The following is a 57,671-nucleotide window of genomic DNA, read 5'->3' as shown; positions in this document are numbered from 1 at the left end:
CATTAGCCGCAACGAAACTATTCCCAGCGCACGTGCGCAGGACTTCACCACGTATAAAGACGGTCAGACCGCGCTGGCCATCCACGTGGTGCAGGGCGAGCGTGATCTGGTGGCAGACTGCCGCAGCTTGGCGCGCTTTGAGCTTCGCGGCATTCCCCCCATGGCCGCCGGTGCAGCGCGCATTCGCGTGACCTTCACGGTTGATGCCGATGGCCTGCTTGCTGTTAGCGCCAAGGAGCAGCTCAGCGGCGTGGAAGCGCATATCAACGTCAAGCCATCCTATGGCCTGTCTGACGATCAGGTCGCTCAGATGCTGCAAGATGGTTTTGCCACAGCCCAGCAAGACATGAAGGCCCGCGCACTGGTTGAGGCGCGTGTGGATGCCGACCGCATGATTCTGGCCACAAACAGCGCACTGGATGCCGATGGCGATGTGCTCAGCAGCGCAGAGCGCGAGCATATTGATGCGCTGATGGCTGCCTTGCATGCCGCCGCGTCCAGCGAAGACCCTGCGGTGGTGGAAGCTGCGACACAGGCGCTGGCCAAGGGTACAGAGGCGTTTGCCGCCGAGCGCATGAACCGCAGCATCCAGCGGGCGCTGGCGGGCAAAAACCTCAATTCCATTTAATTCACAAGCAGAACAATGCCTATCATCAAAATTCTTCCCCACGCTGAGTACTGCCCCAATGGCAAGGAAATCGATGCGCCCGTTGGTACATCGATCTGCGAAGCCATGCTGGACAACGGCGTCAATATCGAACACGCCTGCGATATGAGCTGTGCCTGCACGACTTGTCACGTCATCATCAAGGAAGGCTTCAACTCGCTGAATGAGGCGGAAGAAGAAGAAGAAGACTTGCTGGATCGTGCCTGGGGTCTGCAGCCTCAGTCGCGCCTGTCTTGCCAGGCAATTTTGTCGCGTGAGAATGTGACGGTGGAGATTCCTAAGTACTCCATCAATCACGCGAAAGAGAACCACTAACCCCCTGAGGCGCTTTGCGCCTTCCCCCTTTCTCGCTTCGCGGAAGGGAGACGCTGCCTTCGCTGCGGGGCGGCCCTTGCTCGGTCGCTCTGAATGGGGACGGTGCCAGTTGTTTGGCAATGAAGGCGATGTCAGCGTCGCGGGTCGCAGCTAACAGAGAGAAAACGAATGTCGCGCCAAATTTTCCTGGATACAGAAACTACGGGCCTGTCAGCCATCGACGGTGACCGCCTGATTGAGCTTGGCTGTGTGGAAATGGTCAACCGCAAGCTCACCGGCAACAATCTGCATCTGTATTTCAATGCTGGCCGCGACAGCCATCCTGATGCTTTGCGTGTGCACGGCATCACGACAGAGTTTCTGAAAGACAAGCCGCGTTTTGCCGACAAGATTGATGAAATCTGGGAGTACCTGCAAGGGGCCGAAGTCATCATTCACAACGCGCCGTTTGACTTGGGGTTTCTGAACAACGAACTCAAGCTCGCCAAGCGCCCGCCCATCAAGCAATGCATTGGCAGCGTTATCGACACCTTGGTCATGGCCAAGGAGATGTATCCCGGCAAGCGCAATTCGCTGGACTCTCTGTGCGACCGACTGGGCGTTGACAACTCCAACCGCACCTTGCACGGAGCTTTGCTGGACTCGGAGTTGCTGGCCGATGTCTACATCAATCTCACCCGTGGGCAAGAAGCCCTGCTGATGAGCGATGAGCCAACTGATGCCCCTGCTGCAGGCGCTATCGTCATGCCTTCGGTGGACCTGAGCACCTTCAAGCTGCCCGTGCTGCGCGCCAATGAGCAGGAGCTGCAGGCGCACGACGATGTGCTCAAGCAACTGGACAAATCCAGCGGCGGCAAGACAACTTGGCGCAGCTTTGAAAATGTGAGCGCCGAATCGTGAGAGAATAACGCTCTCGGGTGATTAGCTCAGCGGTAGAGCACTGCCTTCACACGGCAGGGGTCACAAGTTCGAACCTTGTATCACCCACCAGGCACGCAACCCTCCTAGGTCATTGATCTAAGAGGGTTTTTTTGTTTTTTGCATTCCTAGTCCATCCTGTTGGTGCATAGCTGGATGGTTATTTTTTGAGCTGCCCCCGTGCAGTCCACAAAGCTCAATGAACAACGGGTTTGACTGTAATTTTTCTCAGAAGGAGAAGAGTTATGCTGTGAGTCGTTGCACTATTGACAATGTTTGACGCATGAGGATGGCGCCATGACCCTAAATGTTACCTCTGTCGATTCGAATTTATTGAAGGGTAGTACAACTGAAAAGTTTGGAGCTACGCAAGATTACGCAATGTGGCCCAATTTTCTAGCGGGGCAACCTGAAAAGCCAGTCCGTGTCTTACTGGTGGATGACGATGTTCATATTCGCATGGTCGTGGCTCAGGAAATCATGAATGACCAGCGAACGATCGTGATCGGTCAGGCTGGAAGTGTGCGCGAAGGGCGTAAAGCGATTCGTCAATTTGAATTTGATGTAATGCTTGTCGACCTGAACTTGGGCGATGGTGAGGGATATGAATTACTTGATGTTATTAAAGATATTCGCCCTCAGGCAGAGGCAATTGTGTTGTCCGTAATGGAGACTGACGAAAAGGTACTTCGGGCGTTCGAGTTGGGGGCCGCCGGTTATCTAGTCAAGAACTCTTGGTTCGGCAACTATTCGCAGGCTGTATTGCAGGTTGCAAATGGAGGGGCTTCAGTAACCCCCACTTTGGCGCGCCGCTTGCTGCAACGTTTTGATAAGTCTTCAGATGACCCCTCTAAGCGAGGAGCGTTGAGTCAAGAAGAGAGCCTCTCCACGCGTGAGAAAGAAGTATTGCGTATGGTGGCGAGCGGATTGACTAGTATAGAAATCGGCAATCGACTGATGATCAGCAGCATGACTGTTAACACTCATGTTAAAAATATTTATCGCAAGCTCCAGGTGCGAACGCGCGCGCAAGCTGTGCGCTTTGCCTCACTTCGAGGCTGGTTTTAGAGGGGCTATCTCAGATCTCGCCCAGCAACGGGGTTGAGTTGTTGAAGCGACCATGATCACCGTTCTTAGACTAACGCCAAGAGGCAGGGATTAGGTCGTACAGTGGAGAAGGATCACGGCGATAGGGTGATGGACCGGCGGTGCTTGCTATCACCATCGTCTGAGTTATTGGGTCGATATTTGCTACTTCCTGCATCCAACCGATATTGATACTGCCGTTGGGATTAGGGCGTGAGTAAATCAGCTCCAACATACGGCGAGCACCCACATGACCATTGGCTGCGGCTTGTTGGTACAGGCGCAGGGCCTCCGTATAGTTGGCTGGAACACCTTGACCTTTGTGATAGCGTTGAGCCTGAATCCATTGCTGCTGGGCACTGAACGACTCGCTGCTATCTACCTTTTTTGACTCTGCGCTGGCGTGCATGCGTTCCTTGAGAAGTCGAGCATTGATAGCAGCACTCTGTGAGCGTGGTGCTGCTGCTTCAAATTGATGAAGGGCCGCTTGCGTTTTTCCTTGAGCTAGCAAAGCTAAGCCTAGCTCCAACTGGGCATTGGGGCTACCAGCTTGGGCCGCACGCTGCAGCAATGCCTGCTCAGGAATAGCGTTACTGTCTTGAGCTGCTTCACTAACCATGTCATCTTGACCTGCGTTAGACGGCTGGGCTAAAGCCAGCGGAGCCAATTGTTTGGCTAAAAGCCAATTGAAGTATTGAGCTCTTGGTGCGTCAACCTTGCTTAATTGCGCAATCCAGGGACGTGCTGCGGGTGGATTTGGTGGCTGGCCACAGCCGTCAATCGCACACCAGGCCAGGCCTGCGCTGGCCATGGGGTGACCGCTTCGCTGGGCTCTTGCAAACCATTGCAAGGCTTTGGCGCCGTCAGCAGGCATACCGATGCCATGTAATGCAAGCAACCCCAGTGTCCATTGGGCATTGCGACGAGTCACTGGGTTGCTGCTCTCATTGGCTGAATGAATAAGCTGGGCAATTCCTCGCTGTTGCGGAGAGTCTCTCAGGGAAGGAAGGTCATCACTGGCACCTGGTTTTCCACCTGTTTTACCGAACTCCTCTGTTTGGACAGCAGGATAACTCTGTTTATTACCTTGCAAGCTAACGGCTGCATGGGCGGATGGAATGAAGGCTGTGTTCAAGAGCAGAAAGCCAGCTATACAAAAATGAGTTTTTATTCCAAAGAACAAGCTCACCATAGACTTGGGTGTCACACCCAAGCATGGCTGGCAAGGTGAGGAGGCGTTGTACTCCCGCTGTAACGGTTTGAGAGTACTTGGTGACTGAGAGCATGACAGGTGCATGATGGGCTCCGAAGATCGTGAAGTATCAACGGGATGCGGTTGGCGCAGCAGGTGTCACGGCCTTGACTTGGGCGGGAACGACTTTCCAGCGACGAATTGTGCTGCTCAACTGATTCGAGCCTAGCGATTGAGTCATGATCTGTCGCACCTCTTCCAGAGTTTTGATGCCTGAGATTGCCTCAAAGGCTTTGCCGCGCAGTATTTCAGGAAGATGGGCAGTAGTGTTTTGCTCTGTAGCAAAACAAGCTACGCCTTCGTTGCCAGCAGGGCCAGCATTAATCACAAAGCCTGGATTTGGACTCATCCAGTCAGGGATTCGTACCGTTTGACTGGCGGAGATCCAGCCCGATGAATTGATATCGTTTGGCAGCAGCCGAATAACTTCGCCATCTGCACCACCCATATAACATGAAAGGTAGGAAGCGCGAGACACAGCGGCCGACAGGAAAATCTGCTCGCCAGATTCAAAAGCCGTGCGGTTTTGCATGACATTTTCTATCTGAATGTCAATAGTTCGCTCTGGCGCTGTTGCACCATAGCGTGCGGATTTGCTAGTGTCAGCACTCTTATCCGACGCAACGGTCACAGGAGCTGCGTTTTTGGATGACCATCCAATTCGTGTCATTTGTCCAGTCGCACTTACGGCAACGAAGTCCCGTAAAGCACGCTCATAAGTAGAAAAATCCACGATGCCGGTGACAACCATTCCGTTATCGGCTTGAAAGCGGCCCAGCGCATCACGCCACAAAGGATTTTCAGCGGTGAACATGGATGCATCAGGAGGTAGGTAGCCCTTGCTGATCAAGGACTGACGCACCAGCTCTTGGTGCACGCCACTTTCACCTTCCTCATACCAGTCGCGCAGTTGGCGCTGGAAGTCTGGATGAGTCTGATCCAGCGTCAGGCATTGCCAATAAGGAAGACGAGACCATTTACCTAACAATTCAATCATTCCAAGTTCAACTAACGTGCGCACCGCTGGACCAGAACCCTGCGCATAGTCACGCCCGACACTAAATTGAACCCCGTAACTTCCAATGCGCCCTGCCAGATCCAGACCTTGATTGCCATTGCCTATGACTACTTCGTTGGCGGAATCCAAGCCAGGAATGATGGTGCGGGTTCTGAAATCACCGAGATGCATTTCGAGGCCGAGAATGGTAGCGTTGCGTCCTTGGGTATAGCCCGCTTCAACCCGTGATCCGCTAATGCCTGCATTGATATCGCTGCGAATAACATTTTGATCTACAAAAGCAATAGCGCCTGACACATATAGCGCAGGGCGTTGTAATTGAATCTGATTATTGTTAAGAAGAATAGTTGTCAGGTTTTGTACTGTATCTTGGCGCGCAATATCCACTTCGTAGTCTACATAGCGGAAAGCATTGCTGACTCGGGACATTTGGGACAGTGCTGTGACCACCATATCTTTAGTTGCTACGGCTACACGGCCCGAGTAATCAGGCAACTGCTTGCTGGTAATCAATACGCTAGGCATGTTGCTGTTGCGAAACATTCGGTCCATGCACATCAAGGAGTCCGAGAAGCTCGATATGGAGCGAACCGGTCTCACACTGGGTCTGTCGGCTGCGTAGGCGTGATTTAAGTATTTGGCATCTTTGCGGACATCGAGTGGCGCGGCGCATCCTGCAAGCAGGGCGCAGGCTGTCAACACAGAGGTAGCGCATATGCTCCTGTATTTCGTAATCTTTGTGGGCTGTTGAAATGCATGGCTTACGCTGGCAGATCGGGGCAAAGTTGACAGTGCCGCTCCAATAGCTCGGCAACGCAAGTTAAAAGTGATAACTGCCGAAGTGCGAGCCAAGCCAGACAGAGTCATATGCATGATGTGCCTCAATAGAGAAGTAACCATCAGTTTGAGCAAAAAACGAGGCCGGCATGCTCAAGCTCTGGACGTGATGATTGCAGGGTTATACGAAGAATAGATTTACAACCGCTTCATTGGCAGACGTTGACTAGGTCGCCCTGTAAAACGACAACCTGATCTTTGGCTGTGCTTGGGCCAAAGCGGTTGAAGGCGGTATTGCCTGTCGTGGTATTACTGGCGATATCTTGAATGCAAGTCTTTTTTATGCCCGTGGGGCTGGAAGTCACGGTGGTAACCACATCCTTGTCGGTATAGATGTCTTCAGCACCAGCCATGGCTTTGGCTTGATAGCGAACTACCTTGGCTTTAATGCGCGCAGGCATGGAGTTGATTGTTTCCAAGCCTACTGATGTTGCTGCTTTGGTTGTGGGAAGTCGCAAATAATCTACAGGCTGAGTCAGAGTGACCGGGTCTTCGCCGGGAGCGGCTTGCGCTAAGCCCATGGCACTTGCCAGCCAGAGCAGCTGGATTGCTGAAAAGAGAGGGGCAAGGGGTTTCATAACGCAGGGCTCCTTAGACGCGGCACTAGAACTAAAAGAAGAAAGCCGCGTTACGAATTTGCTCCGTAGCGCGGCTTTCGGGCAACTTTTAAGAGATTAGTTGCAGGTTGTGCAGCCGTTGTTGCTGGAGATGTTCTGCACAGCGCGAGAGTTCGCGTAGGCCACGTTGCTGATGCCCGAGTTGAGGGCGGCAGCCACTTGGACAGAAAGTCCGTTTATGGTTACGTCGCCGTAATTGGAGGCCAGGTTGTTTACCGCGACTGCGTTATTGCCGTTGGCCTCATTCCAGATGCCCGTACTAGCTGCCGCGACTACTTGTACCGACGCACCATTGATTTCGACCTTGCCAGCATTGCTGGCTAGATTCTGGGTAGCTTTGCCACCGTTGTCAGCCTTGTTGCCTACACCGGAGTTTGCCAAGGCGGTTACTTGGACGCTAGCGCCGTTGATTACGACCTCCGAGGCCTGCGGGCCATTGTTGTTGTTGTTGTTGTTGTTGTTGTGGGATGCGCCAGCCATGGCAGCAGTTGCGATCAGGCTGAGAGTGAACAAAGCGATTGATTTCATGATCGACCCTTCAATATTAGGTTAACGCTACTGGTATGAAAGTCGTTGGAGCTTTCACGGTGCGACAGTTCGCTGATGGCTTCGGTTTTTCCGGTGGATTCAGCTCGTTGTCTGATTCGTACTCTGCCTAGCCGGTTTCGCTTTCACTATCCCCAGTAGGCGTTAGCTACGACTGATGATCGCGTTCTGCTCAGTCGCGCTGCAGATGCGAACATTTATGAGGGGTTTAATTGCAAACAATGATCAAAATGAACAAAAAAAATTGGCTAGTGTCAATTTGTTTCAATAGAAACATGTATGAATAAAAAGTAATTTCGATAGAACTTTCGAAATTTTTTTGCAACTCATGGCAAAAAAATCAATATTTGAAAAAAAACGTTAAGTGACAATGTGTCATGGTGTTGAGAATTTTTCAGAAGTGCAGGCACGCATGAGTGCTTCTTTTGTGAGCTGTCTTGTCACATCAGGCCAGTCCCAGCTACATGCTGCGGTGCATTTATCTGCCCCCAAAAATCAACAGGCCGCGCCACTGTGCTTAAGTGGGGCGGCCTGTTGTGTATGCGGTTAGCAGATCAACCAACCGGGGGCTGATGGTAGACAGCGCGGTATGTTGAATGGGTTTGCTGCGTCGATCAACGTGCTTCCATGGGTTCCAAGTTTGCATGTTGCACTGCAGAAAAGGTTGCTTCAATTTCTGCAAATATGGCTTTGCTACAGAAAATTCTTCTGTCTAATGATGATTAGCAGTAAATTCAAGGTTATGGATACCTTGGATAAAAAGATTCTTGCTGAACTGCAAGCCAACGCACGTGCCAGTTTGCAAGAAATTGGGGCGGCAGTGGGCCTGAGCGCATCACCTTGCTGGACACGCATTAAAAAGATGGAAGAGGCTGGAGTGATCGAGGGCTACACCGTACGGCTGAACCCGCAGGCGCTGGGGCTGGCTGATTCGGTGCTGGTCATGGTTACGCTCGACAGCCATTCCGACAACACGCTGGAGAAGTTTGGCGAGGTGCTGGCCACCATTCCCGAAGTGGTGGAGGCGCATCTTGTCTCGGGTGATTACGACTATTTGCTGCGAATTGTCGTTAAAGACACACGAGACTACGAGCGCCTGCTGCGCGAGAAGCTCTACAAGATCAAGGGCATACGCCACAGCCAGTCCAGCTTTGTGCTGCGTACGCTGAAGCGCGCTGATCTGCCTTTGGGTGTGTGAGTGATGCTCTGAGCACATCCAACGTGCTCAGAGTATTTTTTGCAGTATCAAGGCTCGTGCTGGCGGGTCTTAGCGCATGGCCCGGCGCAGGGCGGCACTGCTCCAGTCCACGGCAATGCTCAATAAAAGCATAGCAATAATCACTGTGCTGGCTTGCGCGTAATGGAATAAAGATAGCTCAAAGTACAGCAGCTGACCGAGCCCGCCAGCGCCCACAAAGCCCAGAATGGCGGCCATGCGGATGTTCATCTCCCAACGGTACAGCGTGTAGGCCAGCAACTGCGGTGCCGCGCCGGGGAAGGTGCCGTAGCAAAACGCCAGCAGGCGGCTGCTGCCAGACAGGCGCAGCGCATGGGCGGGCGCTGCGGGGGCATTTTGCAGCGACTCTGCATACAGCCGTCCCAGTACGCCGGTGGTGTGCAGGGCGAGGGCCAGCGCACCGGCAAACGGCCCCAGACCCACGGCCAGCGCGGTGATGGTGGCCCAGACCAGTTCGGGCACGGAGCGCAGTACGTTCAGCACCGCATTCCACGGTGCACGCCAGCGCGGCAGGGACAGCAGCAGGCCGGCCACGGCGGCCAGAAGCGTGCCGATGATGGAAATCGCCAGCGTCTCCCACACGCCTTTCAGCACTTTCAGCAGCCAGGGCTGGCTCAGGTCCGGCGGGAAGAAGCCGCGCACAAAGTCGCCCATGCTGCTGGCGGCGTCTTGCGTGAACAAGGCCGGTAAATCCATATCCAGCAGGCGCAGACTGCCCAGCAGGCCTGCGAAAGCTGCTATCAAAAATGCTGCAGTGCGCCAGCCAAAGGGCAGGGCGCGGGCGGCAGGTGCCGTATCCAGTGCACGGCGCAGCCACCACGACAGCAGATCGGCTGCTGCCACCAGCACCATGAAGGCCAGCAGGATGCTGGCCGCCTCACCACCGTTGAGCATCTTCATGGCCTGGTCCATGAGCTGGCCCAGACCGCCTGCACCCACAAAGCCCATGACCACTGAGGCGCGAATCGCGCATTCCCAGCGGTACACGGTGTAGGACGTTAATTCTTTGGCCGCCTGCGGCAGCAAGCCATAGAGCAGGGCTTGCAAGCGCCCTGCGCCGCTGGCACGCAGGGCGCGGGCGGGTGCGGGGTCGGTGGATTCCAGAATTTCGGCATAAACCTTGGCCAGCATGCCGCCATAGGTCAGTCCTAGCGCCAGCACGCCAGCAGCGGGGCCAAGGCCAAACACGCGCACAAAGACCAGCGCCCAGACCAGCTCCGGTATGCCCCGCAAGATGGTGAGCACGCCACGGGCAATGGGGTTGAGCGTGACCCGTTCACGCGCTGCGCCAGTCGACAGATAGGACATGGGCACGGCAATGACAAAGGCCAATGCCATACCAGCCGTGGCAATGGCCAGTGTCTCCAGCGTGGCCTGGCCCAGATAGCCGAGGAATTCGTTGCTTGTTTCGGGTGGTAGAAAACCTGCGAGAAAGCCGCCAATCACCTTGAGATTGTTGGCGTCAAAAAAGGGTTCCAGCGAAAAGCCAGAGGTCTGCAGCATGGGCCACAGCACGATCAGCGCGACGATCAGCCAAGTCAGGCGACTGCGTGCAGCGGGGTCGCGCATCGAAGTCTGTGCAACCCCTTGTGGCACAGCGTTTACCGGCATGCGATCACCTGAACGGGGGTAGCGGTGCCCGGTTCAATGCAGGGGGCTGCCGGCAGATTGTGCAGCGTGGGCAGGGCCACGGCGCTGCCATCGGCATTGGCGTACAGGGCTTGCAGCAGCGTGTCGGTGACTTGGGCAACGGGCAGGTCAAAGGCCACGCGCCCATCGCGTATGCCGACGATGCGGGCAAAGTGGCCCAGTGCCAGATCGACGGCATGCAGGCTGGCCACCAGCGTGGCATTGCGTGCGGCGGCTTCTTGCACCAGCAGTTGCACGGTGGCCTGGGACAAGGCGGGGTCGAGGGCTGAGACCGGCTCGTCCGCCAGAATCAGCTCGGCCTGCTGGTAGAGCACGCGGGCAATGCCCACGCGCTGCAGCTGCCCGCCGGAGAGCTGGTCGCAGCGGGCAAAGAGTTTGTCTTCCAGCTGCACGCGGGCTAGCGCATCGCGTGCGCCGGGCAGGTCTTGCGGGTAAGCAAGCGAAGCCAGCGCCTTCCACAGCGGCCATTGCCCCAGCTTGCCTGCCAGCACGGCGGTCACCACGCGCTGGCGCATGGGGATGGGCGCGCTTTGGTGCACGGTGCCGATGCGGCTGCGCAGCACTTTCAGGGTGCTGGCCGATGATTGGGCGGACGCAGCATGGCCCAGAACCTGCATGTGGCCTGCTGTGGGCAGGTGGCTGGTGCCAAGGGTGTTGAGCAGCGATGTTTTGCCCGCGCCCGAGGGGCCGATGAGCGCAATGCTTTCGCCCTGCGTGGCGGACAAATGAATATGGGACAGGGCAACAAAGCCGTTGCCGTGGGTCAGGCCCACGTCGTCCAGCATGAAGCTCATGAGACGATTACTCTAAAAATAGTAGCTGCCAGCGCTTTATGTATAAGCGCTGGCAGTCAAAAAGGCTCGAAGTTTTTTACTTCAGCAGACCAGCCGACTTGCCGGCGGCTTCAATGCCGTCGTAGTTCTTGGACTCGGTTGCCACGAACTTGGACGCTCGCTGCAGGTCCATGATGGCCTTGTGCTCGGGCTTGGAAGGGTCCAGCGCCAGGAAGGCGTCTTTCAGCTTCTTGATGACGGCGGGGTCCAGATCACCGCGCACCGTCCAGTTGTAGTCAAAGTAGGTGGGGGTGGTGGCAAACACGCGCACCTTGCTGGTGTCGACCTTTTTGGATTCGACCAGCTTGTCCCACACGGAGGTGTTCAGCACGCCGGCATCGGCCTTGCCTGCGGCCACGAAGGCCACGGTCGCATCGTGCGCGCCGGAGTAGGCCACGGTCTTGAAGTCTTTTTCAGGGTTCAGGCCGTCTTGCTGCAAAAAGAAGCGGGGCATCAGGCTGCCCGAGGTGGAAGATGGCGCGCCAAAGGCGAAGGTCTTGCCCTTGAGGTCAGCGAGGGTCTTGATGGCAGGGTCTGCCGTGATGAACTTGCTGGTGAAGACCGCATCTTCCGCGCGCTGCACGATGGGGATGGCTGTGCCGTTGGTGCGGATCTTGGCCTGCACATAGGTGAAGCCGCCCAGCCATGCCAAGTCCAGCTTCTTGGTGGCCAGAGATTCGACCACAGCGGCGTAGTCGGAGACGGGGGTGAACACCACCTTCATGCCGGTGGCTTGCGACAGGTATTCGCCCAGGGGCTTGAACTTGCGCTGCAGCTCGGTGGGGGCTTCGTCGGGGATGGCCGAGACGCGGAGCACGGCGGGGGTGTCGGCGTGGGCGCTGAAAGTTGCCAGAGAAGAAGCGGCCATAGCTGCCACGGCCAAGCCGCGCAGCGCCGTGCGGCGAGCGAAAGATTGCGTCATTGAAGTGTTCCGTTCAAAAAAGCCACCGCCGTCCGGTTACACGGCGGTTTAATAGGCCCAAGCCTTGCTTGTGGCGAATGAAAGACCATAGGCAGTACACCGACTGCTGGGCTCATTGTTACGTATTTGCTAAAACCACGGTGTGCTCTTTACTTAGATTGCATAGCAAAAAGCCCCGTAAAGACGGGGCTTGGAGCGCTAGCAGCTACTTGGCTAAGGGCGTTACCACTGAAGACTGAGTGAGTCGCCGCTGGTGCCGCCATCAAGGCTGGCGCATCTCCCGCGCATAGTGCTTGGGGTTGAACTGCGCCACCATCAGGCACACCAGTGCGGCAATGCCGGCCTGGTAAAGCCAGCCCACCGTCCAGCTGCCGCTGAGCTGCTGCAGCTGCGCCACGATCCATGGGGCCAGCGCCGCCAGAATAAAGCCTCCGCCCTGCATCAGCGCATTGAGAGCGCCAGCCTGGGTGGGGGATGGCAGATGATCCAGCGCCACCAGCATGTAGAGCGAGAAGCAGCCGCCCAGACCGATGCCCAGAATCACAATGCTGAGCGTGGGGGCAGCTGTGGGCCACAAAGCCATCAGTGCAAAGCCGACGGCTTGCAGCAGCAGGGCCACGATGATCCAGAGGCGGCGGTCTGCGCTGCGCGCCGCGAGCGCGGGCATGGTCAGGGCCGATGCGGCCTGAGCCACTGAAAGAATCGCCACCAGTGAGCCGCTTTGCGTCGCCGTCCAGCCATGGGTTTGATAAAAGGGCGCCAGCCATGCCACGGTGGAGGCATAGCCGCCATTCATCAGGCCAAAACTCAGCACCAGCAGCCAGGTGCGGCGGCGGCGCATGAGCCATGCGGTATCGCTGGCGACGGGCTGGCTATGTTTTGCAGCTGCCGTTGGCAGGGGCAGGCCGATGCGGCCCAGCGTATAAAAGGCCAGCGGCAGGGCGATGACCACGGGAACGGCCCACATGGCCAGTGAAGCTTGCCAGCTCATACCCCATTGAATGGCCAGCGGCGAGAGCTGCGCTCCAAAGGCACCGCCGCCCATCAGTGCTGCGGAATACAGGCCCATCATGAAGGGTACGTTATGCGGCGACTGGCGCTTGATCAGCCCCGGCAAAATGCTTTGCACCAAGGCCACGCCCGCGCCGCACAGGCCTGCTGTGGCAATCAGCACCATGCTGCTGGCACCGGCTATGCGCAGCGCGCAGCCCAGACCAATCAGCACCAGCGCGCTGACGATGGCTTGGCGCGCCCCCAGCCGCTGCAGGGCCGTGGGCGCAAGCCAGCCGCCCAGTCCCATCAGCACCATGGGCAGCAGCGTGAGCCAGGAGAAGGCGCGCAAATCCATGCCTGTGGCGTTCTGTATCACGGGGCCCAGCGGGCCGGGAGCCGAAAGAAACGGGCGCAGATTGATGGTGATGAGCACCACCACGGTCAGCCACAGCAGTGGCGAGACGCGTTGAGGATATGAGGACGATGCAGTCATGAAAATTCCGGCCCGGCCGCTGCGCTTGTGAAGTGACAAGGCTGCGATCAAAGGGCTTGCTGGCTTGTTGTATTCGTTTGTATGCCGAGGCACTGCGTGCTTGTAGCCGCTGCGCAGTGCATCCATGTCTTGGCCCGCTGCGGGGTATCAGCCTGTTTCAGGCGCAGGGCCAGGCGGCATCGCCGTACAGCTGCTCTGGGCTGATTCCTGTGTCAATACGGATGATGGGCAAGGGCGGTGGTGTCAGCGACAGGCGCAGGCGCTGATAAGTGCCTTCGCTGGACATGCCGTAAGGCGCGGCATCGTTGTTGTCGAAGGCGAAGAACACCTGCTCGGCCCCATTCATGACCAGCGCCGCAAGGCACATGGGGCAGGGGTGGCCGCTGGCATAGATGGACAGACCGGCAAGGCTGGGGTTGGAGCGCTTTTGCGTGCCCGCGCGAATGGCTTCCATCTCCGCATGGGTGCTGGGGTCGTGGCTGGCGATGATGTTGTTCACGCCTGTGGCGATGACCTCATCGCCCAGTGCCAGTACGGCGCCAAAGGGGCGACCGCCCTGCAGGCGATTGGCATGGGCCAGATACACGGCCTGACGCATGAGTTGTTGGTGCTTGGGTGTGCTTGTCATGACTATGAAATTTATAGCTGCTTGCGCATATCGAATATGCGTAGAGCACGGTTTTTGCATGAAGTTCCGAGCAGGTGAGTGCCTGCTGACAGCAGGGTACACCCGTACCACCAAGCCTGTAGTGACCTGCAGATCAAAGCTTTTTTGCGCAGATGGATGGGTTAGGGGGCGACAGACCTCCGCCCATTCTGCGCTGGCGTTATGACTGCGCCGTGTTGTCCAGCCCCGGTGCGCGGTACACCAGCACCTTCAGGCTGCATTCTTCATTCACGTCGGCAAACACGGGCGGGTTCGCCAGACGTTCCACAAACTTCAACTCGGGCGCGATTTCGGTCATCTGTTCGCGCAGGAAGGCGGTTCCTAGCTCGGGGGCGTTCAGGCACAGCAGCACCTGCCCTTCGGGCGCCAGCAGATCGGGAAGACGGCGCATCAGGCGGGCGTAGTCCTTGGTGGCGATAAAGCTGCCCTTTTGGTAGCTCGGTGGGTCCACCACAATCAGGTCATACAGGCCACCACGGGTGATCTTGCCCCAGCTGCTGAAAATGTCATGCGCCGCAAAGCTGGCTCCAGCCTTGACGCCGTTGATCTGGTGGTTGTGCTGGCCGGTGGCCAGTGCGGTCTTGCTCATGTCCATATTGAGCACCTGACCGGCACCAGCCAGTTTGGCGACGACGGAGAAAGCGCAGGTGTAGGCAAACAGGTTGAGTACCTTCATGCGCTCTGGCCGGCTGTGGGCCAGCACCTGCTGGCGCACCCATTCGCGGCCAGCGGCCATGTCGAGGAACAGGCCGTGGTTTTGTCCGCGAGAGATATGGATGAGGTACTTGGCACCGTTCTCGGTCACCACATGTGGCTCGGGCAGTTCGCCGGTCATGATGCGTGTTTCGACCCTGCCGCCGCTTTCGCGGGTCTGAAAAGCCCAGATCAGCGGCTGTTCCGCAGGGGCAATCTGCTGCCAACGTTGCTCAAGTGCCTGACCAATGACGGCCAGTTGTGCCTCATCCATGGGCGCAAAGCTGGTCAGCACGATGACAGGCGGGAACGCATCCAGAGAGATTTGTTCGCAGCCCGGATACAGCCCGCCCCGACCGTGAAAGATGCGCTGGGCATCGGTGCAATAGGGCATCTGGGCAATGGCGGCTAGCAGGGCTTGCATGGAATAAGACTTGGCGTATTGATCACTAAAGGGCGCCAGTGTATGCAGTTCAGCGCGCCTAGGCGTGTTGCTGAGTCATTCCTGCTGCTCAATCCAGACTCGCGAAAGTGCTTAATGGCGTTGGAAGTACGCCGCAGCGTTGCCAGGCAACTGCCCATCGAGTCCCCTTCTCGAGGGCAAGTTGCTCGCGCATGGAAATGCCCCACCGGCTTCCTGCAAAAAGCCATGAACGCATGGTTTTTGTGTAGGAAGTGGCCAAGGGCCTCGCCACGCAAGCTCAACCGCTGGGTGATGCGAGAGCAATTGCGTGCTTAGTGATACACCCGCCGCACATCAAAAAAGCAGCTTTCAGTGCCGCCAATACCTTGCAGACCGGCTTCTGCGGCGGCGCGGGCGGCTTTCATCCAGCGGCCAAACATGAGTTTGGCTTCTTCGGTGATTTCATCGGGCGGTGTGTCCTCCAGCCCTTGAACGAGAGAAAGCGCCTCGTTGACCTGATCTTCCCCCCCGAGCTGGTGAGTCAGTACGCGGGCGTAGCGCGCTTCGGCTTGCAGACGCTTGTCTTCGGGCAGTTCTGGGTAGTCGCAGAGGGAGACGGTGAAATGGGCTTCTTGCATGTCCATATATCCACAGTGTTTAGACTGTTTAAATATACAGCAAACAACTGTTTTTGTATCCAGCAACTGTAAATTTTTTGCACACTGACCATTGCATGATGGTCAATAAGCACCGCGTAGACTGGGCTGCATGAATCAAGTTGCCCCCTTGCCGTTCTTTGCCCATGCCTTGTTTGCCACGCGTATTGGCGTGTGCGGCATGGCCTGGAATGCTCACGCGGTTACGGCAGTGCAATTGCCGGAAGCGAGTTGCGCCGAAACACGCGAGCGCATGCTGCTGGGCTTGCACAAACGCCATGCGCTGCAGCCTGAGCGCGGGCCAGCGTCTTATGGCGCGCTCACCTCCCCATCAGAGGTGCCGATGTTTGCGCTGCAGGCCATGTCGGGTGTACAGCGCTTGCTGGCGGGAACAAACGCCGGGCCGGAGAAGGACTGGACTGATGTGTCCGCTGAAGATGCCTCTGTGGGTGTCTTGGGTGATATGCGCGATGTGTACCAGCCTTGCGCGGCAGATCTGGCTCAAGCCAATGGCCTCACTGCCTTGCCCGCACTGGAGCAGATTGCGCTTGATGAATTCACCGTGCCAGAGTTTCATTCGCGGGTCTATGCCTTTACGCGTGCGCTCAAGCCGGGGCAGACCGCCACTTATGGTGAGGTGGCCATGGCTTTGGGCGCACCCGGTGCTGCGCGGGCCGTGGGGCAGGCGCTGGGGGCCAATCCGTTTGCGCCGATTGTTCCTTGCCATCGCGTGCTGGCGGCGGGTGGCAAGCCCGGTGGCTTTTCAGGCGGGCAGGGGGCCTTGACCAAGCTGCGCATGCTGGAGATTGAAGGCGGTGCCTGGGGCGGCACGCTGTCCTTGTTTGCGGATTGAGCGGCGCGTTGCCACCTGCGGGACAGCACCGACACGCAGGTGACAAGTGCGCGCTTTTGCCGCCCGCACAATCCCTTCAGCCACCCATGCAGCCACAGAGCGCATTGGTCTTAGTTTTTGATTCTTGATAACAAGCAGGAGACATGGCAATGACACGTACGGTGCAGCAACTTTTTGACCTCTCGGGCAAGACCGCTCTGGTGACCGGTGGCTCGCGCGGGCTGGGTTTGCAGATGGCGCATGCGCTGGGCGAGGCGGGGGCCAAGGTCCTGCTGACGTCGCGCAAGGCGAATGACTTGCAGGAGGCCGCTGCCGAGCTCAAGGCCGCAGGCATCGAGGCAGACTGGATTGCCGCCGACTGCGCCGACGAGGGCGATATCGAGCGACTGGCCCAGCAGGCCGTGCAGCGCCTCGGTCATGTGGACATTCTGATCAACAACGCGGGTGCCAGCTGGGGTGCGCCTGCGGAAGACCACCCGACGGCGGCCTGGGACAAGGTGATGAACCTGAACGTGCGCGGCTACTTTTTGCTGAGCCAGCGCATTGCCCGCCTGTCCATGCTGGAGCGCAAGAGCGGCCGCATCATCAATCTGGCGTCGATTGCCGGGCTGGGCGGCAACCCCACTGGCATGAAGACGATTGCCTACAACACCTCCAAGGGAGCGGTGATTAATTTCACGCGCGCGCTGGCGGGTGAGTGGGGCGAGCATGGCATCACCGTGAACGCGATCTGCCCCGGTTTCTTCAAGACCAAGATGGCAGCTATCTTGATCGAAACCCTGGGCGAGGACGAGATGAAGTCCCATGCCCCGCTGCGCCGTCTGGGCGACGACGAAGATCTGAAGGGTTTGACCCTGCTGTACGCCAGTGACGCGGGCAAGCACATCACCGGTCAGTGGATGGCGGTAGATGGCGGCGTGAGCGCGCTGGTGGGCGGCTGAGACTGAGGAAAGGTGAAGCCGTGTTTTTGCGCCGCGTTGCCTTTTCCCCAAGTCTGGCGCGCTTACATTCACGGCTTTGCTGCCGCCCGCTGTAGTGCTAGCGGTGCTTCACTTTCCTGAAAGGTCTTGCGGTGTTGTCATTTGGTCCTGATATTCCTTTTGTGCATGAGCTGGGTTTCGTCCTTATCAAGGCGGAGAACGGCGAGTCTGAGCTGCAGTACACACCGCGCCCCGAGCATCTGAATTCCTTCGGTGTCACGCATGGCGGCGCGTCAATGACGCTGCTGGATGTGACCATGGCTGTGGCCGCGCGCAGCGTGGATTTTGAGCAGGGCATTGTCACCATCGAGATGAAGACCTCCTTCATGCAGGCTGCCAACGGCCCGCTGGTGGGCAAGGGCGTGATGCTGCACCGCACGGGCACCATGGCTTTCACCGAAGGCCGTATTTATGACGCGCAAGGCCGACTTTGCGTGCACGCCACGGGCACCTTCAAATACATGAAGCGCAAGCCCAAGGTGGATGGCGACGTGAATGGCGAATTGCGTCCGCTGGCCACGGATTGAGTGCAGGTATATCGCTCCTGTTTCAGGAGCTGGTAGCGCTGTCTCTATCTGGGCTTGATATGGATTGAGCTGTCCGTGCTTTGCGAATCAGGCGCTGGCAGCTATTAAATTTGAAATTTCAACGGAAGTTCACACAGGAGACAGGTCATGACGGTCAATCAGCAAATCCTTCTGGATAACCGCCCTCAGGGCGAAGCGGTGGAGAGCAATTTCAAGCTGGTGCAGTCGCCGCTGCCCACGGTGGGCGAGGGCGAAGTGCTGGTGCGCCACCACTATCTGAGCCTGGACCCCTATATGCGCGGCCGCATGAATGACTCCAAGAGCTATGCCCAGCCCCAGCCGCTGGGTGAAGTCATGCAGGGCGGCACGGTGGGCGAGATTGTGGAAAGCCGCCACCCCAAGTTTCAGGTGGGCGATAAGGTGGTCGGCATGGGCGGCTGGCAGGAATATTCGCTGGTCAACCCCAGCGTGCCCGGCGCGCTGCGCAAGGTTGATACCACCCACGTGCCGCTGTCCTACTACCTGGGCGCTGTGGGCATGCCCGGCGTGACGGCCTGGTATGGCTTGGTCAAGATCATCAACCCCAAGGCCGGTGAAACCGTGGTCGTCAGCGCCGCCACCGGTGCCGTGGGCAGTGCCTTTGCAGCGCTGGCCAAGGCGCGCGGCTGCCGCGTGGTGGGCATTGCTGGCGGGGCTGAGAAATGCCGCTATGCCGTGGAAGAGTTGGGTTTTGACGCCTGCATCGACTATCGCGAGCACCCCGACACCAAGACCATGGCCAAAGCATTGAAAGACGCCTGCCCGAACGGCATCGACGGCTATTTTGAAAACGTGGGCGGCTATATCTTCGATGCCGTGCTGCTGCGCACCAATGCGTTTGCGCGCGTGGCCCTGTGCGGAATGATTGCGGGCTACGACGGCCAGCCTTTGCCCATGGCCAACCCGGCTCTGCTGCTGGTGAACCGCATCAAGCTTGAAGGCTTTATCGTCAGCGAGCACATGGAAGTCTGGGCTGAAGCGCTGACCGAGCTGGGTGGTCTGGTTGCCGCCGGCAAGCTCAAGCCGCGCGAGACGATTGCCCAGGGTCTGGCCGCTGCACCCGCCGCATTTCTGGGTCTGCTCAAGGGCAAGAACTTTGGCAAGCAGCTGGTGAAATTGGTTTAACCCCCTGAGGCACTGCGTGCCTTCCCCCTTTCTCTACGCGCTGCGCGCTAGGGAAGGGGGACGACAGCCTCGCTGCGGGGCGGCCCTTGCTTGCTGTCCCTTGGTTGTGCCGCGCCGGTTTCGAGCGAGGCGACGCATCTGAGCTGCGTCCAAATAAATACGGAGACAAGAATGATCACGAATTTCAAGGGGAAGACGGCAGTTTTGACAGGCGCTGGTTCTGGCTTTGGGTTGGAGTGCGCGCGCATTGGCGCCAGCAAGGGCATGAACCTGGTACTGGTCGATGTGCAGCAAGAAGCGCTGGACAAGGCCGAGGCCGAACTCAAGGCTGCAGGTGCCAAAGTGCTGGCGCGCAAGGTTGATGTCTCGGATGCAGCGCAGATGGAGGCGCTGGCCGCTGAAGTGAAAGCCACGTTTGGCGCTCCGAACTTTGTGTTCAACAACGCAGGTGTAGGTGCGGGCGGTCTGGTCTGGGAAAACTCCGTGGCTGACTGGCAATGGGTGCTGGGCGTCAATGTCTGGGGCGTTATTCATGGCGTACGCCTGTTCACCCCCATGATGCTGGAAGCCGCCAAGGCCGATCCCGGCTTCGAGGGCCATATCGTCAACACGGCCAGCATGGCGGGCCTGCTGGCCCCCCCTAATATGGGCATCTACAACGTCAGCAAGCATGCGGTGGTGTCGTTGACCGAGACGCTGTACCAGGACTTGGCCCTGGTGTCTGACCAGATCAGCGCCAGCCTGCTGTGCCCGTTTTTTGTGGCCACCGGCATAGGCCATAGCGAGCGCAATCGCCCGCAAACGCTGGAAGCCCAGCCGCTGACGGCCAGCCAGAAGATCGGTCAGGCCATGACGGACAAGGCGGTGGGCTCAGGCAAGATCACGGCGGCCGAGGTGGCGCAGAAGGTGTTTGATGCCATCAGCACAGGCCAGTTCTATATCTACAGCCATCCGCAGGCGCTGGGTTCGGTGCAGGTGCGCATGGAAGATGTGGTGCAGGGCCGCAACCCCACTGATCCGTTTGCGCACAAGCCGGAGCTGGGCGTGAGCCTCAAGGCGGCATTGCGGGCCGCTTGATCAAGCATTGAAGACCAAAAGCCTTGCCTTTTCAGCAAGGCTTTTTTCATGGGGCCGGTTTGAGTTCGGCTTCAGTCGCGGGGCGCACCAATCTGAGCAGCAAGGCATTGCCCTTGCCCATATCGGGCGTGGCCTGCAGTGTTTCGGTGTTGACGGCCCATGCCTGCTGGGCGGACAGGCTGGAGAGGGTGTTGGACCGGTCCACCTGGCTGTAGTTGTAGCTGTTCACCCGCGCCGCGTTGACGGAGGCCGTGCCCGTCCAGTGCCAGTCGCGCGGTGCGCTGGGGAAGAGGGTGGGGTTCAGGCCCTGCGGTTTGCTGCTGCGGTCCAGTAGACGCTTGAGCTCGTTTACACGGGGCAGGCGCCAGCGCTGATCTTCTGCCTTGCTGCGCTCGGCTGCATGGGTCTGGGCTTGTTTGTAGTTAAAGACCTCGGCGCTGCCGGTGCAGACCTTGCCATTCCAGTCCATACCCTCAGCGCAGCGGGCCCAAGCCAGCTTGGCGCGGGTGTCGATCACGGATTTTCCGTCGGCAGCAATCTGAAAAGCAGAGGGCGAAGGCGTGGGCGCTGAATCCTGCGCGATGGCGGCGTTGCTCAGACCGCTGAGCAGACCAAGAAAAATCACAGGAGCGAAAACAGTTGTGAGCACGGCGACAGCAGAGGGTGAATTAGATGCCTGATTGTGCGCAGATCAGGCGTCAGCGTTGGTCTGATGACGGCCATGAAAGCGGCGCTATTGCTCAGACTTTGAGCCAGACCAAAGTGGCTTTGTGGCGTCAGAGCCAGCCGCCCCAAGAAAACGGCGTTCAGCACAAAAATCAAGTTACCACGACAATTGCCTCCCTATGCAAGCTTCTGTTTCCCTGCGTCTGGTCTTGATTTTGGGCCTGTTATCGGCCATCGGGCCGTTCGCCATTGATATGTATTTGCCCGCACTGCCTCAAATTGGCAGCAGCCTGGGTGCCGAGGTGGGGGCTGTGCAAGCCAGCCTGACCGCGTTTTTTCTTTCCATCGGTGTGGGTCAGCTGCTTTACGGCCCGGTCTCCGACATGGTGGGCCGCAAGCCGCCGCTGTACTTTGGCCTGACCGTGTTTGCCGCTGCCAGCGTGGGCTGTGCGCTGGCACCCAATATTGAAACGCTGGTGGCTTTTCGTTTTGTGCAGGGCCTGGGCGCTGCCGCTTGCATGGCTGTGCCACGTGCGGTGGTGCGCGATCTGCACACCGGCCACGCTGCGGCTCGCATGATGTCTTTGCTGATGCTGGTGTTCAGCGTCTCGCCGATTCTGGCGCCCCTGGTCGGCAGCGGCGTGATTGCCGTGGCTGGCTGGCGTGCGGTGTTCTGGGTGGTGGCTGCTGCGGCAGTGCTGGGCTTGATCGCGACCTGGCGCGGTGTCGAAGAAACGCGCACCGCCGAGGCGCGACTGGACAGCAGTCTGGGCGGCGCTTTGAAGGCTTACCTGCGCCTGCTGCGCGACTGGCATTACATGGGTCTGGTATTTATTGGCGGCTGTGCCATGGCGGGCTTTTTTGTCTATCTGGCGGGCTCGCCCTTTGTACTGATCAATTACTACGGCCTGTCTTCCACCGAATACAGCATGGCGTTTGCGCTTAATTCCATCGCCTTTATTGGCGCGTCGCAGCTGACGGGGCGACTGGGTCAGCGCTTTGGCTTGGTCAATGTGGTCAAGGCTGCGGCTTCTGCATCGGGCGTAACCATGGTTGCTTTGCTGATGTATTACCTGATAGGCGGCGAGCAGTTGATGGTGCTGATCGTGCTGTATTTCATTGCCAGCGCTTTCATGGGGCTGGTGATTCCCACGACTTCGGTGCTGGCGCTGGAAGAGCATGGCGAGATTGCCGGCACGGCATCTGCTTTGCTGGGCACGCTGCAAATGCTCAGCGGCGCGGCGGCCATGCAGATCGTGGGTCACTTCTCCAACGGCAAGCCCTTGCCCATGGTGACGGGCATGGCGCTTGGCGCGCTGGTTGGCGTGGCGCTGACCTGGATCACATTGGGCAAGACTGCCAGGGCGCGAGCAGCGCATGACTGATAGCGCTACTAAAGCAGGCACCACGCCTTACGACGGCTTGCCCGATGGCGTGCGTGGCCGGGCCATGCTGGTGATTATTCTGGGGCTCACGCTGTCGGTGCTGGACAGCAGCATCGTCAACCTGGCCTTGCCTGCCATAGCGCGTGAGCTGCAAGCCAGCTCGGCGCTTACGCTGTGGGTGGTCAACGCCTATCAGCTGGCGGGGCTGGTGCTGCTGCTGCCTCTGGCCGCCCTGGGTGAGCGCATGGGCTACCGGCGCATCTACCTGATGGGCATGGTGGTGTTTGTGATTGCCTCTGTGGCCGCCACGCTGGCCAATTCACTGAGCACGCTGATTGCCGCACGGGTGTTTCAAGGGGTTGGTGCAGCCGGTGTGATGAGCGTGAACGCTGCACTGGTGCGCCTGACCTATCCGCGCGCCATGCTGGGGCGGGGCATGGCGATTAACTCGCTGGTGGTGGCCACGTCTTCCATGGCCGGGCCTACGGTGGCAGCGGGCATTTTGTCGGTGGCCAGCTGGCCCTGGCTTTTTGCCATCAACGTGCCGTTGGGCTTGCTCACGCTGTGGATGGGCCGCAAGGCCTTGCCCGCCAACCCTGTGGTGAACAGCCAAAGCGAGCCAATTGCGCTGCTGGATGTGGTTCTCAATATTCTGATGTTTACGCTGCTCTTTCTGGGCGGCGAGCAGCTTGGCGTGCGCATGGGGCAAGAAAATGCAGCGGGCAGCTCGTTCATGCCTTCCGGCTGGTGGCTGTTGGGCGCGGGTGTAGCGGTGGGTTATGTCTACCTGCGCCGCCAGTGGCACAAGACTGCACCACTGTTCCCGGTGGACTTAATGCGTATTCCGGTGTTCAGGCTGTCCATGTGCGGCTCGGTCTCGGCCTTTTGCGCGCAGATGCTGTCGTACCTGGCCCTGCCGTTTTTGCTGCTGGAGGCACGTGGCCTGTCTCCCATTGAGGCGGGCATGCTGATCACGGCCTGGCCGCTGGCCACCATGCTCACCGCCCCCGTGGCCGGGCGGCTGATTGGCAAGTACCCCGATGGGCTGCTGGGCGGCATTGGCATGGCCATGTTTGCCACAGGCCTGTGGTTGCTGGCCGCCATGCCAGTAGATGTGGCGCACTGGGATATGGTTTGGCGCATGGTGCTGGCGGGTAGCGGTTTTGCGCTTTACCAGTCGCCCAATAATCACACCATCGTCACCTCGGCCCCTATGTCGCGCAGCGGTGCGGCGGGCGGCATGCTCAGTTCTGCCCGCATGACGGGACAGACGCTGGGCGCAGTGGTGCTGGCCACGATTTTTGCAATCTCTGGCGGGCACGGCGGCAACGCTGAATCGCTGGCTCTGGCAGTTGCCGGGGGCTTTGCCGCACTGGCCGGTGTGTTCAGCATGATGCGCGTGAGCAAGGCTCCGGCCGCAGCAGGTGCTCACAAACACTGAATTTGATTCAAAAAGAGCGATAGCCCTTTGGTGTAAAGCGCTGGTAGCTACTGATCTAGTAGCAAAATTGGGGCGGCTCTCTAGTCCGTTGAGATGACGTACGAGGAGCCGCCGTCATTTATATTGACGTGTCAAATATCAAGCGCTGCATGGCGTTTTCAGCACTGGCCATGGGGTACGCGTATTAGCTCCATGTCGTTGTTAGGTCGCCTGCTTTACATTTGATTCATATTGACGGCGCACAATGTTGATAAGTTCTTTAGATCAGACCGCACGATAGACACGTATGACGATTGACCAGCACGCTTCACTGAGCCCGCGCCGCAAGGCGCATTTTTCTTATCTGCCCAGTGCAAGCCCGCTGAGTTATCACCGCCCGAAATGGGCGCTGGCGCTGGGTACCGTGCTGATTGCTGGTGCACTGGCCGCTTGTTCTAAGCCCGCAGACGAACAAAAAGGCCCGCCCAAGACGGAGCCCAAGGTCGGCGTGGTGACCTTGCAGCCGCAAAGCCAGCAGCTGGATGCCAGCCTGCCAGGCCGCACCAAGGCCTTTATGACCGCTGAGGTGCGCCCTCAGGTCTCAGGCATCATTCAAAAGCGCTTGTTTACCGAAGGCGCTGTGGTCAAGCAGGGCCAGCCTCTGTATCAGATTGACCCAGCCTCTTTAAAGGCAACGGAAGCCAGCGCTATTGCTGCCGTGGCCAAGGCCGAGGCCAGCCAGCGCACGCTGGCCGCAACAGCCCGCCGCAATGCGGAGCTGGTGAAGATTGATGCCATCAGCAAGCAAGCGTTTGATGAAAGCCAGGCGGCTGCGGCACAGTCGGCATCCGATGTGGCGGTGGCCAAGGCCAATCTGGATACTGCGCGTATCAACCTCAAATACAGCCGCATTGAGGCACCCATTGGTGGCCGCATTACTTTGTCTGCCGTCACGCCCGGTGCACTGGTGACGGCCAATCAGGCGACTGCGCTCACCACCATCGTGCAGCTGGACCCCATGTATGTGGACTTCACCCAGTCTAGCAACGACCTGATGCAGCTCAAGCGTGATCTGGAGTCCGGCCGTTACCAGAAGGTGGATGGCGACAAGATCCCCGTGCGCATTCAGTTTGACGACGGCAGTGACTATGCCCAGCAAGGCAAGCTGGCGTTTGCGGGCGTGATCGTTAACGACACCACAGGCACCCTGACGCTGCGCGCTGAAGTGCCCAACCCGGATGGCCTGTTGATGCCTGGCATGTACGTGAAGGCCTTGCTGCCCACAGCGCTGGCCCCTGATGCGCTGCTGCTCCCCCAGCAAAGCGTGACGCGTGATCAGGCTGGTAAGCCCAATGTGATGGTGCTGGCCGAAGGCGATGTGGTGGAAAAGCGTGAAGTGCAGCTGGACCGCGCCGTGGGTGCGTACTGGCTGGTCAAGACCGGCCTGAAAGCGGGCGAGCGCGTGATGGTGGATAGCTTTCAGCGCACCAAGGCCGGTGACAAGGTCAAGCCCGAAGAGGTGGACATGAAGGCGAATGCCGAGCGCAAGAGCGTACGCGGCGAGCCGCCCGTGCAGGCCGCAGCCGATGCACCTGCCGCCAAGGCGCAAGCCAAGTAAGGCGGGGCAGCAGTCATGGCTCAGTTCTTTATCAACCGGCCCATTTTTGCGTGGGTCATTGCCATCGTCATCATGCTGGCGGGCGCGTTGTCTATTTCTTCGCTGCCGCTGGAGCAGTACCCCGACATTGCACCGCCGCGCGTGACGATCTCGTCGCAATACACAGGTGCTTCGGCCGAGACCGTGGAAAACTCGGTCACGCAGATCATCGAGCAGCAGATCAAGGGCATCGACAACATGCTCTATATGAGCTCGACCAGTGATGCGTCGGGCCGCTCGCGCACCACGCTGACCTTTGCGCCGGGCACGAATATCGACGTGGCTCAGGTACAGGTGCAAAACAAGCTGCAGGCCGCGATGAACCGCTTGCCCGATGCCGTCAAAAGCCGGGGCGTGTTTGTGAACAAGGGCGGCCAGGATTTTCTGGTCACTTACAGCTTCTACTCGCTGGACCCATCGGTGACCGATGTGGCCATTGGCGACTATCTGAACAGCAATCTGATTGATGTGATCGGCCGCCTGGAAGGCGTGGGCGACATCAACGTCTTCGGCTCTCCCTATGCCATGCGCATCTGGATGGACCCAGCCAAGATGGAGAAGTACGCGCTGATCCCTTCCGATCTGGTCAGCGCGCTCAATTCGCAAAATGCCCAGGTCTCGGCCGGGCAGCTTGGCGCTTTGCCTGCGGTGCAAAACCAGCAGCTGAACGCGACTATTACGGCGCGCACCAAGCTGCAGACGCCTGAGCAGTTCCGAGACATCGTGCTCAAGTCGGCCACCGATGGCTCGGTGGTGACGATGGGCGATGTGGCGCGTGTAGAGCTGGCGGCAGACAATTTGAATATTCAGGCCAAGCTCAACGGCATGCCCGGCGCGGGTATGGGCGTGATTCTGGCTGACGGTGCCAATGCCATGCAGGTGGCTGATGCGGTGGCGGCCAAGCTGGCTGAACTCAAGCCTTATTTCCCCAACCAGATTGATTATTTTGTGAGTTCAGACTCCACGCCTTTTGTGCGTGCGTCGATTCACGAAGTGGTCAGCGCTTTGGGCGAGGCCATGGTGCTGGTGGTGATCGTGATGTTCATCTTCCTGCAGAACTTCCGCGCTACCCTGATTCCGGCCATTGCCGTGCCCGTGGTGTTGCTGGGTACGTTTGGCGTGCTGTCGATTGCCGGTTACTCCATCAATACGCTGACCATGTTCGGCATGGTGCTGGCCATTGGCTTGCTGGTGGATGATGCGATTGTGGTGGTTGAGAACGTCGAGCGCGTGATGCACGAGACGGGCAAGTCACCCAAAGAAGCCACGCGCCAGTCCATGAGGGAAATTACGCCTGCGCTGGTGGGTATTGGCGTGACGCTGTCTGCTGTGTTCATCCCCATGGCCTTCTTCGGCGGCTCTACGGGGGTGATCTATCGTCAATTCTCCATCACCATCGTCGCGGCGATGGCGCTTTCGGTGTTTGTGGCGCTGACCTTGACGCCGGCGCTGTGCGCCACCTTGCTCAAAGCCCCCGAGCACCATGGTGGTGAAGGCCATGCGCGCCCCGTGCGTTCAGGCCCGTTGGGACTGAGCGACAAGTTCTTCAACTGGTTTAACCACAGCTTTGACCTGACGGCTTCGCGCTATCAGGGCTCGGTGGCCTATATGCTGCGCCGCTCAAAGCGGATGATGCTGGTGTTTCTGGCCATCTGTGCGGCCGTGTGGCTGCTGATGGCGCGTCTGCCCACTTCGTTCCTGCCTGACGAAGATCAGGGCTTTGTCTATGTCAGCGTGAACCTGCCCTCGGGCGCCTCGGATGCGCGTTTGCAGCAGGTGCTGGACCAGGTGCGCAACTACCTGCTCAAGCAGCCCGAAGTCACCAGCTTCAACCAGGTCTCAGGTCTCAATGGTGACCAGAGCTCGGCACGCGGTTTTGTGCGCTTGAAGCCCTGGGCCGAGCGCACCTTGTCTTCTCAGTCTTCGATTGCTGTGGCCCACCGCGCAACCAAGGAGCTGGCTTCCATTCGCGATGCCCGCGTGTTTGTGATGAACCCGCCTGCAGTGCGCGGCCTGGGTGCGAATGCGGGCTTCAACTTCATGCTCAAGGACATCAACGGCATAGGACACGATGCTTTGCTGGCTGCCAGCAAACAGGTGGAAGATGCCGCCCGCAAGAGCCCTGAGCTGACATCGGTGCGCACCACCAACCTGGAAGACGCCGCTGAGCTGCGCCTGGATATCGACGACCGCAAGGCAGCCGCGCTGGGCCTGTCGTATACAGACATCAACAGTGTGCTTTCCAGCGCCATGGGCGGCACCTATGTGAACGACTTCTTGAACAACGGCCGCGTTAAGCGTGTCTATATTCAGGGCGATGCGCCGCATCGCATGTTGCCGCAGGACATTGCCAAGTGGACGGTGCGCAACAAGAGTGGCGAGATGGTGCCTTTCAGCGCCTTCTCACGCACTTACTGGGCCTATGGCTCGCCCCAGCTGATGCGCTACAACGGCGCGCCGACCTATGAATTCATCGGCAGCGCAGCGCCGGGTGTCAGCTCGGGTGTGGCCATGAAGGTGGTCGAAGACATTCTCAAAACCCTGCCGCAAGGCATTGGCTATGAGTGGACGGGTGCATCGCTGCAAGAGCGCCAGTCGGGGGCGCAGGCTCCCATGCTGTATGCCATCTCGATTCTGTTCGTGTTCCTGTGCCTGGCAGCACTCTATGAAAGCTGGACGGTGCCGCTGTCCGTCATGCTGGCCGTGCCCCTGGGCGTGGTGGGCGCGCTGCTGGCCACTTATACGCGGGGCTTGACGAATGACGTGTACTTCCAGGTGGGTCTGTTGACCACGGTGGGTCTGGCATCCAAAAACGCCATTCTGATTGTCGAGTTTGCGGTGCAGCTGCAAGAGCAGGGCAAGAGCGTGTTCAACGCCACGGTGGAAGCCGTGCGCCTGCGCCTGCGCCCCATCTTGATGACATCGCTGGCCTTTGGCTTTGGTGTGATTCCGCTGGCCATTGGCACCGGTGCTGGCGCAGGTGGCCGTAACGCCATCGGCACAGCCGTGTTGGGCGGCATGGTGGCATCGACGGTGCTGGGCATCTTCCTGGTGCCGGTGTTCTTCCTGCTGATTCGCAGCTGGTTCAAGAGCCGCCTGCGCACTGACGACGAAGCTACAACCAAGGAGAGCGCAGCATGAGGCGCCTGAGCATGAATATTTCTGCTGTCGCTGCGGCCTGTGCGGCTGCGCTGCTGGCAGGCTGCAATCTGGCACCTGTCTATAAAACGCCCGATCTGCCTGTGCCTGAAACCGTATCGGCTAATGCCGCGCCGGTGCAGGCCAGCGAAGCTGCTTTGCAGCAGGCGCAGGCCCTGCAATGGCTGCAGTCGCCCCAGTTGCGCGATGTGGTGGCGCTGGCGCTGAGCAACAACCGCGATCTGCGCGTGGCGGTTGAGAGCATTGAGAAAGCACGTGCCCAGTACGGCATCACGCGGGCTGACCTGCTGCCGGGCATTACGGCTCAGGCGCAGGGCAACCGCACGCGCAGCGCGGCGGATTTGACGACGACTGGGCGCAGCACTATTAATGAGCAATACACGGCCCAGCTGGGTTTTGCCAGCTATGAGCTGGACCTGTGGGGGCGGATTCGCAACCTCAGCGAAGCATCACTGCAGCAGTTTTTGTTGAGCCAGGAAAACCAGCGCAATGTGCAGATCAGCTTGGTGGCCGATGTGAGCAATGCCTGGCTGACGCTGGCTGCTGATCAGGCTCGCCTGCAACTGGCAAAAGACACACTGGACAGCCGCATCAAGGCCTTCGAGCTGACGCGCAAGATGTATGAGCTGGGCTCTACATCGGGTCTGGTTCTGGCCCAGAACCAGACCACGGTAGACACGGCGCGAGGCGATGTGGCCAGCTATACCTCGCAGGTGGACAGAGACCGTAATGCGCTGCAGCTACTGGTTGGTGGCCCTGTGCCTGCCGCGTTGCTGCCCACAGCGCAGACGCTGATGAATGGCGCAGATACGGCGGCGCTGAAGGCCGTGCCTGTGCCCCTGCCATCGACTGTGCTGCTCAAGCGCCCGGATGTGCAGGCGGCTGAGCGCAATCTGCAAGCCATGAACGCCAGTATTGGCGCGGCACGGGCGGCCATGTTCCCCAGCATCACGCTGACGGGCAGCATAGGGACGGGCAGCAGTGACCTGGATCGTCTGTTTGGTAACAGCAATAGCACCTGGAGCTTTATTCCACTGGTGCGCCTGCCCATCTTTGATGGTGGCCGTAACCGTGCCAATGTGCAGGTGGCAGAGAGCAATCAGCGTATTGCACTGAGCCAGTATGAGAAGTCTGTACAGACGGCTTTCAGGGAAGTTGCTGACGTTCTGGCAGACCGCGCCCAGTGGGGCGAGCGCCTGTCAGCCCAGACCAGCATGGTGGCCAATACGCAAAAAGCGTTTGATCTGTCGAATGCCCGTTTCAAGGCTGGCGTGGACAATTACCTGTCTGTGCTGGATGCGCAACGCAGCCTCTACACAGCGCAGCAGACCTTGATTGGTCTGCGCCTGTCGGAGCAGCTCAACCGCGTGACCTTGTGGAAGGCGCTGGGCGGCGAGGAGACTGCACAGCAAAGCTGATCTTTGTGTGCGCTCAAAAGCAAAAGCCGCAGCTCGAAAGAGTGCGGCTTTTTTGATAGCGCCTTGCGCTTTATCAGTAAGCGATTGGAGCTGATTTTGTGCGAAATTCAGATTCAAGGCATCTTGAACAGCAAGGCGACCTGGAGTTGAAACAGGGTCTTGGCATTCATCGGCACTTCGGGGTGAATGACCGTGTTGTTCATCATGGCCATCCAGAGGGGGGCGAGCAGCAAAGCCGGGTGCTCAATCAGTTCAGGCGCCTTTAGCTCCCCGCGCTCAGCGGCCAACTGGGCGAGCCTGCTGAAATGCTCCAGCAAGGCATCGTTCACATAGCGGCGATACATTTGCGCCAGAAGCGGAAATTCCAGGCCTTCAGCGATGACCAATCGAGCAGTCGCAGAGCGACCGCTGCTGTCAATGACCTCTGCGGCTGCACCCACCGTGCGGAGCAGATATTCACCGACAGATTCATGCTCAAGCATGGGGCTGGATTGCAAGGCCACAGCTGCAGAGGCGATATGGGTCTGTATCACCGCTTCAAATAAGGCATCTTTGCTATCAAAGTAGCGAAACAGGGTGACTTTAGAGAGGCCTGCGCGCTGCGCCACCGATGCGGTGGTCCCACGCGCATAGCCATGCTCCAGAAACTCCTCAAATGCCGCCGCGACGATGTTGCGGCGCGTTGCCTGAGTCTTTTGTGGGCTGGGGCCACGCGGTGTGCGCTTGGGGCGTTCGAGGTCTAGTTGAGTCATGGCGCGAGAGAACTTGTTATAGAGCTTCTGGGCTTGTTCGGTATGGTTGCGAGGCGCTGACTGAGCCTGGCAAGGCTGAGCGGAAAAGAAGAACGCCTTACCCAGCTTGGCTGGAGATCATTTTGATATACGGCACTCACGCAATGATGGCACATTCGTCAAAATACTTTACTGGGGAGAAGCCGTAGTTCAGGCGCGCCAGCGCATCACCACCTGTGTACCGCCCCCCTGCCTGGGGTGAATGTGCAGATCTCCGCCAATCTCGCGCATGCGTTTGAACATGTTGATGACGCCGTGGCCGGATTGGGAGACATCGCTAAGCACGGCGCGAAGATCAAAGCCCTTGCCGTTGTCTTCCACACTGAGGCACCAGTCCCAGCCAAAACTTTCGGGGTCATCGCTCTCATAAGGCTCCAGAGTGACCCAGATGTCACTGGCATGCGCGTGCTCCAGGGTATTGCTGAGGCTGGTTTGCACCACGGCCAGAATTTGATGGGCAAGGCGGCCTTTGGGCAGGGTGCGGCTGGTGTGCCGCCCGATACCCAGTTCGGGATCGCAAAGCTGCCAGTGCAGGGTCAGACCTTTGCGCTGCAGCACCGGATCCAGCCTGTGGCGCAGCCGAGCCAGACGCATGGTGAGACTGTCGTCTTGCGCGTCCATGGAGTCCACAATCAGGCGCAAATCCAGCAAAGACCGCTCAAGCACCTCTTTGATGGGGCTGCCTTCGACGAGCGCTTGCCCATCCATCAAGGTCAAGGCCTGCACCAGCTGGCTGCCCAGTGTGTCGTGCAGGTCAGAGGCGATACGCTTTCTTTCCTCCTGAACCTCTCTGGAAGGGTGGACGCTGAAGCGCATTTTGGCTTTGATGACGCGATAGATTCTGGGCAGATAGCGGGATGCCATCACCAAGCCGATTAATGCAGCCAAAATGCTGATGAACATAAACCAGGTTTTATCTCGTATGGAGATAATGAAACACCAGCATAGAATGACACTGACCTGCAGCAGATTAGCTGCAGACCTGAGTCCAAGACTGCGTAGAGATTCCATATCAACCTCAAAAATGGTTGATTAACGGCTGAATTGATTAGGCTATAGCGAGCCTATGTAGGTATTTTTATATCAATCCTCGTAAAGAGGCTGCTCTCACTGCATGGGCTCTTGTTTTGGCTTGCAACTTTCTATACATATTTTTTACATGTGTGGAAACAGTCAGTGTGCTTATTTTTAAATAGCTTGCTATTTCTGGGGAACTATATCCGCAGGCAATCAGCTTCAATATTTCAATTTCTCTCTCAGAGAGTTTTTCTTCTTCAAGGAAATTTGAAGCTGGCATGCTTAATGGGTGGGTTTTCTCTAGCCGGGAAAGCATTTTTTTTGCCAGAGATGGGGTGATGGATGCTCCGCCATTAGCAACTTGCAAAACCGCTTGCGAATAGTCTCCAAACCAGGAGTTTTTTAACAAGTACCCCACGGCGCCTTTCTCAAAAGCCTGAAAAACTTTGTCATCTCGCTCCGTCACTGACACCACAATGCTAAGGACATGGGGGCGGGTCTGGTTGACAAGATCGAGCAGTTCCAGACCTTCTCCGTCACCAAGGTTTAAGTCCACGATCAGCACATCGAAGTCCTGAAGCGGGATGTTCTTGCGCGCCTCTCTCAGGCTGGATGCCTGGCCTACGAGCAAGGTTCGAGAGTCACCCATGAGCTCCTGGGCAATCACCCTGCGGATGTGGCTGTCATCATCTACCACGAAGACCCGCACAGGCTGGCTTTGTTGCCCCACCATGTGCATGGGCCACATGTGTGTGTTTGCAGGGTGTGCGGAGTCTCCTGTACCGCTGAAGGATGCGGGGCAAAAAGAGGTTTGAACAGCGGACATGGTTCACTCCCTGCTGACAAGTGGAAAATTTACGACCTGATTTGGAAGTTAAATTATGAAATTTTAAAAATCTATATAAATTGTTAATTCAATGTTTTTTTTACCAAAATTACAAAAATTCACTTCTAATTATTATTGGATATTGATTATATAAAAACACTATTGATTTCTTATTTGTGATTGAATTGTTCAATTCATGTGTTAAATCATATTGGGATGCAATTTTTATTGTTTTTATGAAGAAAAAATTGACTGGCCTTTAAAGGTTAAGGGTTCTTTATTTCTATGTGCTGCGAGCAGTGGCTTGTGGCGATATTGACATTGGAAGTTGATTCAATCCGTTTTCTTAAAGATAAGAAATTTACATTTCTACACTTCACTGATTCAAGTGTCAAAAAATGCAAACTGCATAGCATGAAGATGCCGTCTATCAAAGGCTGTAAAGGTTTATTTAGCAGTCTTAAAAGATTGAAAAAATTTCTTTCGATCAAGGTATTCCTGATTTTTTCGCCTGTGCTGAAACTGGCGCTGACCGAAAGCAAGTTTTGAAACGGAACTTAAGACATTTCAAAAGTTGCAGACGGTTTATGGGGGGTGTTGCAGTGAGATGCAACAGCTCTGTTGCCTCAACTCTCTCAGTGTTCTGGGAACTGGCTAATCAAAGGGTCCATCATGAAAAAATCTCTGATTGCAATGGCTGTCATCGCTTTGGCTGGTGTTGCATCTGCTGCTGTTAGCAGTAATAGCATTGCTGCAACGAACACGTCGTCCAATGCCGGATCGGCTACGTCGTCAAATGCTGCGAGTGCTGGCAACGGAAGTGCCTTGAGCATCAATAGTGCTTCTTCGGCTGCTAATGCAACCGCAGGTGCCGCTGGTGGAGCAGGCAACATTGGTCATACTGCTATCGGCGGTGCAGCCGTTGGCGGTAGCGCTACAACCACAGGTACCGTGCACAGTCTGGCTGCAACGACCGGAAACGGCGTAGCTGCAGGCGGCGGCGTTACCAGTGCCAATGCGCATTCGGGCGCAGCAGCCGGTTACGGCGCTACTGCACCTGGCGGCGCCACTGTAGTGGGCGGTGCAGCCGGTCAGGCAAATTCGCACACCAACAATGCTGCGGGCACTTATGCAGGCCCTGGCGGCGGTATTGCGGCAGTCAATAGCACAGCTGGTACGCAATCCAACTACGGTGCTACTTCGGGAGCCGTTTCCGGCCCTGGCGGCACTTGGACCAACAACACTTCCGGTGCTTCCTCGGTCGGTCATGTCAATACGACTGGCGGAGCCTTGGGTAATGCTGGCGGCTTCTCTAACGGTGGCGGCACTGGCGGTAGTGCAGGAGCCGTCTCGGGCTCCCTCGCTTTCTAATAGTTATCCACCCTAGTTGTGCTTGTCCCCGGGTCTTGCCGTTCAAGGCAAGACTCGGTGTCAAAGGAGAAACAGCATGAAAGTCTCAATTGCTTTATTAAGCCTTTGTGTTCCTTTGTGTAGCGTTGCGCAGAACGCCGATAGCAGCGCGCAAAGCTCCTCGTCCTCATCTTCCGTTGGGGCCCAGCAAAATCAGTCGATCACTTTCATTACGCCTGCAGCAAGTCCGGCGGTGGAGTCTCGGTCTGCATCAACCATGGATAGTCGATCGACCCAGAGCGTGGATAGTCGATCAACTCAGACCGTGGATAGTCGCTCAGACCAAAACATTACGCAGTCTGGAACGACGACCCAGAATGTCAACAGCACCATTGGTGGAACGTCTAAGAACATTGTGGAGTACACGGGTTCGTACACCATGAAGAATGTGCCCAGCGTCAATGGTCCAAACCTGACGACCAGTAACGACACCTGCATGGGCAGCAGCAGCGGCAGTGCGAACGGGCCTGGCTTCGGTGTGAGCTTTGGCACGACTTGGTCAGACGATCATTGCAAGCGTCTGAAAATGAGTCGCGAACTCTGGAACAAAGGCATGAAGGCTGCATCTCTGGCCATGGATTGCATGGACCCAGCAGCGCGTGTCGCACTGGAAATCACGGGCTCGAAATGCCCTCAATCCATGACTGCGGATGAGCGCCGCAGCAACTACGGTGCAAATGCCTCTGCCGAAGGTAGCGCTGCTATGCCGCCAGAGCAGCAGACTGCTTCCAGCGCTCCGGTCAGCCAAGCATCGGAATTACAGCCTTCGGCGCTCTACCCCAACTGATGGGCGCTGAACAGAATTCAGGAGGCTGATATGTATAAGGCTCTCGTTTTTGTCGCGGCAGTCGCTGGCTGCATTCCTGTATGGTCTGCAGCAGCCCCTGTCGTTGCCAATATGCCATTGAGCATTCAACGCCAGATTTTGGGCAGTGGCGAGCAAGGTGCAGGGGGTGAGGAGCAGGCTCAGCCCGTAGGCAACTACGGTGTATGGCATGTGCCTCAGTACCTGCCCGGCTACCCGACCGCTGCAACTATCTGGCCTCGGGCCATCCCCGTAAAGTGTAAGAACGGTAGTTGTGAAGGCTATGTGATCACCCCACAAATGGGGCCTGGTGAGTATCTGTTTTTTATTCCGGTTGAGGAATAGATTCTGTAATCTGTCGCTACAAGGCATGATGCGTGCCTGAGGCTGATGCACGGTAGCTTGCAGGTAACGATTTCCCGCAAACATTCAATGTTTGGCGGGATTTCTTTTTTGTCGCGTCATCTTCAGAAAATTCCCAGAGCCAGCCCCACCGCCAATGACTGGCCCAGTTCCTCACAGCGCTGCAAGTCGGCCGAGTCAATCCGCTTGGGCGCGAGAATGGCCTCGGGCGTCTGTGCATGGGTGCAGATGATGAGAGGTTCGGCGACAGCCTTCAGGTGCCAGCCCGTGGCAATGCGCTCTATCTGTCTGGCGGCGTTGCGGCCATCGCTGCCCGCACAGATCAGGCTGGCATAGGGGTGGCCCTGAATTTGATCGAGTGCACCGTAGTAGCTGCGATCAAAAAAATCCTTCATCAAGCCGCTGATGGCAGCCAGATTCTCAGGTGTGGCAAACAGGTAGCCTTGGGCGTTCAGCAAGTCCTGCGCACCGGCTTGGCTTGCATGCAGCAAGCGCACATCGACAGCCCCTTCATGCTGGGCACCCGCACAGGCGGCCTCAGCCATCTGGCGAGTTCCGCCAGTATGAGAGTGGTAGACGATTAGTAAAGCAGGGCGGATAGGCATAGAGGATGTTCTGATCAGAGGTGCATATCAAGCAAATTTGCAGTGCAATAACCTACTGAAAGATATTGGTTCTCTGTAATTGTTGTTTTAAAGAGACGGTTTGATGCGGCCTTATAGAGGCTTAAAAAGTGACTAAGCGTTGACGAATATTGACGTTTATCAATTTTCTGAGGTTTGATGTGCTCTTGAATTTGCAGCGCTTTGCACTTGCTGTATATGGTTTTACCTATGATTTGAAACATGTGCGAAGACCTGAATGTCAAAGCACTCAGGGTATTCACCCGGCATAAATGCTCTTGGGTTTGTAGGAATCTTCTTACAAACTATGACGAAAATTTGTTGTCGCAGCGGAGACCGCAAGCGCGTTTCAGAGCGTGTCTGGAGCAACTTCATAACTCAGGACTCTTGTGTTTTTGGCATGTCCTCATTTGCTACTCAACCGACGATAAAGGCAGGCCGCCGCTGGCTGGCTCTGCTGGCATTGGCTCTGGGGGTTTCTGGCGGTGCGCTGGGAGCCTGGGCTTTGCACCATCAGCATGAATTGCGCATGGAGAAGCGGCTGCAGTACAGCGCTGATATGGCGACGCGACTGCTTGAGCAGCGCCTTGCCGACTATGGCCAGTTGCTGGCAAGGCTTGCTGATGATGTGAGCGGTATTCAGGCGCTGGACCAGCAGATGTTTTCCCAGCATGCGCATGCCCAGCTTAGCCAAAGAGGGCTGGTGGGCTTGCAGGCTCTGAGCCTGACCCGGGCCGTGGTCGAGGACAAGCATGTCGATCTTGAGCAGGATTCGCAGGCGTTTGAGGTTGCCTATGTCTGGCCATTAGTGGGCAATGAGGCGCTGGTTGGAACCAACGCGCGCCAGCCTGCTGCGGCGTTTCATTCTTTGATGGCAGCCTGGCATTCACGCCAGATGTCCATGTCCGCGCCATTTCGCTTTTTGCAGCTTCCGGGCAGCCCGGATGGGGTGATTTTGCGCATGCCTTTGCGCTCCGTTGCCGATGGACGCTCTGGCGGTGCGCAGCCATTGATGGGTACGGTGAACGCCAGTATCAGGCTGGGTGATCTGATCAGAGGTGCGGTGCCAAGCAATCTTTACCCCCAAGTCGCCATGCGCCTGTTGGATATGAGTCCTGCCGCGTTGCCTAAAAAACCTTCTGTTGCGGGCGGCAAGGTTCTCTTTCAGAAGGTAGATCCGCTTGGCCAGTCTTCACAGACACTGTTTACTGGAAAGTTGTGGGAGGCGGCTGAAAGCCAGCAGGAGTTTGAGCTGATCAAGCCGCTGGAGCGGCAGATACAGGTGCATGACAGGGTCTGGGCGCTGCAGTTCAGGCCTGCGCTCAGCAGTCAGCACAAGTTTGAAAAAATACTGCCTTGGCTGATGCTGGCTGCCGGTGTGCTTGCTGGTCTGGCGCTGGCCGCCGGGGTCTCGGGCTGGTGGCAAAGCCGCTGGAGCTGGCGCAAGCGCATCAAAGTCAGTGCGCAGGCCCGCCAGGAGAGCGATGCACGCTTTCATGCCATGTGCGAGCAGGCTGCCATGGGTGTGATTGAGATGGATGTCGAGACGCGCAGCGTGCTCAAGGTCAATCAGCACCTCTGCCGCATGCTGGGTTACGAGGCTCATGAGATTCATCAGCGCAACGCGCTGGAACTGGTAATGCCTGAAGACCAGGCACATTGTGCCCAACTGCTGGAAGGGCTGGATCTTCAGCAGTTTCAGCACAATACAGCAGAGTTCTGCCTGCGCGCCAAGGATGGATCGCCAGTCTGGGTAGAACTCAACGCCTTTTTGACGGGCAGGCAAGAGACCAAACGCCTGCAGGTGCTGGTGAACGACATCAGCGGGCGCAAGCGGATGGAGCAGGTGGAGCGCATGGGCCACCAGCAGCTGCGCAACCTGATGCAGAGGCTGCCCGTGGGGCTGGTCATGGAAGACCTGAGCGGTCGCCTTGTGTACTGGAATGAAGAATTTCTGCGCCTGGCAGGCCATGGTGGCAAACCCGGTATCACCACCTTGCAATGGTGGGAGCGCATGTTCCCCGACGCACCAGAGCGCGAGCGCGTAGTTCAGCGCTGGGAGGCTGCCAAAGCCCATGCCATCCAGCGGCTGAAGGCGCAGCAGTCAGTTCGGGTTGCGGATGAGGACATGGAGTGGGAGGAGTTCTTGCCCCATTCAGCAGCCAGCATGATTGCGGCCCAGCCGCTGGTACTGACAGGCGCGGATGGTGAGCGCCGTACCGTGGCGGTCAGCGCAGTGCTGCAAAACGACGGCTGCCTGATGGTGATTCAGGACCAGAGCCAGCGCATCGCAGCCGAGCAGGAAGTCAAGCGTCTGGCCTTCTACGATGCACTCACCGCTCTGCCCAACCGCCGCCTGCTGGCTGACCGGCTGCAGCATGCGCTGGTTCTTGCGCAGCGCAAAGCGCATTTCGGTGGTGTCGTGCTGCTGGATATTGATAACTTTAAGGCCTTTAACGAGACCTATGGTCTTGAGCAGGGCGACTTGCTGCTGCAGGCGCTGAGCCAGCGTATTCTGGGCTTGCTGCCCCCGGGCGCCACGATTGCACGCCAGGGCGGCGATGACTTCGCATTGCTGATTGAAAACCTGGGCGAGGACTCTGTCGCCGCCGCCGCCCAGCTGGAGAAGGAAGCCAATCAATGGCTAACCCGGCTGCGCGAGCCGATGGTGACAGGGGGCGTGACGCACTCCATCACTGTGAGCATGGGCCTGAGCCTGTTTGGCGAGCAGGCGCTGACGTCTGAAGAAGTGCAGCGGCGCGCCGAAATGGCGATGTACCAGGCCAAGAGTCTGGGTCGCAACCTCAGCTGCTTTTTTGACCCGTTGCTGCAATCCGCCCTGCAAGAACGCCGCTCCATGGAGCATGACATGCGCGCCGGGCTTGAAGCGGGAGAGTTTGAGCTTTACTACCAGCCACAGGTAGAAATGGGCAAAGTGATTGGCGCCGAAGGCCTGTTGCGCTGGAAGCACCCAGAAAAAGGCTTTGTGCCCCCGGCCCAGTTCATTCCACTGGCAGAGGAAACCGGCGTCATCTTGCCGCTGGGCGAGTGGGTGCTGCAAGCTGCGTGCAAACAGCTGGCGAAATGGGCCAGACACCCTCGTTACAGTCAGCTGGTGCTCGCGGTGAATGTCAGCCCCAAGCAATTTCATCAGAGCGGCTTTGTCGAGCAGGTGCTCAAGGCGCTGGCCGAGCATGGGGCCAATGCCAAGTTCCTCAAGCTGGAACTGACCGAAGGCATGCTGCTCTCCGATATGGATGACACCATTGCCAAGATGAACCGCCTGAAGTCGTACGGCATCAGCTTTGCGCTGGATGACTTTGGCACGGGCTACTCATCCCTGTACTACCTTAAACGCCTGCCGCTTGATCAGCTCAAGATTGACCGCAGCTTTGTGCGCGATGTGCTGACCGACCCTAACGATGGGGTCATCGCTCGCACCATCGTGGGGCTGGCCAAGAGCCTGGGCCTTCATGTCATCGCCGAAGGTGTGGAAACGCAGGCCCAGTGCCGCTGTCTGGAAGACATGCGCTGCTATGCCTGGCAGGGCTTTTTGATGAGCCCGCCTGTGGAAGTAGGCGAGTTTGAGCGATTGGTGACCTTCGGCAATGTGCCGGGGGCACTGGCGCCGGCACTCAGCCCCGCCTCTTTGCGCTAGGCCGTGGCAAAGCAGACACAATGCTGGCTTTGTCTGATGAGAGATTTGCGTGCCTGATATCAAGACCCTGCTGCTATTTGCCTTGACTGCTGTTGCCGAAATTGTGGGCTGCTATTTGCCCTGGCTCTGGCTCAAGCAAGGCGGCAGTGCCTGGCTACTGCTGCCTGCCGCAGCCAGTCTGGTGCTTTTTGTCTGGCTGCTGACCTTGCACCCCTCGGCCTCGGGGCGCATCTATGCGGCTTACGGCGGCATCTACATCAGCACGGCACTGGTGTGGCTTTGGCTGGTGGATGGCATCAAGCCCAGCGTCTGGGATATGGGGGGGGTGGCCGTCTGTCTGCTGGGTGCGGGCCTCATTGCTTTTCAGCCGCGCGGCTGAGCGTGACTGATTCAATCAAAAATACGAATAAAAACTGCGTCAAACCCACACCAGTCAAGCGCAAGCAGCTATGGTTTGTGTGTTTGCCTCAATCTTGGCTGACCATAGGGCAGGGCGCGTTATGATTCCTGCTGTTATCGGTTGCACGCAAGGCTTGGGTTTTCTCAAGGCTTTCGGCTGCGCAACCGGTTTTTGCGTTTCTGCTTTTCCCCTCACAAAGCCTTTACAGGCCAGCCTCTAGACCGACCCTGACACCGTGCGCCTGAATACCATCAAGCTCTCCGGCTTCAAATCCTTTGCCGAGCCCACCAATTTCGTTCTGCCCGGGCAGATGGTTGGCGTGGTGGGCCCTAACGGTTGCGGCAAGTCCAACATCATGGATGCGGTGCGCTGGGTGCTGGGCGAGAGCAAGGCCAGCGAGCTGCGTGGCGAGTCCATGCAGGACGTCATCTTTAACGGCACCACGCACCGCAAGCCGTCGAGCCGCGCCAGTGTTGAGCTGTCGTTCGACAACAGCGATCACCGTGCTGGCGGTCAGTGGGGGCAGTTTGGCGAAATTGCTGTCAAGCGCGTTCTCACGCGTGACGGCAACAGCAGCTACTTCATCAATAACCAGCCCGTGCGTCGACGAGACGTGCAGGACGTGTTTCTGGGCACCGGGCTTGGCCCGCGCGCCTACGCCATCATTGGCCAGGGCACGATCAGCCGCATCATCGAGTCGCGCCCGGAAGAGCTGCGTCTGTTCCTCGAAGAAGCGGCTGGGGTTTCCAAATACAAGGAGCGCCGACGTGAGACGGAAAACCGCCTCTCGGCCACGACCGAGAACCTCACCCGTGTGGAAGACATTCTGCGCGAGCTCAACGCCAATCTCGATAAATTGGAAAAGCAGGCCGAAGTTGCGGCCAAATACAACGGCCTGAACGCGCAGGTCACGCTCAAGCAGCAGCAGCTGTGGTTTATGAAGCGTGCCGAAGCCGAAGGCGAGCAAGACCGCGTGCGTGTTGAAGGCCTCAAGGTCGTCAATGAGCTTGAAGAGCGCATGGCTGATATCCGCAACAACGAAAGCGGACTCGAAACCCTGCGCCAGTCGCATTACGACGCCAGCGATCAGGTCAACCAGTCGCAAAGCAAGTTGTACGAGGCCACGGCCGAAGTCGGCAAGCTGGAAGCCGAAATTCGCTACGTGGTGGAAGGCCGCCAGCGCGTGCAGCAACGCTTGCAGCAGCTGGCCGAGCAACTGCTGCTGTGGAGCAGCCGCAGCGAAGAGGCTCAGGGCGAGATTGAGAACATCGAAGGCGCAGGCATGGATGCCGAGGAGCAGGCCGAAATGCTGGCTGCTCAGCTCGAAGAGCAAAGCACTCGCCTGCCTGACCTGGAAGATGCGCTGCGCAATGCGCAAAAGGCCGACGCGGACCAGCGCGGCTCTGTGGTGCAGGTGCAGCAGCAAATTCAGGTACTGGCCGCTGAGCAGCGTAGCCTGGATGAGCAGCGCCGCCAGTTTGAAACCCGTTACGAGCGTCTGCGCGTTGACCGCAATGCGCTGGAAACGCCCGACGAAGCGCGTTTGAGCAATCTGCAGACGCAACTGGCTGAAGCGCAGGAATTGGCCGAAATGGCTGATGCCGTGCTCAACGAGCTGCAAGACAGCGTGCCCCAGCTGGATGAAGACCGCCGCACTCGCCAGCAAACCGTGAATGCCGAAAGCAGCCGCCACTCCGATCTGTCGGCGCGCCTTGAAGCGCTCAAGGCATTGCAGGAAAAAGTCAAGACCGACGGCAAGCTCCAGCCCTGGTTAGCCAAGCATGGCCTAGAAGGCATGCAGGGTCTGTGGAGCCGCATCGCCATTGAATCTGGCTGGGAAAATGCGCTGGAAGCCGCACTGCGCGAACGCCTTGGCGCTTTGGAGGTCGGCCGCCTTGATATGGTGCGCGGCTTTTTGGGCTCGGGTGGGCAAGATGCACCGCCAGCCCGACTGGCTTTTTTCAGCACCGCACAAGCGGCTGGAGCTGCGTCCACGGCCCGCTTTGCCCGCCTGAGCGACCTGCTCAAAATCAACGACGCCGGTCTGCGCGCCGTGCTGGTGGACTGGCTCTCGGGCTGCTACACCGCGCCCTCACTCGATGAGGCCCTGGCCAAGCGCGCTGAGTTGCAGGCCGGTGAAACCATTTATGTGCCTACGGGCCACGCCGTGACTGCGCACAGCGTGACGTTTTATGCGCAGGACTCCGAGCAATCGGGCCTCTTGGCACGTGCGCAGGAAATTGAGCATCTCGAAAAAGAAGTGCGCGCCCAAGTGCTGATTGCAGACGAGTCGCGCTCTGCACTGGTGCGGGCCGAAAGCGCCTATGCCGATGCTTCGCAGCGTCTGATAGCCGCACGCCGCGAAGCCACTGAGTCGCAAGGCCGTGCGCATGAGCTGCAGGTTGAAACGTTGCGCCTGTCGCAACTGGCCGAGCAAGCCCGTGCGCGCAATGCCCAAATCTCTTCCGATCTGTCCGAAGTCGAGGCCCAGCTCTCTGATATCGAAGAGCGCAAAATTTCTGCCGAAGGCCGCTTTGAAGAGCTGGACATGCAACTGGCCGATAGCCAGGAGCGCCATGCCCAGCTGGGCGACCGCGTGCTCGAAGCCGAGCGCCGCCTGAACGAATCACGCGAGCAACTGCGCACGCTGGAGCGCCAAGCCCAGGAAGCGACCTTCTCGCAGCGCACTCTGCATGCCCGTCGAGGCGAGCTGTCGCGCACCATTGAAACCGCCAGCCAGCAAGCCAAGTCGCTGGCCGAAGAGCAGCAGCGCGCACAAGACGAGCTGACGCGCCTGACCGATGCTGCGGCCCAAGGTGGCCTGCAGGATGCGCTGGACTTGAAAATGCAGCGCGAAAAAGACGTGGCCCAGCGCCGCAGCGAATACGAGGACCTGACCAACAAGCTGCGCGCCAGTGATGAGCGCCGGCAGAGCCTTGAAAAAGCGCTGGACCCGCTGCGCCAGCGCATTACCGAATTTCAGCTCAAGGAGCAGGCCGCGCGCTTGGGTCTCGAGCAGTACAGCAATCTGCTGACCGAAGCCAATGCCGATCTGGCCGCCGTCTCGCAGTCCATCGCCGAGGGCAATGTACGCATGCACGGCCTGCAGGGCGAAATTGACCGCCTGCACCGCGAAATTGCCGCACTGGGCGCTGTCAACTTGGCCGCGCTCGATGAGCTGACGCTGGCCCGCGAGCGCAAGACCTTCCTCGATGCGCAGATGGACGACTTGACCCAGGCCATGCAGACGCTGGAAGACGCCATTCGCAAGATTGACGCCGAAACGCGTGATCTGCTGACCGGCACTTTTGACATCGTCAACCAGCACTTTGGTCGCATGTTCCCCGAGCTGTTTGGCGGTGGTCAGGCCAAGCTGGTGATTACCGGTGATGAAATTCTGGATGCTGGCGTGCAGGTGATTGCCCAGCCGCCCGGCAAGAAGAATCAAACAATTCACCTGCTCTCGGGCGGGGAGAAGGCGCTCACGGCGATTGCGCTGGTGTTTGCCATTTTCCAGCTCAACCCCGCGCCTTTCTGTTTGCTCGATGAGGTGGACGCGCCGCTGGACGATGCCAATACCGAACGCTATGCCAAGCTGGTTCACAGCATGAGCAAGAGCACGCAGTTCCTGTTCATCAGCCACAACAAGATTGCCATGGAAATGGCGGAGCAGTTGATCGGCGTGACCATGCAGGAGCAGGGCGTTTCACGAATTGTTGCAGTGGACATGGAGTCCGCACTGTCCATGGCTGAGCTATCCTGAGCTTGGTTGCCACTTTTTTGAAGAACTGTTTTCTCACATGAGTAATTTGCAAATCAGTCTGGCTGTCCTGGGTGTGGTGCTCTTGACTCTGATCGTTGCCTACAACTCCTGGTCTGCGCGCCGCAATGGGCCCAAGCGTGCAGAACCCGTCGAGGAAAGTGCCGATCCGCAGCGCCATGAGCCCGGTATGAACACCGTTGGCCATGGTGCCGATCTGACCAAGTACCAGAGCGAGCCCGTGCTGGGCGACTTTGGTCAGGCCATTCCCGGCACCGACCCCGTACAGATGCCCGAGTCCGGTGGCCGCTTTGCCGAAGCCGATGCGGAACTGGCTCGCCTGGTGGCCCGCGAAGCGCATGAAGAAGCCCAGCGCCAGGAAGCTCTGCTTCAAGATGCGTCTGATGTGAATGAGCCAGAAGGCGAAGTCACCGCCCAGCGCACCGATGCCGCGATTGCCGCAGTTACGGGCCAGGCCGCTCCTGCGCCCAAACCAGTCAAGGCCGATCCTGTGGAGCCGGTGCTGACCGCCGAGTCTTTGTCCGTTTCCATCCCACCTGCATCGTCGGTAGAGCGCCGTGGTCATCTCGATGAGCTGATCGACGCGATTACCCCCATCACCGTGGCGCAGATGGTTCCCGGTGAAGTGGCGCTGCAAGCCCAGCCCAGCACACGCCGTGCGGGCAACAAGCCGTTTGCGATTGAAGGCATGAATCAGGACAGCAAGCAGTGGGAGCCTTTGCAGGCCGGTCAGCGCTATCTGGGCTTTCAGGCCGGTGTGCAGCTGGCCAACCGCACAGGCTCGCTCAATGAGATTGAGTTCTCGGAATTCGTCACCAAGATTCAGCGCTTTGCCGATGCACTGGGTGCCATGGTCGATGTGCCTAACATGCTCAATGAAGTCTCTCGAGGCCGTGAACTGGACCAGTTCGCCAGCGAGCACGATGCGCAGCTGAGCTTCATGCTGCGCGCCCGTCAGGCCTCGTGGAGCGCTGGCTATGTGCAGCAAAACGCGCAGCGCCTGGGCTTTGTCACCACGCCCATGCCCGGCCGCATGCTGCTGCAGTCGCCTATTCATGGCCTGCCGCCTGTGCTGGTGCTCAGCTACGACCCGCAGGCCGCCATGGGCGATGACCTCGATCAGTCCGTGGTGCGTGAATTTTTGCTGAGCCTTGACGTCGCTCAGGTGCCGCGCGGCCAGCAGCCGTTTGTGCGACTGCGCCAGGTGGCCGAGCAGCTGTGCCAGACCATGGACGGCGTACTGTGCGACCAGAACGGCTACCTGCTGCCCGTGTCCGCACTGGACCCGATTCAGCATGATCTGGAGCTGCTCTACGACAAGCTCGACAGCCGTGAACTGTCAGCCGGGTCGCTTCTCGCCAGAAGACTTTTCAGCTAAATAACAAGGCCAACAATGTTGGCCTTTTTCATCTCAGACTTTGAATTGCAGCGGGATGCGTATGACCGAGAATTTAGACCTTTTTTCCGCTGAACCTCAGGATTCAAAAGCGCAGGCAGCTACGAAAACAGGAGTTCCTGAAAGCGTGCTCGCCAAAGTGGCGCAGCTGCGTGCCCAGCTCAACCAGTGGGCGCATGAATACTATGTGCAGGATACGCCCACGGTGCCTGATGGCGAATACGACCGTGTCTATCAGCAGTTGCAGGCGCTGGAAGGTGCCTACCCGGCGCTCATTACCCCTGACTCGCCCACACAGCGCGTGATTGGAGCGGTACTCGACGGACTGGCTCCGGTGCGCCATGCTGTGCCCATGCTCAGCATTCAGACCGAAACCGATAACGAGGCCACAGGTGCCATCGCTTTCGACCAGCGCGTTCGCAAAGAGCTGGAGCTGACAGAGGCCGACCCTGCTGTGGAATATGTGGCCGAGCCCAAGTTCGATGGCCTGGCCATGAACCTGCGCTATGAAAACGGCTTGCTGGTGCAGGCCACCACGCGTGGCGACGGCGAGGTGGGCGAGGATGTGACCCACAACATTCGCACCATTCGCCAGATTCCGCTGTGCCTGCCCGCTGACCAGAATGTGCCGCCCGTGGTGGAAGTGCGCGGCGAGGTGCATATGGCCAAGGCCGATCTGGACAAGCTCAACGCACGCCAGCAGGCTGCCGGGGCCAAGACCTTTGCCAACCCGCGCAATGCGGCAGCGGGATCGGTACGCCAGCTGGACTCGAATATTGCAGCGCAGCGCCCGCTCTCATTCTTTGCCTATGGCTTGGGCGAGATCACCCCCCCCGAGCAGGGCGGCCCGAACTTTGGCACCCACTACGCCATGCTGCAGACGCTGAAATCATGGGGTTTCCCGGTCGCACCTCAGGTCTGTATTGCGGTGGGTGCTTCTGAATTGGTAGCATTTCACCAGCGCATCGGTGCTGAACGCGCCAATCTGCCCTATGAGATTGATGGCGTGGTCTACAAGGTCAACAGCCTGGCGCTGCAACGCCAGCTGGGCTTCAAGTCGCGCGAGCCGCGCTGGGCCGTGGCCCACAAATACCCGGCGCAAGAGATGCCTACGTTGATGGAAGCCATCGACGTGCAGGTGGGCCGAACCGGCAAGCTCACCCCCGTGGCGCGGCTGGCACCTGTGCAAGTCGGCGGCGTGGTGGTGACCAATGCCACGCTGTCGAACCTGTTTGATATTCGCAAAAAAGGCGTGCGCGTGGGTGACATGGTCATCGTGCGCCGCGCCGGTGATGTGATTCCCGAGGTCGCGGGCAGGGTGCCTGGCGTTCGTCCGGTTTACGTACCCAATTTCCGCATGCCCAAGGCCTGCCCGGTCTGCGGCAGTGAAGTGGTGCGTGAAAAAGGCGAGGCCAACCACCGCTGCACGGGCGGCCTGTTCTGCGCTGCGCAGCGCAAGGAAGCTATCCTGCACTTCGCTCACCGCCGCGCCATGGACATTGAAGGCCTGGGCGGCAAGCTGGTCGATCAGCTCGTCGATGCACAGGTGGTGCGCGTGCTGCCTGACCTCTACAAGCTGGGGTTGACGTCGCTGGCGGCGCTGGATCGCATGGCGGTCAAATCGGCCCAGAACGTGCTGGATGCGCTGGAAAAATCCAAGCGCACGACGCTGCAGCGTTTTCTGTTTGGCCTGGGGATTCGCAATGTGGGCGAATCCACAGCCAGAGATCTGGCCAAGCATTTCGGCACGCTGGACGCCATCATGGACGCCAGCGTTGAAGACCTTCTGCAAGTCAAGGACGTGGGGCCTGTTGTGGCCGACAGCATTCACACCTTTTTTGCCCAGCCCCATAACCGCGAGGTGGTGGAGCAGCTGCGCGCCTGCGGTGTGAACTGGGAAGAGGGTGCGCCTGCTGAAAAGGCTCCGCAGATTCTGGCGGGGCTGACCGTGGTGCTGACCGGCACCTTGCCCACGCTGGGCCGCGATACCGCCAAAGATATGCTTGAAGCGGCAGGCGCCAAGGTCTCTGGCTCCGTCAGCAAAAAGACCAGCTATGTGGTGGCCGGTGCCGAGGCGGGCAGCAAGCTGGCCAAGGCCGAAGAGCTGGGCGTGCCTGTGCTGGACGAGGCTGGCATGCTGGCGCTGCTGGCAGGCGAGAAGCCTGCGTAATCTTTTTAAGCGCTGAGTGCGGTAGAAAGCAAGCATGAACAAATTGCGACGCAAACCGATTGTGGGTCTGGCATTGGGCAGCGGCTCGGCCCGTGGCTGGGCGCATTTTGGTGTGCTGCATGCGCTGCGCGAAGCCGGTATCAGCCCGGACATCATCTGCGGCACATCCATAGGCTCGCTGGTTGGCGCGACCTATGCGGCGGGCGAGATGGATGCGTTTGAGAGCTGGGTGCTGGGCCTTGGCAAGCGCAAGGTGTTCGGCTTCATGGACTTCAACCTGGGCGGTGGTCTGCTCAAAGGCGAGAAGATCATCGACTTCTGGCGCGAGAACTTTGTGCAGGAAACCATGGAGGAGCTGGGCGCTCCGTTTGGCTGCGTAGCCACCGACCTGCAGACGGGCGCTGAGGTCTGGCTGCGCAAGGGCTCCATCGCCGAGGCCGTTCGAGCCTCCATCGCGCTGCCCGGCTTGTTTACGCCATCGACACACGATGGGCGTTTGCTGGTCGATGGCGGGCTGGTCAACCCTGTGCCAGTGTCGCTGGCGCGGGCCATGGGTGCCGACATTGTGATCGCTGTCGATCTGAACGCTGACATCATGCGCAAGCACATGAAGCCCGTGGACATGAGCGAGACCGACCTCAAGATTCATACCCGCGAGGTCAGGGCGTCGCAGATGCAGCTTGATGAAGACGATGAACCGCCGCTGCCGCTTGGGCAAATTCCCGAGGCCCTGGCCGCCCATGCCTCCCCCGTGGGCTGGTCTGGCAAGTGGAAGCGCAGTATGACCAGCGTGAAGACCATGTCGTCGTCAGTCATGCGCATGGGCCGTAAGGACGAGAGCGATGCGGAGGAAGACGATTCACCGCGCATTCCCTCGCTGCTCAATGTGGTGATGGCCAGCGTCAACATCATGCAGATGCGTATTACGCGCAGCCGTATGGCGGGCGACCCGGCCGAAGTGCTGATTGCGCCGCGCCTCTCGCATGTCGGGCTGATGGATTTTCACCGTGGGCGCGAGTCCATCGACGAAGGCTATGCAGCGACGCAGCTGGTGCTGCCTGCGCTCAAGGGCTGGGGACTGTAGAGGGTCTTGCTGCCGGCCATAAAAAAGACGCCTTTGAAGGCGTCTTTTTTGTTCAAGAGACGGAATTACTCGGCGATCTTGTCGGTAGGAAAGCGCAGCGATTCGCGCAGCAGATAAGGCATGGGCAGCTCAAGATTGATGCCGTTGGGTGCAATCGGCTTCTGGAACCATTGGGTGTAGAGCGTTTGCATCTCACCGCTGCGAATGATGCGCAGCATTTCCTGGTTGACCACCTTCTTGAAAGCCTCATCGCCCTTGGGCAGCATGATGGCGTAAGGCTCTACCGTCATGGACTTGCCCACCACGGCGTATTTGGCAGGCTCTTTGGACTGAGCGCGCAGGCCGGAAAGCAGAACGTCATCCATTGCAAAGGCCTGAGCCTTGCCTGTGGCGACGGCGTTGAAGCCGTCTTGGTGATCTTTGACGGGGGTGATCTGCATCTTGAGCATGCGCTCGGCGTTGATGTGGGTCAGCTCGCTCAGGCTGGTTGTGCCTTGCGTAGACACCACGGGTTTGTTGCCCAGGTCTTCCGCCGTCTTAATGCTGCTGCTGGCAGGCACCAGCAGACGCACCGAGGCGATGTAGTGAGGGATGGTGAAATCGACCTGCTTGCGGCGCTCGGCGTTATTGGTGGTGGAGCCGCACTCCAGCGATGCCTTGCTCTCTACGATGGAGGGAATGCGCGATGCTGAGGTGACTGCCAGATAGTCCACCGGCAGCGAAGGCATCCGCAATTGCACGCGAATCGCTTCTACGACCTTGGCGCACAGGTCCATGGCGTAACCAATGGGTTTGGTGTTGGCGTCAAGGTATGAAAAAGGAATGGACGAGTCGCGATGGGCCACTGTGATACGACCGGCAGCCTTGATTTTTTCCAGCTCGCCAGCCTGCGCTGCAGGCAGTGCGGCCAAGGCGGCCAGCAGTGCGGCTCCTATGTTCAGGGCAGCCATGGGGGAGCGCAGGCGCTTCAGGGGGCGAGCGGAAAAAAGCATGGGTACTCCTCGGTGTACAGGTAGGGAGCGATACCCGAAAGCAGTGAAGGATCTTGCCATGCCTCGGGTAATTACTTATGTGTTGCTGATGGTTACGAATGTAGCCAGCTTTAGGCGCTTTCCATAGGTGGCTTGGCTGCACTTGACATAAATTGACGCAGTTTGCGGACATTGCGCAATGCGTCACTCCCGGGGGCCTTACCGCGTTTTAGCGACGGATTCAGAGCCAGCCGCTTGCTGCAAGCTGGCTCTGAATCCGCTTCTATTGCAATTACCACTGCACCTTGAAACCCACCGAGGCTTGCAGGCCGCTCTTGATGCGGCTGTCACCGCCAATGGCCCAGAGCTTGCCCAGTTCGCCATAGATGCTGGTGCGCCGGTTGATCTGAAGGCTGGCTCCAGTTGCCAGTTCGGTTGCGGTGTAGCCGCCTTGGGCCTTGATATCGGTAACTGCTGCAGGCGTGATGAAGCTGGCAACGTCAGTCGTATTGCTGGCGCGGTAGATATTTACGCGGCCATAGGGTTGCAACACGCCTGCGCTGGTGGTGAAGCTGCCCTTGATGCGTGCGCCCAAGCGCAAGGTCCAGTCGTCATCGGCCTTGGTTTTGACGGTAGCAAGGCTTAGCGCTGTGTCATCAATGCTCAGCTTGCGGTAGATGAGCTGGGCTTGCGGCTCAATCTGCCATTGGCTGTTGAGCGCAAAAGGCTTGCCCACCTCCAGCGATGCAAGCCAGCCACTGCCCTTGGTTCGGGCCTGTGTGGCGTTGCCTGCGGTGTGCAAGTCGCTGCGATAGTCTGCGCCCTGCAGCACAGCGTCTGCATAGAGGCCGCTGTCATCTTGCCAGGTGCCATACACGCCCAGGTAGCGGCTGCGCAGATGGTTGAAGCCCACATATTTGCCCTGCACGCCGCTGGCAAAGCCATGCACGCTCATATCGCCTTCGAGCTGGCCTACATAAAGACCTGCCTTGAGGTTTTTGTCTGCGTACAGGTCAATACCTGCCTGAAAGCCTGTCATATGGCCACTGCTCTCGGGGCTGACCGCGCCTTGCTGGCGAATTGTGGGGTCGGTGCGCAAGATGCGCCCCCATACACGGCGGTTGCCCGCAGGTTCAGCTCCGGCTGCCGCGATTTCATCGCCCATGCGTTTGTGCATATCACCCAGCATGGCCATGTCGGCCTGGCGCAGTTGCGCGGGCAGTGCGGACAGCAGCGGTACCTCTGCACGATAGGCAGGAGCTGGCTGCGGTGCAGGTGGTGGATCTATTGAACGCGGTGCTGGGCTTGGTGCGGGGGAGGGCGTTGCAGTGGGGGCAGGTGCCGGTGCAGGTGGTGGATCGATGGAGCGTGGTGTGGGTGCCGGTGGTGGAGCTGGTGCAGCGCTTGATTGCAGGGCTGCACTCTGGGCGTTCTGCACCAGACGGTATTCGAATGCACCTGCATCGACATGCCCGCCTGCCAGCGTAAAGCTGCCTGGCTGCAGGCTGGCCCCATTTTCTGTGCCAACCACCTCAATGCCCGAGCCTTGCGTCTGTGCACCCAGGCCGCCTGCATTGGTGACTTGCAATGATGTCGTGCCGCTGGCTACAGCGGCTGTTCCGCTGAGCAGCAGCTTGTCACTGGTGCTGCCATCGGCGCCCAGCACGGAAGACAGTGCGATCACTCCATTGTTGCCTGTGTAAGGCCCTGTCACCTTAAGCACCGTGCCCGGTGAGCCTGCGCTGAGTTGGACCGTGCCGCTGTTGCTGAGCCCCGCCACCGACTGGTTGTGACCTGCCAGATTCATGACAGCACCCGCTGCGACATTGTGCGTCGAGCCATTGCTGAACACATTGGCGGCGCCTGCCTGCAACATGCCTTGAACAATATCGGTGGTGCCGGTATAGGTGTTGGTGCCGCTCAGAGTCAGTGAGCCCGCTGCTTGCTTGATCAGGTTGCCGCTGCCGTGAATGCTGCCCGCAAAGCTGGAATTGGTTGCCTGATTCGCCGTCAGTGTCTTGGCGTTCAGTGCAATGGCCCCGCCTGTGCCGCTCAGGTTCGAGGTCTGTAAATCCCAGCTGCCCAGATCAAGGGTGCCGCCGTTGATCGTATAGGGGGTGTTCTGTGGCAAACCGGTGGCGCTACCGGCGATCAGTGCACCGTCCTGCACGGTGGTTCCGGCGGTATAGCTGCTGGTTCCAGCCAAGGTTAGCTTGCCTGTGCCCAGTTTTTGCAGTGATGCCCCTGTGCCGCCAGCGATGCCGCCTTCTTGCAGATTGCCGCTGAACGTGGTGTCGATATTGCCACCGCCCACTGCTAGTTCATGGCCGCCTAGCATCACTGTGCTTTGGCCTCGCAGACTACCTAGAATGAACGGGGCTGTGCTTTGAACGGCGCTGATGTCAAAGGTGCCGCCTGACCCTTCCCAGCTCCATTGATTGTTGCCCTGTGTATTGCCCTTGAGCAGCATCACGGATGTGGAGCTTTCCAGGTACATGGGAAGGATGCTGGCAGAGTCCCCGGTGCCAGTGATGCTGGCATCAGTCAGTGTGATGGTGCCCATGCGGTTGTAGATGGCGCGGCCATTGGTGTCGATATTGAGCTGGCCCGAGACATTGACCGCACCGCCCCCTTCAGGGTACGGAAACAGCAAGATGGCCGATGTGTTGCCAAGCGTTGCCGGTGTGAGGTCGGTGCGGTGGGCCGAAATGCTGTTGTTGCCGCTTAGCGTGACAGTGCCACCTTTCTCCCCGAGTTGCGCTGTGCCGTAACGTACCATCACGCCGATTGCAGGGCCGCCTGTGGCGGTGGCGTTGATGGTGGAGTCCTTGATCTCGGTGTGCGAGCTGATCAGGCTGTCCACCCCAAACGCAGCGCCGCCGGGATTGACTGCGTTGACCTTCACACGCTCCAGGGTGGCCCTGGAACCCCATTGTGTGAACACCCCGTTTGCCACGCCGTTGATCGTCGAGTCCTGCACGGTGACGGCACTTCTCTGGTTGGTGTTGATGCCCTGGTAGCCTGCAATGGTGGAGTTGGTCACCAGTACCTGGCTTTTTCCGATGTCAAAAATGGAATAAAGGCCTGCAGCATTTTGGTCGCTTGTGCTGGCCTGAATGTTGGCGTTATTGAGATGCAGACTAGTCGTGCCTGCATTGCTATTGCTGCGAAAAATGCCGACGTTGCTCGTCGTTGCACTCACATTGACGTTGCCAGTCGTCTCCAGCCGGAAGCTGCTTGCGGCATTGATCTTGCCTGTGAGATTGAGTGTGGCTCCGGTATCCGCTGTAGCGCTGGCGCTGGCATCGCGGTTGGGGTCTGGGTTTTCCAACGTGATATCACCTGCCCAGGTGTTGCTGCCAAAGGCGGAGTTGAGCTGGCTATTGTTTTGTAGCGTCAGGGCCCGATTGAAGCTGGTGCCTTGTGAGCCGCTCAGCCCTAGCTTCAACGTAGAGGCGTTAGCCGTAACCCCGCTTGCAGCCAAGCCCAGAGCGCTTTCCTGATTGACCTGCAAAGCGCCGGCGTTGATGGCGGTGCCACCGCTGTGGGTGTTGTTGCCGCTCAGAACCACGGTGCCAGCCCCGTCTTTGACGAGCGAACCTGTGCCTGAAATATCACCAGACTGCGTGGCCGTGCCATTGCTGATGCTCAGAACCAGATTGTCCGAAGGGGTTGTGGCGTAGCTGGTGCTGGATATCTGCTGGTCGCTCAGCGTGACCGTGGTGTCTGCATGCACCACATTGCAGGCCAGCAAGGCTGTTGCAAGGACCAGAACGGAGGCTTTGGTCTTGCCTGAACCATGACGCGCGGTCTCTGGGGCTGCGACCCAGCTGCCCAAGGATGCGTTCCAGATAGACCTATATGTTTTGTTCATGGTGCCTCGCACATCGATACTGAAAATAAATTGATTTGAATTTATTTCAGATAGTTTTTTTCGATGTAGGAAGCACACCTGCAGCTCAGTCAGTGGCGCTGCGAGAATGCCTATGAATTGTTAATAATTCATAGGAGATTCTTAAAGTCGTTTTTAGCTGCGGATATAGGTCCAGCCCGCTTGCTGCATGCGGGCAATGGCTTCCACGGCGCCCATGGGCAGGACCTGAATGTTCTCGGGTGCGGTGACGCCGTTGTTCTTCAGAGTGTTGGGGCACAGCAGAACGTGCGCCAGGGCGGGGCCCATGTCATGGGGCTGGTCGAGCACGGCTTGCACGGCCTGAGCGTTGACGACAATCCAGACCTGCAGCGCAGGGTGGGCTGCCGTCAGGTTCTTGAAGTTGCCGCGTGCACGCGCCAGCGCTTGCGGCGTGGGGGCATGCAGCACCACGCGGGTGTCGGGGTGCAGGGCAGGAAGCAGGGAATTCCAGTCAGGTTGGCTCATGGTGTGCAGTCAGAGTTTGCTACTGGGATGATAGCTTCTAGCGCCTGTTGAGTATGGGCTGCAGGCCATTTTGGCTCTTAGGGGGCGGGTGTGCCCATCACACTGTTCAACAGCCCGGGGGGCATGCCGGTACGTGTCTGTACCAGTCCCTGTGCGTTTTTCCAGATGGTTGCGGGTGTGGCGCGCAGGCCCATGCTGTTCATCAGCGAGACATTGTTGGACAGCGCATCACGGGCAGAAAGGGGAATGCGCTGCAGGGGCGCGATCCCCAGTGTGTCGGGGTTTTTGCCGCTGGCATCGGCATAGGCCAGAGCATGGCTGGCCAGCGCTTGCTCGGGGGCTTTCGCGGCCAGAATGGCGGCGGCTTTGCCCTGGCTGCTGGGGCGCAGTATGCCCACCAGAATATGGCGCAGCTGCAGCTGGCCCGATTGCACCAGAGGCCGCGCGTCGCGCCACAGCTGGTTGCAGTAAGGGCAGTTGGGGTCGGTGAAGACATAGGCAATCTGCGGTGCATCGGGCTTGCCGTCGCCAATCCAGTGGGTGCCCTCCAGATCGCTCCACAGTTGCTGGCCCATGGGCTTTTGCACGGCGCTTTGTAATGTCTTGGCGTTGACGTCCTTGCCCTGCGCATCAATGACCGTGCCTATCACCCAGTGCTTGCCGTCGGGCAGGCGGTAGATGGGAATGGGCTGCTGGTCGCGATAGGCGGCCCATGCTTTGAGACCACCGGCAGATGGCATGGGACCGGCGATGGTCAGGCCTTGCTCTGCCAGAAAATGCGCCGAAGGCAGCTCGCCAGAGGTGCTGATGATCTCTGGTTTGCTGCTCGCCTTCGTCGAGGCGATGGCGTCATGTGCATAGGCCACGGCGACCACCGTGGCGGCAGCGGCTGCGGCGATAGGGATTAGCAGGGGCGATGACTGGCGAAGCTTGGACAGAAAGCTGGGCAACTGGCGGGGCACGATAAAAATCTCCGTTTTTAGTTATTGCTTATCAGGGCTGTGTTCGCGGGGCGCTATGACTCGCAGCTGCTCGGCAAGGCTGGCGCGAGATAGCTCGCCCATGCGCATGCCTTTGAGTTGCCCGCTTGCGTCATAAAAATATGTTGATGGCAGACCGCGCTGCTGCCAGTGCTGGCTGGCGAGCTGCTGCGGGTCCAGCAGCACCTGGGCGGCTGGCAAGGGCATGGTCTGCAAGTAGCGCATGACTTTGGCAGCGTCTTCGCCCTGATTGATCCAGATAAATCGCACGCCGGGGTGCTCTTTCTGGGCCTGCGCCATCACCGGCATCTCGCGCTTGCAGGGCGGGCACCAGCTGGCCCAGAGGTTGATCACCAGCGGCTGACCTTTGTAACGGCTCAAATCCACGGTCTGCGCAGCGGCATTCACAAAAGGCGTGTTCGGTAAGGCCATGTTTTGAGTGGCAGGCCAGGTACGCATGGCGTGGCCAGCTATCACTATCAGAGCGCCAACAGCCAGCGCCTGCAAGCTGTCGCGGCGCAAAGCGGCTTGTTTGCGGCTGCGCCACAGCGCCCAGAGCAGGGCGGCAAGCACGCCGGCCCAGAGATTCCAGCCGCCATCGCGGATATCGAGCATGCGCAGCAGGCCGCTCAGGTCATCGGCCATGCTTTCACCCCAGTACTCGGGCCACCACTGCGCCACATAGGCCAGGCGTGCGCCCAGTAAACCGGCAATCGTGGCTTGCAGCAGGGCCGATTCCACCGGCTGGCCGCTACGCAGTTGCTGGCGTCTGGCCCACCACTGGCTGGTAAACAAGGCCATAAACACAATCAGTGCCATGGTGGGCAGGGCGACAGGGCCTAGCAACACGCTAGGCGGCAGAGCCAGCCAATGTGTGGCGCTGACGGGTTCCGCGTTTTCGGGTTCTGCATCCAAGCTCAAGCGCAGTTGCTGTGCAGTCACGCTGGCTTGCTGCGGCGGGTAGCACACGCCAATTTCCGCGCAGCCCTGCCATTGCAGCTGCAGCGGCCATTGCTCTGGCCGGGTGGGCAAGGCGGCTTGCACTGTGAGCTGCTGGTGAAATACTTGCACCGTGCCAAAAAAGGCATCCGTCAGTGTTTCGCCTTGCGGAATGTTGGCATTCAGGCTCTGGCCCTGTGCATCGCTAATGCGAATCTGATCGCGGTAAAGGTAGTAGCCGGGCGCAATCTGCCAGTTGAGGGTGAGCTGCTTTTCTTTTGTTTTATCTTCGGTTTTGATAGCGCCTAGCGCAGGTGGCAAAAGGACGAAAGCCTGCTCCGCACTCAAAACATCGCCCTGCGCGCTGTCTGCCTGGCTGTTAAGGCTGGGAATGCTCAAAGGCTGAGCCCACGCAGTGGCCCCGGTCAGCAACAAGGCTAAAAGCAGGGCGATGGCAGCATAAAGGCGTGGGCGCATGAGCGGGTGAACATTCAAAAGCGGAGTGAATAACCCGCCAATCTTGGGTGCAAGGGATTAAGTCGCGGTTAACGCTGGGAAAACCTAAATCTGCGATGCTGATCACTTTTGACGAATAGGCACGTAACGGGCGCTTACTCACCGCAAGAGGTGCTGCAAGCCAGAGTTTCGTGGTGACGACGATGCATGTGCTGTTAGTAGAAGATAACGCTTTGGTCGCCAGCGGGGTCAAGGCGGGCCTGCAGTTACAGGGCTTTGGTGTCGATGTGGTGGGCTGTGCCAGTCAGGCTGATGCGGCTATCAAGTCATCGCACTTTGATGTGTGCGTGCTGGACTTGGGTCTGCCCGACGAGGACGGCCTGCACCTGCTGGCACGCTGGCGCAGTCAGGGTCTTGAGCTGCCCGTGCTGGTGCTGACCGCACGCGACGCGGTGGGGCAGCGCATTGAAGGTCTGCAAACCGGTGCAGACGATTATTTGGTCAAACCCTTTGATCTGCATGAACTGGCTGCACGCCTGCATGCACTGCTGCGCCGTGCGGCGGGCCGGTCTGTGGACTGGATTGTGCTGGGCGATGTCAAGGTTGATCTGGCCGCCGGCCAGGCTGTGCGTGAGGGGCAGGCGGTCGATTTGTCGCGCCGCGAATGGGCTTTGCTGCGAGCGCTGCTGCAGTCGCCGGGCCGCGTGCTCAATCTGGAGCAGCTGCGCGACAGCCTGTATGGCTACAGCCTTGATGTGGAGAGCAATGCCGTGAATGTGCATGTGCACCATCTGCGCCGCAAGCTGGGTACAGACATTGTGGAGACGGTGCGCGGCGTGGGCTTTCGCCTGGGGCGCATTCAAGGCGGTCACTGATGCGTAGTCTGCGGGTTCGACTGCTGGTCTGGCTGTGTCTGGCGCTGTGTACGCTCTGGGGCGGTGTCGCTACCTGGATGTTTACCGGCATGCGCCACGAGCTGCGCTCGGTGCTGGATGACCGGCTGATTGCATCGGCCCGTATGGTGGCGGGCATCGTCCACCAGTTCAAACCGCAAAACGCCAACCCTGAAGACTGGGGGCCCATGCTCAACGTGGTCGCGCGTGATGGCGTGGCCTGTGAAGTCAGCATGATCCGCAGTGAAGTGCATACAGCACCTGCGCCAGCAGCTATCAATACTGAAAATACTGAAGCGCCTAATACTGAAACCGTTAATACGCCGGCTGACACAGCAATGCCTGCGGCGCTGATCCCGGCGTCTCCGCTGGCGGTGCCGCGCAGTCATGTGGGTGCTCAGTCTGGAGACAGGGCCGGAGAGGCGGCTGGAGACAGGGCTGGAGATAAGGCGCAGCCCGTGCACATGCCAGAAGCGGCCGAACCCGATGATTCGCAGGTTCTGGCTCGCACGGCCGGTGCGCCCAGCTTTCAGGCGCCGCTGCCGCTGGGCTTTTCCACCGTCATTAAAGGAGGGCGCCCGTGGCGCACCTATGTGCTGGAAGATCACGGCGTGCGCATTG

Annotated in this window: 46 protein-coding genes, 1 tRNA gene and 1 pseudogene (1 of these 48 cut by a window edge); 27 read left to right on the top strand and 21 right to left on the bottom strand. The window is 58.6% G+C overall.

Translation table 11 applies throughout. The features are described from left to right. The 5 genes from hscA to RSF91_RS10835 form a co-directional block, all read left to right on the top strand. On the top strand, positions 1-628 hold the end of the coding sequence (gene hscA, locus RSF91_RS10855; protein WP_332568430.1) for a Fe-S protein assembly chaperone HscA. The gene continues 1,235 nt to the left of window position 1, outside the view; only the last 628 of its 1,863 coding nucleotides appear in the window; the start codon falls outside the window, past its left edge; the stop codon is at positions 626-628. 15 nt (positions 629-643) lie between these two features. Next, entirely contained in the window at positions 644-982 is a 339-nt protein-coding gene (gene fdx / locus RSF91_RS10850) for an ISC system 2Fe-2S type ferredoxin (RefSeq protein ID WP_332568429.1), read from the top strand. A 168-nt stretch (positions 983-1,150) separates the two neighbouring features. Then, complete coding sequence (dnaQ, locus tag RSF91_RS10845; protein WP_332568428.1) at positions 1,151-1,882, top strand: DNA polymerase III subunit epsilon; 732 nt, start codon at positions 1,151-1,153, stop codon at positions 1,880-1,882. Between the two features lie 15 nt (positions 1,883-1,897). Then, positions 1,898-1,972 (top strand) — tRNA-Val (locus RSF91_RS10840). A 309-nt stretch (positions 1,973-2,281) separates the two neighbouring features. Continuing rightward, complete coding sequence (locus tag RSF91_RS10835; protein ID WP_332568491.1) at positions 2,282-2,968, top strand: response regulator transcription factor; 687 nt, start codon at positions 2,282-2,284, stop codon at positions 2,966-2,968. A gap of 70 nt (positions 2,969-3,038) precedes the next feature. Here the strand turns inward: RSF91_RS10835 and RSF91_RS10830 are convergent, their stop codons facing one another. The 4 genes from RSF91_RS10830 to RSF91_RS10815 form a co-directional block, all read right to left on the bottom strand. Beyond that, positions 3,039-4,283, bottom strand: a complete 1,245-nt coding sequence (locus RSF91_RS10830; RefSeq protein WP_332568427.1) for a tetratricopeptide repeat protein — start codon at positions 4,281-4,283, stop codon at positions 3,039-3,041. Between the two features lie 25 nt (positions 4,284-4,308). After that, entirely contained in the window at positions 4,309-5,781 is a 1,473-nt protein-coding gene (locus tag RSF91_RS10825) for a DUF4384 domain-containing protein (RefSeq protein ID WP_332568426.1), read from the bottom strand. A 461-nt stretch (positions 5,782-6,242) separates the two neighbouring features. Continuing rightward, on the bottom strand, positions 6,243-6,671 hold the full coding sequence (locus RSF91_RS10820) for a hypothetical protein (RefSeq protein WP_332568425.1): 429 nt from the start codon (positions 6,669-6,671) through the stop codon (positions 6,243-6,245). Positions 6,672-6,767: 96 nt separating this feature from the next. Next, a complete protein-coding gene (locus tag RSF91_RS10815) occupies positions 6,768-7,238 on the bottom strand; it encodes a hypothetical protein (protein WP_332568424.1) in 471 nt (156 codons plus the stop codon). Between the two features lie 760 nt (positions 7,239-7,998). Here RSF91_RS10815 and RSF91_RS10810 point away from each other — a divergent pair. Next, positions 7,999-8,454, top strand: coding sequence for an Lrp/AsnC family transcriptional regulator (locus tag RSF91_RS10810; RefSeq protein WP_099736706.1), 456 nt, complete (start codon positions 7,999-8,001; stop codon positions 8,452-8,454). Positions 8,455-8,523: 69 nt separating this feature from the next. Here the strand turns inward: RSF91_RS10810 and phnE are convergent, their stop codons facing one another. The 7 genes from phnE to RSF91_RS10775 form a co-directional block, all read right to left on the bottom strand. After that, the gene (gene phnE / locus RSF91_RS10805; protein ID WP_332568423.1) at positions 8,524-10,104 is read right to left on the bottom strand and encodes a phosphonate ABC transporter, permease protein PhnE; all 1,581 of its coding nucleotides are present in this window, start codon (positions 10,102-10,104) and stop codon (positions 8,524-8,526) included. After that, positions 10,095-10,937 (bottom strand): phosphonate ABC transporter ATP-binding protein, encoded by an 843-nt coding sequence (locus RSF91_RS10800; protein WP_332568422.1) that lies wholly within the window; start codon positions 10,935-10,937, stop codon positions 10,095-10,097. The genes phnE and RSF91_RS10800 overlap by 10 nt, the downstream gene beginning before the upstream one ends. Positions 10,938-11,013: 76 nt before the next feature. Then, positions 11,014-11,898, bottom strand: a complete 885-nt coding sequence (locus RSF91_RS10795) for a putative selenate ABC transporter substrate-binding protein (protein WP_332568421.1) — start codon at positions 11,896-11,898, stop codon at positions 11,014-11,016. Between the two features lie 262 nt (positions 11,899-12,160). Continuing rightward, positions 12,161-13,384 (bottom strand): cyanate transporter, encoded by a 1,224-nt coding sequence (locus tag RSF91_RS10790; RefSeq protein WP_332568420.1) that lies wholly within the window; start codon positions 13,382-13,384, stop codon positions 12,161-12,163. Between the two features lie 157 nt (positions 13,385-13,541). Further along, on the bottom strand, positions 13,542-14,012 hold the full coding sequence (locus tag RSF91_RS10785; protein WP_332568419.1) for a nucleoside deaminase: 471 nt from the start codon (positions 14,010-14,012) through the stop codon (positions 13,542-13,544). 199 nt (positions 14,013-14,211) lie between these two features. Continuing rightward, on the bottom strand, positions 14,212-15,168 hold the full coding sequence (locus RSF91_RS10780; RefSeq protein ID WP_332568418.1) for a class I SAM-dependent methyltransferase: 957 nt from the start codon (positions 15,166-15,168) through the stop codon (positions 14,212-14,214). Between the two features lie 311 nt (positions 15,169-15,479). After that, positions 15,480-15,785, bottom strand: coding sequence for a hypothetical protein (locus RSF91_RS10775; protein WP_332568417.1), 306 nt, complete (start codon positions 15,783-15,785; stop codon positions 15,480-15,482). A 130-nt stretch (positions 15,786-15,915) separates the two neighbouring features. On the opposite strand from RSF91_RS10775, the gene RSF91_RS10770 reads away from it, so the two are divergent. From RSF91_RS10770 to RSF91_RS10750, 5 genes are all read left to right on the top strand, one after another. Beyond that, positions 15,916-16,656: an MGMT family protein gene (locus RSF91_RS10770; RefSeq protein WP_332568416.1), complete on the top strand. Its 741-nt coding sequence runs from the start codon at positions 15,916-15,918 to the stop codon at positions 16,654-16,656. Positions 16,657-16,805: 149 nt separating this feature from the next. Next, the gene (locus tag RSF91_RS10765; protein WP_332568490.1) at positions 16,806-17,597 is read left to right on the top strand and encodes an SDR family oxidoreductase; all 792 of its coding nucleotides are present in this window, start codon (positions 16,806-16,808) and stop codon (positions 17,595-17,597) included. A gap of 131 nt (positions 17,598-17,728) precedes the next feature. Next, positions 17,729-18,163: a PaaI family thioesterase gene (locus tag RSF91_RS10760; protein ID WP_099736718.1), complete on the top strand. Its 435-nt coding sequence runs from the start codon at positions 17,729-17,731 to the stop codon at positions 18,161-18,163. Between the two features lie 147 nt (positions 18,164-18,310). Next, the gene (locus RSF91_RS10755; RefSeq protein ID WP_332568415.1) at positions 18,311-19,327 is read left to right on the top strand and encodes an NADP-dependent oxidoreductase; all 1,017 of its coding nucleotides are present in this window, start codon (positions 18,311-18,313) and stop codon (positions 19,325-19,327) included. A gap of 171 nt (positions 19,328-19,498) precedes the next feature. Beyond that, on the top strand, positions 19,499-20,404 hold the full coding sequence (locus RSF91_RS10750; RefSeq protein WP_332568414.1) for an SDR family oxidoreductase: 906 nt from the start codon (positions 19,499-19,501) through the stop codon (positions 20,402-20,404). A 46-nt stretch (positions 20,405-20,450) separates the two neighbouring features. Here the strand turns inward: RSF91_RS10750 and RSF91_RS10745 are convergent, their stop codons facing one another. Further along, positions 20,451-21,053: an Lcl C-terminal domain-containing protein gene (locus RSF91_RS10745; RefSeq protein ID WP_332568413.1), complete on the bottom strand. Its 603-nt coding sequence runs from the start codon at positions 21,051-21,053 to the stop codon at positions 20,451-20,453. A gap of 196 nt (positions 21,054-21,249) precedes the next feature. Between RSF91_RS10745 and RSF91_RS10740 the strand changes: the two genes are divergently transcribed. From RSF91_RS10740 to RSF91_RS10720, 5 genes are all read left to right on the top strand, one after another. After that, positions 21,250-22,455 carry a multidrug effflux MFS transporter gene (locus tag RSF91_RS10740; RefSeq protein WP_332568412.1) on the top strand — a complete coding sequence of 402 codons (1,206 nt, stop codon included), beginning with the start codon at positions 21,250-21,252 and terminating at the stop codon, positions 22,453-22,455. Next, complete coding sequence (locus tag RSF91_RS10735) at positions 22,448-23,896, top strand: MFS transporter (RefSeq protein WP_332568411.1); 1,449 nt, start codon at positions 22,448-22,450, stop codon at positions 23,894-23,896. Before RSF91_RS10740 ends, RSF91_RS10735 begins: the two co-directional genes overlap by 8 nt. A gap of 286 nt (positions 23,897-24,182) precedes the next feature. Then, complete coding sequence (locus RSF91_RS10730) at positions 24,183-25,493, top strand: efflux RND transporter periplasmic adaptor subunit (RefSeq protein WP_332568410.1); 1,311 nt, start codon at positions 24,183-24,185, stop codon at positions 25,491-25,493. A gap of 15 nt (positions 25,494-25,508) precedes the next feature. Beyond that, complete coding sequence (locus RSF91_RS10725; RefSeq protein WP_332568409.1) at positions 25,509-28,673, top strand: efflux RND transporter permease subunit; 3,165 nt, start codon at positions 25,509-25,511, stop codon at positions 28,671-28,673. After that, on the top strand, positions 28,670-30,109 hold the full coding sequence (locus RSF91_RS10720) for an efflux transporter outer membrane subunit (protein ID WP_332568408.1): 1,440 nt from the start codon (positions 28,670-28,672) through the stop codon (positions 30,107-30,109). Before RSF91_RS10725 ends, RSF91_RS10720 begins: the two co-directional genes overlap by 4 nt. A 113-nt stretch (positions 30,110-30,222) precedes the next feature. On the opposite strand, the gene RSF91_RS10715 is transcribed toward RSF91_RS10720, so the two are convergent. The 3 genes from RSF91_RS10715 to RSF91_RS10705 form a co-directional block, all read right to left on the bottom strand. Continuing rightward, positions 30,223-30,861: a TetR/AcrR family transcriptional regulator gene (locus RSF91_RS10715; protein WP_332568407.1), complete on the bottom strand. Its 639-nt coding sequence runs from the start codon at positions 30,859-30,861 to the stop codon at positions 30,223-30,225. A gap of 189 nt (positions 30,862-31,050) precedes the next feature. Then, positions 31,051-31,803, bottom strand: coding sequence for a sensor histidine kinase (locus tag RSF91_RS10710; protein ID WP_332568406.1), 753 nt, complete (start codon positions 31,801-31,803; stop codon positions 31,051-31,053). 175 nt (positions 31,804-31,978) lie between these two features. Continuing rightward, on the bottom strand, positions 31,979-32,743 hold the full coding sequence (locus tag RSF91_RS10705; protein WP_332568405.1) for a response regulator transcription factor: 765 nt from the start codon (positions 32,741-32,743) through the stop codon (positions 31,979-31,981). A gap of 672 nt (positions 32,744-33,415) precedes the next feature. Between RSF91_RS10705 and RSF91_RS10700 the strand changes: the two genes are divergently transcribed. The 3 genes from RSF91_RS10700 to RSF91_RS10690 all read left to right on the top strand — a co-directional run bounded on the left by RSF91_RS10700 (position 33,416) and on the right by RSF91_RS10690 (position 35,303). Then, on the top strand, positions 33,416-34,114 hold the full coding sequence (locus tag RSF91_RS10700; RefSeq protein ID WP_332568404.1) for a hypothetical protein: 699 nt from the start codon (positions 33,416-33,418) through the stop codon (positions 34,112-34,114). Between the two features lie 256 nt (positions 34,115-34,370). Then, positions 34,371-34,940, top strand: coding sequence for a hypothetical protein (locus RSF91_RS10695; protein WP_332568403.1), 570 nt, complete (start codon positions 34,371-34,373; stop codon positions 34,938-34,940). A 30-nt stretch (positions 34,941-34,970) separates the two neighbouring features. Beyond that, positions 34,971-35,303, top strand: a complete 333-nt coding sequence (locus RSF91_RS10690; protein WP_332568402.1) for a hypothetical protein — start codon at positions 34,971-34,973, stop codon at positions 35,301-35,303. A gap of 122 nt (positions 35,304-35,425) precedes the next feature. Here the strand turns inward: RSF91_RS10690 and RSF91_RS10685 are convergent, their stop codons facing one another. Continuing rightward, on the bottom strand, positions 35,426-35,926 hold the full coding sequence (locus tag RSF91_RS10685; RefSeq protein ID WP_332568401.1) for a flavodoxin family protein: 501 nt from the start codon (positions 35,924-35,926) through the stop codon (positions 35,426-35,428). Positions 35,927-36,473: 547 nt separating this feature from the next. Between RSF91_RS10685 and RSF91_RS10680 the strand changes: the two genes are divergently transcribed. The 6 genes from RSF91_RS10680 (at position 36,474) to RSF91_RS10655 (ending at position 48,433) form a co-directional block, all read left to right on the top strand. Continuing rightward, positions 36,474-39,602: an EAL domain-containing protein gene (locus RSF91_RS10680; protein WP_442878842.1), complete on the top strand. Its 3,129-nt coding sequence runs from the start codon at positions 36,474-36,476 to the stop codon at positions 39,600-39,602. 49 nt (positions 39,603-39,651) lie between these two features. After that, positions 39,652-39,981, top strand: coding sequence for a YnfA family protein (locus tag RSF91_RS10675; protein ID WP_332568399.1), 330 nt, complete (start codon positions 39,652-39,654; stop codon positions 39,979-39,981). Positions 39,982-40,237: 256 nt separating this feature from the next. Next, entirely contained in the window at positions 40,238-43,765 is a 3,528-nt protein-coding gene (gene smc / locus RSF91_RS10670) for a chromosome segregation protein SMC (protein WP_332568398.1), read from the top strand. 37 nt (positions 43,766-43,802) lie between these two features. Beyond that, positions 43,803-45,161: a cell division protein FtsZ gene (locus RSF91_RS10665; RefSeq protein ID WP_332568397.1), complete on the top strand. Its 1,359-nt coding sequence runs from the start codon at positions 43,803-43,805 to the stop codon at positions 45,159-45,161. 61 nt (positions 45,162-45,222) lie between these two features. Further along, positions 45,223-47,349, top strand: a complete 2,127-nt coding sequence (gene ligA, locus RSF91_RS10660) for an NAD-dependent DNA ligase LigA (RefSeq protein ID WP_332568396.1) — start codon at positions 45,223-45,225, stop codon at positions 47,347-47,349. 34 nt (positions 47,350-47,383) lie between these two features. Continuing rightward, complete coding sequence (locus RSF91_RS10655) at positions 47,384-48,433, top strand: patatin-like phospholipase family protein (protein WP_332568395.1); 1,050 nt, start codon at positions 47,384-47,386, stop codon at positions 48,431-48,433. A gap of 65 nt (positions 48,434-48,498) precedes the next feature. On the opposite strand, the gene RSF91_RS10650 is transcribed toward RSF91_RS10655, so the two are convergent. The 5 genes from RSF91_RS10650 to RSF91_RS10630 all read right to left on the bottom strand — a co-directional run bounded on the left by RSF91_RS10650 (position 48,499) and on the right by RSF91_RS10630 (position 56,178). Beyond that, positions 48,499-49,425: an amino acid ABC transporter substrate-binding protein gene (locus RSF91_RS10650; protein WP_332568394.1), complete on the bottom strand. Its 927-nt coding sequence runs from the start codon at positions 49,423-49,425 to the stop codon at positions 48,499-48,501. Between the two features lie 271 nt (positions 49,426-49,696). After that, a complete protein-coding gene (locus tag RSF91_RS10645) occupies positions 49,697-53,278 on the bottom strand; it encodes an autotransporter outer membrane beta-barrel domain-containing protein (protein ID WP_332568393.1) in 3,582 nt (1,193 codons plus the stop codon). Positions 53,279-53,431: 153 nt separating this feature from the next. Then, a complete protein-coding gene (locus RSF91_RS10640; protein WP_332568392.1) occupies positions 53,432-53,782 on the bottom strand; it encodes a DsrE family protein in 351 nt (116 codons plus the stop codon). Positions 53,783-53,859: 77 nt separating this feature from the next. Beyond that, entirely contained in the window at positions 53,860-54,744 is an 885-nt protein-coding gene (dsbG, locus tag RSF91_RS10635) for a thiol:disulfide interchange protein DsbG (RefSeq protein ID WP_332568391.1), read from the bottom strand. A 21-nt stretch (positions 54,745-54,765) separates the two neighbouring features. Further along, entirely contained in the window at positions 54,766-56,178 is a 1,413-nt protein-coding gene (locus RSF91_RS10630; protein ID WP_332568390.1) for a prolipoprotein diacylglyceryl transferase family protein, read from the bottom strand. A gap of 182 nt (positions 56,179-56,360) precedes the next feature. Here RSF91_RS10630 and RSF91_RS10625 point away from each other — a divergent pair, with 182 nt between their 5' ends. Then, complete coding sequence (locus RSF91_RS10625) at positions 56,361-57,032, top strand: response regulator (RefSeq protein WP_332568489.1); 672 nt, start codon at positions 56,361-56,363, stop codon at positions 57,030-57,032. Next, a pseudogene (locus tag RSF91_RS10620) lies at positions 57,032-57,671 on the top strand (ATP-binding protein); the annotation flags it as partial. The gene RSF91_RS10625 and the pseudogene RSF91_RS10620, both read left to right, overlap by 1 nt.

Origin of the sequence: Comamonas sp. (assembly GCF_036643215.1) — a bacterium.
GTDB lineage: Bacteria > Pseudomonadota > Gammaproteobacteria > Burkholderiales > Burkholderiaceae_C > Comamonas.
This window is presented reverse-complemented; position numbering and strand designations above follow the sequence as displayed.

Excerpts from the sequence above, each read along its gene's own strand:
- RSF91_RS10715 (WP_332568407.1), bottom strand. The coding sequence starts at position 30,861 with ATGACTCAACTAGACCTCGAACGCCCCAAGCGCACACCGCGTGGCCCC.
- RSF91_RS10655 (WP_332568395.1), top strand. The coding sequence starts at position 47,384 with ATGAACAAATTGCGACGCAAACCGATTGTGGGTCTGGCATTGGGCAGC.
- RSF91_RS10630 (WP_332568390.1), bottom strand. The coding sequence starts at position 56,178 with ATGCGCCCACGCCTTTATGCTGCCATCGCCCTGCTTTTAGCCTTGTTG.
- RSF91_RS10735 (WP_332568411.1), top strand. The coding sequence starts at position 22,448 with ATGACTGATAGCGCTACTAAAGCAGGCACCACGCCTTACGACGGCTTG.
- ligA (WP_332568396.1), top strand. The coding sequence starts at position 45,223 with ATGACCGAGAATTTAGACCTTTTTTCCGCTGAACCTCAGGATTCAAAA.
- RSF91_RS10750 (WP_332568414.1), top strand. The coding sequence starts at position 19,499 with ATGATCACGAATTTCAAGGGGAAGACGGCAGTTTTGACAGGCGCTGGT.
- RSF91_RS10695 (WP_332568403.1), top strand. The coding sequence starts at position 34,371 with ATGGATAGTCGATCGACCCAGAGCGTGGATAGTCGATCAACTCAGACC.
- RSF91_RS10800 (WP_332568422.1), bottom strand. The coding sequence starts at position 10,937 with ATGAGCTTCATGCTGGACGACGTGGGCCTGACCCACGGCAACGGCTTT.
- RSF91_RS10705 (WP_332568405.1), bottom strand. The coding sequence starts at position 32,743 with ATGTCCGCTGTTCAAACCTCTTTTTGCCCCGCATCCTTCAGCGGTACA.
- RSF91_RS10650 (WP_332568394.1), bottom strand. The coding sequence starts at position 49,425 with ATGCTTTTTTCCGCTCGCCCCCTGAAGCGCCTGCGCTCCCCCATGGCT.
- RSF91_RS10820 (WP_332568425.1), bottom strand. The coding sequence starts at position 6,671 with ATGAAACCCCTTGCCCCTCTCTTTTCAGCAATCCAGCTGCTCTGGCTG.
- RSF91_RS10680 (WP_442878842.1), top strand. The coding sequence starts at position 36,474 with ATGGAGAAGCGGCTGCAGTACAGCGCTGATATGGCGACGCGACTGCTT.
- RSF91_RS10625 (WP_332568489.1), top strand. The coding sequence starts at position 56,361 with ATGCATGTGCTGTTAGTAGAAGATAACGCTTTGGTCGCCAGCGGGGTC.
- RSF91_RS10640 (WP_332568392.1), bottom strand. The coding sequence starts at position 53,782 with ATGAGCCAACCTGACTGGAATTCCCTGCTTCCTGCCCTGCACCCCGAC.
- phnE (WP_332568423.1), bottom strand. The coding sequence starts at position 10,104 with ATGCCGGTAAACGCTGTGCCACAAGGGGTTGCACAGACTTCGATGCGC.
- RSF91_RS10810 (WP_099736706.1), top strand. The coding sequence starts at position 7,999 with ATGGATACCTTGGATAAAAAGATTCTTGCTGAACTGCAAGCCAACGCA.
- RSF91_RS10775 (WP_332568417.1), bottom strand. The coding sequence starts at position 15,785 with ATGCAAGAAGCCCATTTCACCGTCTCCCTCTGCGACTACCCAGAACTG.
- dnaQ (WP_332568428.1), top strand. The coding sequence starts at position 1,151 with ATGTCGCGCCAAATTTTCCTGGATACAGAAACTACGGGCCTGTCAGCC.
- RSF91_RS10755 (WP_332568415.1), top strand. The coding sequence starts at position 18,311 with ATGACGGTCAATCAGCAAATCCTTCTGGATAACCGCCCTCAGGGCGAA.
- RSF91_RS10765 (WP_332568490.1), top strand. The coding sequence starts at position 16,806 with ATGACACGTACGGTGCAGCAACTTTTTGACCTCTCGGGCAAGACCGCT.
- RSF91_RS10730 (WP_332568410.1), top strand. The coding sequence starts at position 24,183 with ATGACGATTGACCAGCACGCTTCACTGAGCCCGCGCCGCAAGGCGCAT.
- RSF91_RS10835 (WP_332568491.1), top strand. The coding sequence starts at position 2,282 with ATGTGGCCCAATTTTCTAGCGGGGCAACCTGAAAAGCCAGTCCGTGTC.
- RSF91_RS10720 (WP_332568408.1), top strand. The coding sequence starts at position 28,670 with ATGAGGCGCCTGAGCATGAATATTTCTGCTGTCGCTGCGGCCTGTGCG.
- RSF91_RS10790 (WP_332568420.1), bottom strand. The coding sequence starts at position 13,384 with ATGACTGCATCGTCCTCATATCCTCAACGCGTCTCGCCACTGCTGTGG.
- RSF91_RS10815 (WP_332568424.1), bottom strand. The coding sequence starts at position 7,238 with ATGAAATCAATCGCTTTGTTCACTCTCAGCCTGATCGCAACTGCTGCC.
- RSF91_RS10740 (WP_332568412.1), top strand. The coding sequence starts at position 21,250 with ATGCAAGCTTCTGTTTCCCTGCGTCTGGTCTTGATTTTGGGCCTGTTA.
- RSF91_RS10690 (WP_332568402.1), top strand. The coding sequence starts at position 34,971 with ATGTATAAGGCTCTCGTTTTTGTCGCGGCAGTCGCTGGCTGCATTCCT.
- RSF91_RS10780 (WP_332568418.1), bottom strand. The coding sequence starts at position 15,168 with ATGCAAGCCCTGCTAGCCGCCATTGCCCAGATGCCCTATTGCACCGAT.
- RSF91_RS10825 (WP_332568426.1), bottom strand. The coding sequence starts at position 5,781 with ATGCCTAGCGTATTGATTACCAGCAAGCAGTTGCCTGATTACTCGGGC.
- RSF91_RS10725 (WP_332568409.1), top strand. The coding sequence starts at position 25,509 with ATGGCTCAGTTCTTTATCAACCGGCCCATTTTTGCGTGGGTCATTGCC.
- RSF91_RS10785 (WP_332568419.1), bottom strand. The coding sequence starts at position 14,012 with ATGACAAGCACACCCAAGCACCAACAACTCATGCGTCAGGCCGTGTAT.
- RSF91_RS10645 (WP_332568393.1), bottom strand. The coding sequence starts at position 53,278 with ATGAACAAAACATATAGGTCTATCTGGAACGCATCCTTGGGCAGCTGG.
- RSF91_RS10795 (WP_332568421.1), bottom strand. The coding sequence starts at position 11,898 with ATGACGCAATCTTTCGCTCGCCGCACGGCGCTGCGCGGCTTGGCCGTG.
- RSF91_RS10710 (WP_332568406.1), bottom strand. The coding sequence starts at position 31,803 with ATGTTCATCAGCATTTTGGCTGCATTAATCGGCTTGGTGATGGCATCC.
- RSF91_RS10685 (WP_332568401.1), bottom strand. The coding sequence starts at position 35,926 with ATGCCTATCCGCCCTGCTTTACTAATCGTCTACCACTCTCATACTGGC.
- RSF91_RS10700 (WP_332568404.1), top strand. The coding sequence starts at position 33,416 with ATGAAAAAATCTCTGATTGCAATGGCTGTCATCGCTTTGGCTGGTGTT.
- RSF91_RS10665 (WP_332568397.1), top strand. The coding sequence starts at position 43,803 with ATGAGTAATTTGCAAATCAGTCTGGCTGTCCTGGGTGTGGTGCTCTTG.
- RSF91_RS10770 (WP_332568416.1), top strand. The coding sequence starts at position 15,916 with ATGAATCAAGTTGCCCCCTTGCCGTTCTTTGCCCATGCCTTGTTTGCC.
- fdx (WP_332568429.1), top strand. The coding sequence starts at position 644 with ATGCCTATCATCAAAATTCTTCCCCACGCTGAGTACTGCCCCAATGGC.
- RSF91_RS10830 (WP_332568427.1), bottom strand. The coding sequence starts at position 4,283 with ATGCACCTGTCATGCTCTCAGTCACCAAGTACTCTCAAACCGTTACAG.